Genomic DNA, 55,184 nt, shown 5'->3' with positions numbered 1-55,184 from the left:
TGAGACTCCTTGTCGGCGAAGCGCAGGACCTTGTCTTCGATGGACGGACAGTAGCGCGGCCCCTTCCCAGAGATGTGCCCGCCATACATTGCCGACAGCCGGATGTTATCGTGGATGATCCGGTGCGTCCGGGCGTTTGTGGCCGTGACCCCGCAGGGGACCTGCGGCAGGAAGGTGCGATCATGCAGATAGGAAAACATCGCCGGAATATCGTCCCCGGGCTGGCTGCCGACGCGCGACCAGTCGATGCTGCGCCCATCGAGGCGCGGGGGCGTTCCCGTTTTCAGTCGTCCGGTGGGCAGCCCGAGGCGATGCAGCGACCCGGCGAGACTTGCTGAGGCGTCGTCGCCCCAGCGGCCTGCGGGGCGGCTTTGATCGCCGATGTGAATGACGCCATTCAGAAATGTCCCGGTGGTCACCACGACCGAAGCGGCCAAAATCTCGCCGTGAGCCTTCAGAGTCAGACCGGCGACCATGCCGCCCGAGATCGTCAGGTCGACAACCTCGTCGATCATGACCGCAAGGCCCGGCTGCGTCGCAACAGTCTGCATCGCTTCGCGACGATAGGCTGCGCGGTCCATCTGCGCCCGCGGGCCCTGAACCGCGGGCCCCTTGCGTCGGTTCAGAAGCCTGAACTGGATGCCTGCTCGGTCGGCGATCCGGCCCATGACCCCGTCGAGGGCGTCGATCTCGCGCACGAGATGGCCCTTGCCGAGTCCGCCCACGGCGGGATTGCACGACAGCGTGCCGATGTCCTCTCGCCGCATGGTCACCAGCGCCGTCGTTGACCCCATGCGCGCCGATGCACAGGCAGCTTCGACCCCCGCATGTCCGCCACCGATCACGACAACATCAAAATGTTTCACGTGAAACACTCCTCACTTACCAACGCAGAAGGACGCGAAGATTTCATCCAGATAGTCCTCCGCGCCAATTCTGCCAAGGAGTTTGTCCAGCGAGGCCGCCGCCTGCCGGATCGCCTCGGCCAGAAACTCGGCCGGAAGGTCCGCAACGGCGGCGATGGCATCGCGCGCATCCGACAGCGATCTTGCCTGCCGATCATGGCTGACGATCCCGGCGCCCGCCACGCGACCATTCAACTCCTGCCGTATCGCCGCCAGCAGGTCGGCGATCCCGTCTCCGGTGGTTGCCGACACCGCAAGTCCGCCGCTTCCGTCGCCAAGATCCGCCTTGCTCCGCGCAACGACGTCGCCGGGCCGCCACAGCAGGGCATCGGCCACACCGAGTGGCGAAAGATGAACACGCAGGTCCGCCGCCTCGGCGCGCGCACGAGCCCGTGCAATTCCGATGGATTCCACCTGATCCTCGCTGTCGCGCAGGCCCGCCGTATCAAGCAGGGTGACTGCCAGGCCGCCAAGGTCCAGACGCAGTTCGATGACGTCCCTCGTCGTTCCGGCCACCTCGGACACGATCGCCACGTCGCGGCGGGCGATCCGGTTGACGAGGCTCGACTTTCCGGCATTGGGCTCACCGATGACGGCAACCTCGAAACCGGTGCGCAGGCGTTCCGCCGCCGGAAAACCGCTGATCTCCCGTTCCAGCAAGTCGGACAGATCCGCCAGGATCTGAAAGACCTCGACAGGGACATCTTCCGGCACGTCTTCATCCGCGAAATCGACGCTTGCCTCGACCAGCGCGCCGGCCCTGACCAGCATGCCGCGCCAGCGCTCGGCATTCCGCGCCAGCTCTCCACCGGCGGCCCTCAGCGCCATCCGCCGTTGCGCGTCCGTTTCTGCGGCAAGAAGATCGCCCAGCCCCTCGACGGCGGCCAGATCAAGCCGACCGTTCAGATAGGCGCGTCGCGTGAACTCGCCGGCCTCGGCCTGGCGCGCGCCAAGCATGGCCAGAGCCCGCATGACATGCCGCACGACGACCGGCGCACCGTGCAGATGCAGCTCGGCCACCTCCTCGCCGGTGAAGCTTGCGCCGGCCTCGAACCAGATCACCAGGGCCTGGTCAAGCTCTTCCTCATGACGCGCCAGCTTGCGGAAATAGCCGTGCCGGGCAGAATCCAGCGGCCCGGCAAGCTGTTCGGCCGCCCGCCGCGCGCCCGGGCCGCTGAGCCTGACAACTGAAACGCCACCCCGCCCGGGCGGGGTGGCCTCTGCAAAGATCAGATCCATGCCTGCCCCGTCAGGCGTTCATCGAGTCGAAGAATTCCGAATTGCTCTTGGTCTGCTTCAGCTTCGAGATCAGGAACTCGATGGCATCTGTCGTGCCCATCGGGTTCAGGATGCGCCGCAGCAGATAGGTCTTCTGAAGATCACGCGACTCGACCAGCAGTTCCTCTTTCCGCGTGCCGGACTTCAGAATGTCCATCGCGGGGAATACGCGCTTGTCGGCGACCTTGCGATCCAGGACGATCTCGCTGTTGCCGGTGCCCTTGAACTCCTCGAAGATCACCTCATCCATCCGCGATCCGGTATCAATCAGCGCCGTGGCGATGATCGTCAGCGACCCCCCCTCCTCGATGTTTCGCGCCGCGCCGAAGAACCGCTTTGGTCGCTGCAGGGCGTTCGCGTCCACACCACCGGTCAGAACCTTGCCCGAGCTTGGCACCACGGTATTGAATGCCCTACCAAGTCTGGTAATCGAATCCAGCAGGATCACAACATCTCGCTTGTGCTCGACAAGCCGCTTGGCCTTCTCGATCACCATCTCGCTGACGGCGACATGGCGGCTGGCCGGTTCGTCGAAGGTCGACGAGATCACCTCGCCGCGCACGCTGCGCTGCATGTCGGTGACCTCTTCCGGGCGCTCGTCGATCAGCAGCACGATCAGATAGCATTCCGGGTGATTGCGCTCGATCGAATGGGCGATGTTCTGCAACAGGACCGTCTTGCCGGTGCGCGGCGGCGCCACGATCAGCGATCGTTGTCCCTTGCCGATTGGCGCCACCAGGTCGATGATCCGGGCGCTGCGATCCTTTATGGTCGGGTCCTCGATCTCCATCTTCAGTCGCTCATCGGGATAAAGCGGCGTCAGGTTGTCGAAAGCCACCTTGTGGCGCGCCTTTTCGGGATCCTCGAAATTGATGCGCTCGACCCGGGTCAGGGCAAAGTAACGCTCGTTCTCGCCGGGGGCCCGGATCACGCCTTCGACACTGTCCCCGGTGCGCAGACTGTGCTGCCGGATCATGTCGGGGCTGACATAGATGTCGTCAGGACCGGGCAAGTAGTTGGCCTCGGTCGAGCGCAGGAAGCCGAAGCCGTCTTGCACGACCTCCAGGACGCCCTCGCCGCCAATGTCCCAGCCTTCCTCGGCATGCTCCTTCAGGATCGAGAACATCATCTCGCCCTTCCGCATCGTCGAGGCGTTCTCGATCTCCCACTCTTCGGCCATCGACAGCAGATCGGCCGGGCTCTTGGCCTTCAGCTGCGACAGGTTCAGGCGTTCTTCGGTCATCGGGCGTCACCACTGGCCGCGGCGCGATGCGCGGCATGTCAGAATCTTCAACGGGAAATCCCGCGCCGGACGGCCGGGGTCACGGGCCAGATAGGCCGCAATGCGGCCGGAGTCAATCTTTGGCCGGAGAGACGCCCGTTCAGAACTTGACGATCACCGACAGAACGATCCCGATCATCAGCAGCGTCGGCACCTCATTCATCAGCCGATAGCGCCGCCCGCCACGGGATGCACCGCCAGCCAGCCGGCGCCGCTCTGCCGCGCACCAGCCGTGAAACCAGGTCATTGCCAGCACGCAGGCCGCCTTTGTCCAGGGCCAGGCAAGGCCCCAGTCCACGATTCCCGGCGTCAGCACCAGCGTCAGCCCGCTGAGCCATGTGGCAACCATCGCCGGGCGCATGATCACGCGCAGCAGCTTGTCTTGCATGACCGTCAGACTGGCTCGCGGCTCGCCCTCGGCCATGCCGCGTTCCGCGTGATAGACGAAAAGCCGCGGCAGGTAGAACAGGCCCGCCATCCACGCGATGACGGCCATCACGTGAAACGACTTCACGAAGGGATAGGCGCTGGCAAGCAGGTCGGTCATTTCGGCCTCGTTTCGGCACCACTTAATTATAAAGAAGAGAAAAGGGAATGTTGTTGCAGTAGGGGCTGTGGATGGCGGGATGACGCAGTTGCTCTCGCGCTGATCCACAGTCGGGCGCTCTGTGGACAACCTTCGCAAAACCCGGCTGTATGACAGGAAAAGTATTTTATATCAGACAGATGAACTGTGGATAACCTTGTGGAATTAGTCCGTGCGGAAAGGTTGTCCACAGAGCGGCGGCGCAAGCGCGATCCTTCATCCACCTGTGGACGACCCGGGTCCGTTCATGCTTCGTTTTCTGGCGACTACTGCCCCTTCCGCCCGGGTCCCGAGATGGGCACAGCGTCCGGGCCGGTTTGCCCCCGCACTTGTCCACAGCCGCTTTCTGGTGGGGCAAAAAAGCGTCGCTCGGGCGGAACTACGGCTTTTTTCCTCGCCGCGCCCGGCCTAGTCTGGCACATCGCATCAGAATTCGCGCCAGGCCGATGACCGAAGACACGTCCCCGCCCCCGATCGTTCACGCGCCCCTTGCCGGCGTGATCGGAATGCCGATCGCGCATTCCCGCTCGCCGCGCCTCCATGCGCATTGGCTGCGCCGCTACGGACTTCCGGGCCATTACGTCCCGCTGCCCGTGATGCCCGAGCATCTGGCCGAGGTTCTGCGCATCCTGCCGCGCGCCGGTTTTGTCGGCGCCAATGTCACCATCCCGCACAAGGAGGCCGTCATTGCGCTGGCCGACAGCGTGTCTGACCGCGCCGCGCTGATTGGCGCCGCCAACACCCTGATCTTCCGCCCCGATGGCCGGATTCACGCCGACAACACCGACGGCTACGGCTTCATCGCAAACCTGCGGCAATCGGCGCCCGACTGGCAGCCCGCGGCCGGGCCTGCGGCGGTGATCGGTGCCGGGGGCGCGGCGCGGGCGGTCGTCGCCTCGCTGCTTGACAGCGGCGTGCCGGAACTGCGCATCACCAACCGGACCCGCTTGCGATCCGACCAGATCAAGGCCGAATTCGGCGCGAGGCTGGTGGTCTATGACTGGGCGCAGGCCGGCAACATGCTGGATAGTGCCGCGACCGTGGTCAACGCCACCTCGCTGGGGATGCAGGGCAAGCAGCCCCTGCGTGTGCCGATGGACGCGCTGTCGCCCGACGCGCTGGTGACCGACCTTGTCTACACGCCGCTGATGACCCCGTTCCTGGCCGAGGCGCAGGCCCGTGGCTGCCGGATTGTCGACGGGCTGGGCATGTTGCTGCATCAGGCGGCGCCGGGATTCGAACGCTGGTTCGGTCAGCGCCCCGAGGTCGATGACGAGACGCGGCGGATCGTTCTGGAATGACCTATCGCCTCGGCCTGACGGGCAGCATCGGCATGGGCAAGTCGACCGCCGCCTCCATGTTCCGCGAGATGGGCGTGCCGGTCTGGGATGCCGACGAGGCGGTGCACCGGCTTTATGCGGCAGGCGGGGCGGCGGTCGGCCCGGTCGCCGCAGTCTTCCCGACCGCGCTGGCGCAGGGCGCGATCGACCGCGCGATGCTGAAACAGGCGCTTGCCGCGGCACCGGTGATGCTGGACCGGCTCGAGGCGATCGTGCATCCGCTGGTCGCTGCCGACCGGGCCGGGTTCCTTGACCGGCACCGCGCCAGCGATCTTGTCGTGCTGGACATCCCGCTGCTGTTCGAGACCGGCGCCCGCGAAGTGGTGGACGGCGTGGCCGTCGTCTCGACCGATGCCGGGACACAGCGCCGCCGTGTGCTGGCGCGGCCCGGCATGACCGACGAGACCCTGGGGCTGATCCTGGCGCGGCAGATGCCGGACGCCGAAAAACGCGCCCGCGCCGACTGGCTGATCCCTTCGGACACGCCGGAGGGCGCCCGCGCCGCGATCACCGCCATCATCGACGAGATAACCCATGCGTGAAATCGTTCTGGATACGGAAACCACCGGCTTCGATGCCGACGGCGCGGATCGCATCGTCGAGATCGGGGCGCTGGAACTCTTCAACCACATGCCGACAGGTCGAAGCTTTCACGTCTATATCAATCCCGAACGCCCGATGCCGCAGGAGGCCTTCGAGGTGCATGGGCTGGGCGATGACTTCCTGCGCGACAAGCCGAAATTCGCGCAGATCGCGCAGGATTTCATCGACTTCATCGCCGATGATGCGCGGCTGGTGATCCACAATGCCAGCTTCGACATGAAGTTCCTGAACGCCGAACTGCGGCGCGCAGGCTTTCCCGTGCTGCCCCATGCGCGCGCGCTGGATACGCTGGCCCTGGCGCGCGAGAAGTTTCCGGGCTCGCCGGCGTCGCTGGATTCGCTCTGCCGGCGCTTCGGGGTCGACAATTCCGGCCGCGATCTGCACGGCGCGCTGCTGGATTCCGAACTGCTGGCCGAGGTCTATCTTGAACTGGTCGGCGGCCGGCAGCCCGATCTGGTGCTGGACAGCCCCGGCGCGGCGCAGGCCGGGCCAGACGGTTCGAACGCGGCTGCATCGCGGCGTGGCGCGCGGCCCAACCCGTTGCCGCCGCGCCTGACCGAGGCCGAGGCGCAGGCCCATGCCGCCTTCGTGGCGCGTCTGGGCGACGGCGCGATCTGGTCGAGGTTCGACCCATGACGGCCCGCGTCGCATGATGGCGCTGCTGGGCGAGATCTGGCGCTTCTGGGCCGCCATCTTCGAGCGGATCGACCGGATCCACATGGGTCTGATCGCGGCGGGCGTGGCCTTTTACGCGATGTTCGCGGTCTTTCCCGGTCTCGCCGCCATCATCGCGCTGTGGAGCCTGTGGTTCGATCCGACCGTGATCCTCACCTATGTCGATGTGGCCCATGAATTCCTGCCCACCGGGGCCGCCGACATCATCGACGCGCAGGTCAGGTCGCTGACCTCCAGCGGGCGCACCTCGGTCGGATGGGCCTCGTTCCTGTCCTTCATGATCGCCACCATCGCCGCGAGGGCGGGGGTCGATGCGCTGGTGCGCGGGCTGAACGCCGCCTATGGCGTGCGCGCCCATTCGACGATCTTCGGCTTCATCCTGGCCTACGGCCTGACGCTCGCCATTGTCGGCATCTCGCTGGCGGGGCTCGCGACCATCGTGATCGTGCCGGTGGTGCTGAACTTCATGGTGTTCGGGCAGGTGCGGACCTGGCTGGTCGCCGGGCTGCCCTGGGCGGCGATGTTCACCCTGGTGATCCTGGGCATCGGCATCCTCTACCGCTATGGCCCGAACGTGAAATCTCCGCGCACTCCCGTCTTCACCTGGGGGTCTTTCTTCGCCGCGATCCTCTGGGCGGCGGCCTCGCTTGCATTTTCGGCCTATCTGGGCAGCTTCAACAGCTACAACCGCATCTATGGCTCGATCGGGACGGTCGTGGCGCTGCTGATGTGGTTCTATCTGGCCGGCTTCTCGGTGATGCTGGGCGCGCTCATCAATGTCGAGCTGGCGCGGCGCCGCCGCATCCGCGCCGCGCATGAGGCACGGCGCGGCATCACGCCGAAATAGCCGCCGGCCTCAGGCCTCCATGCCTTCGGTCGAGGCAAAGAACATCGCCTGGCTCACGGCCGAGCGGACCTGTTCCTCGTTATAGGGCTTCGAGATCAGGAAGGCCGGCTCGGGGCGGTCGCCGGTCAGCAGGCGTTCGGGGAAGGCGGTGATGAAGATCACCGGAATGTCGCCCATCTCGCCCAGCATCTCGTTCACCGCGTCGATCCCGGACGAGCCGTCGGCCAGCTGGATGTCCGCAAGGATCAGGTCGGGCCGCACCCGGCCGGCAAGCTCGGTGGCCTGCGAATGGGTGCGCGCCACGCCGGTGACCTCGTGGCCCATCGCCTGGACGATGCCCTTCAGGTCCATCGCGATGATCATCTCGTCCTCGATCACCATGACCTTGCCGCGCAGCGCCTGCCCCATCTCGTTCAGCGCGATCTGCACCAGTTCCTCGGCCTCGGCGAGGTCGATCTGCATGACCGCGGCGATCTGGTCGTGCCGCAACTCCTCGATGGTGCGCAGCAGCAGCGCCTCGCGCGAATTCGGGGTCAGGCCGCGGAGATGATCCTGTGCGCGACGCTCGCGCGCCGTCTGTTCGCCCTCGGCGACCGGCTGGCCCGAGCTTTGCCAGATCGCGTGGAAGGTGCGGAACAGGCCGATGCGCGTGTCCTCGGCGTCATCGAGGACGGAGCGGTCGGACAGGATCGCCTCCAGCGTGGCGGCCGCATAATTGTCGCCGGCACTTTGGCTTCCGGTCAGTGCGCGGGCGTAGCGGCGAAGATAGGGCAGCTCGCGCCCGATGGTTTGCGCCAGATCGGCAGAAGGCATGTCGTCTCGTCCTCGAATTTTCGCGTCGGCAGGGGAACTTTCCTCGGGACGTAAAGGTTGCATCGCGTGCGCACAAGATTTCCGGGATTGATAAAAGAATGACTTCGAAGCGAGATGACAGCCGACGCGCGGCCGTCGAGAAACAGATCGACGAGAACCTTCGGCGGGTCTACGAGCAGGATTCCGACGAACAGGTTCCCGACCGCTTTCTCGACCTGCTGAAGAAGCTGCGCGAGCAGGAATGACCTCGAACTCTCGCGTGAAGGCGCTACGGTAAGCCCATGAACAAATCAGCGATGAACGATCCGCGAGACGAGCTTGTGGATCATCTGCCGGCGCTGCGCGCCTTCGCGCTGTCGCTGACCCGCGAGGGCGCGTCCGCGGATGATCTGGTGCAGGACACCATCGTGAAGGCGTGGACCAACATGGACAAGTTCCAGGCCGGCACCAACCTGCGCGCCTGGCTGTTCACGATCCTGCGGAACACCTTCTATTCGGCGCGGCGCAAGACCAAGCGCGAGGTCAGCGACACCGATGGCATCCACGCCGCCCGGCAGGCGACCCGCCCTGACCATGACGGCCGTCTGGCGATGCGCGATTTCCGCGCCGCCTTCCGTCACCTGCCCGACGAGCAGCGCGAGGCGCTGATCCTCGTCGGCGCGTCGGGCTTTTCCTACGAGGAGACTGCGAACATGACCGGGGTGGCCGTGGGAACCGTGAAGTCCCGCGCCAACCGCGGACGCCGCAAGCTGGTCGAACTGCTGCAACTGGACAGCGCCGAGGATCTGGACATGACCGATCAGGCGACCCGCGCGGTGATGGCGTCCGGCTACAGCACATCGCGCTAGGGCCTGTCGGGTGCTGCGCCGGTTCCGTGACAGGCTGGATTTTACCCGCCGGCTGGGCTTTCGCCTTGGCGCCCTGCTGTCGGTGGCGATCCTGCCGATCGGCCTGATCTCGCTGGTCCAGAACCTGCACCTGTCCCGCGAGGCGCAGCGCAGCGCCGAGATCGCCCTGCTGGGGCGCACGGCATCGGCCGCCGCCGGGGAACGGGCGCTGCTGCAAAGCGCGCTCGGCTCGGCCGATGCGCTGGGCCCTGCGGTTCTGGACGTGCTGGACCAGCCCGACAGCTGTTCCGACCTGATGCGCAACTTCATCGACCGCAGCGCGATCTATGTCTATGCGGGCTTCGTGCCGACCGGCGGGCGCAGCAACTGCACCTCGGCGCTGGATCGCGGGCAGCTGGCAGACATGCGCCAGTCGCCGGCCTTCCAGAAGTTCATGGCCGATCCGGCAACGCTGGTCACCTCGGTCCAGCGCGGGGTCGTCAGCGGCCGGTCGGTGGTGCTGGTCATGCAGCCGCTGTATCGCGACCGCGACCTGCTGGGCTATGTCGGCATCTCGCTGACCCATGACCTGCTGCGATCGACCCATTCGGTCAATTTCGGCACCGAGGGCGCGCGGATCGTGACCTTCAACAATCGTGGCGAGATCCTGACATCGGACAGCGCGACCGAGGGGCAGGCCAGCGACATCCTGCCCGCCGACATCCCGCTGCTGGGGCTTCTGTCGCGCAACGAGACGACGTTCCGCGCCCGCGCAAACACCGGCGAGATGCGGGTCTTCACGGTCGTTCCGGTTGTGCCCGGCCTCGTCTACGCGCTTGGCAGCTGGAGCTCCAGCATCGCGGGCGTCGGGCTGTTCCAGCTGTCGCAGCTGGGCGCGGTGCTGTTTCCCATCGCGCTGTGGCTGGTGTCGCTGGCGGTGGCCTATTTCGCGGTGTTCCGGCTGGTACTACGCCACATCACCGTGCTGCGCGGCCAGATGCGCCGCTTTGCCATCGGCAACCGCGACGAGCCGCCGCCCGTGCTGACCGACGCCCCGACCGAGATCCTCGATGTAAGCCAGACATTCCACAACATGGCGCGCATCCTGATCCGCGACGAGGAGACGATGGAAGAGGCGGTCAACGAAAAGACCGTGCTGCTGAAAGAGGTTCACCATCGCGTGAAGAACAACCTTCAGCTGATCGCCTCGATCATCAACATGCAAAGCCGGATGATCGGCGATACCGACGCCAAGCGGGTGCTGCGCTCGGTGCAGGACCGGGTCGCAGCGCTGGCCACCATCTATCGCAATCTCTACCAGGCCGAACATCTGGATGCCGTCGAGGCCGACCGCCTGATCGGCGACATCATCAACCAGATGGTGAACGCTTCAGTCGGGCCGGGCCGGAACCTCGGCGTCGAAACGCGGCTTCAGCCGATGACGCTGCTGCCCGATCAGGCGGTGCCGCTGTCGCTTCTGGCGACCGAAGCCTTTACCAACGCGTTGAAATATGCCGGAACGCCCCCGGGCGGCGACGGCCCGTGGGTGCGCGTCACGCTGACCGCCCCCGAGCCGGGCCGGGGCCTTCTGGAGATCGCGAATTCGCTGGGCGCGAACGAGATGCAGGGCGAAACCGAAGGCACCGGGCTGGGCAGCCAGCTGATCGAGGCCTTCTCGACCCAGCTCGAGGGCGAGGCCAGCGCCGGCATCGAGGGCGACTGCTTCGTGCTGCGGCTTGGCTTTGCCATCGACGAGGCGGGCCTGCTGCCCGGTGCCGATGTGCGCAACGTCGTGCTGACCTCGGCGGCCCGCGAGGGCGCGCGGCATTGACATGCCGCTTGCACCCCGCCCCGTCCCGCCTATCTTGATCGCATGATGCCCGGCCCGACACATGACCTGCAGACCGGCGCCGGGCTGATGGCCTGCCCCCGCTGCGATGCGCTGCATGTCGAGGAAGAGCTGCAACCTGGCGAGACGGCGCGCTGCATCCGCTGCGGCACGGTTCTGGCCAGGCCGCGTGGCGGCGCCTTCAGCCAGCTGATCGCGCTGGCCTTCACCTCGATGGTGCTGTTGCTGGGTGCCGTCTTCTTCCCGTTCCTTGAAATCTCGCGGATGGGGTTCGGCAATGCCACCTCGCTGTTCGGGGTCGCGCTGGCCTTTGCGGACGGGATTCTGCTGCCGCTGGTGGTGGCGGTGCTGGCGATGATCGTCGGCCTGCCGGTCCTGCGGGCCTTCCTGCTGGTCTACACGCTCGCCCCGCTGGCCAAGGGCCTGCCGCCCCATCGCCACGCCGCGACCGCCTTCCGCTGGTCCGAGGCACTGCGCCCCTGGTCGATGGCCGAGATCTTCGTGATCGGCACTTCGGTCGCTCTGGTCAAGGTCGCGGGCCTCGCAACCGTGCATCTGGGCCCGGCCTTCTGGGCCTTCTGCGCGCTGATCGTGGTGAACGTCGCCTCGCGCGGCTTCATGTGCCAGACGACGATCTGGGACGCGATCGAGGATGCCGGCCTGCATACAGACGGCCGCGAGATGGTCGAGGCACCCCATCCATGAGCCAGGTCGAACCGCAGGGTCCCGTGCTGACCGCGCATCGCGCCGGGCTGATCGGATGCCGCAGCTGCGGCCGGGTCTGGCCGGACTCCGAGGCCGCCTGCGCCCGCTGCGGGGCGGCGCTGGTGCCGCCCGACCGGCGCGGGCTTCAGGCCGTCTGGGCCTGGTGGATCGCGGGGCTGGTCATGTATATCCCCGCCAACCTCTTTCCGATGATGCGCACCCAGACCTTCGCGGGGTTGCAGGGCAACAGCGAGGCGACCATCCTCGAAGGCGTGCTGGAGCTGATCGACCATGGAAGCTATGACATCGCGATCATCGTCTTCGTCGCCTCGATCATCGTGCCGATCGCGAAGTTCGGCAGCATCGCCTGGCTGGCCATGGTGGCGGGGCGGCCGGCCAGCGTCGATCAGGCCCATGCCCGGCTGAAGGTCTTCGAGGTGGTCGAGTTCGTCGGCCGCTGGTCGATGATCGACGTGTTCGTGGTCGCCATCCTCTCGGCGCTGGTGCAGCTGGGCTTCGTGGCTTCGATCCATCCGGGTCCGGCGGCGGCGTCATTCGCACTGTCGGTTGCCTTCACGATGCTTTCCGCGCAAAGCTTCGATCCAAGATTGATCTGGCGCGGCTTGCCGCTGCAAAGCCAGGCAGGGAATTGACGGGCAGGGATCACGAACCGGAATGACCGACACGCCGCCGCCGAAGCCGGCAAGCCCCGTCCGCAAGACTGCCGTGCGCGCCGCCCAGGCCGGCGTGAATGTCATCTGGCTGGTGCCGATCCTGGCGCTGTTGGTGACGCTGGCGATCGCGTGGAACGCCTATTCCGATCGCGGCGCGATGATCGAGGTGGAATTTGCCGACGCCACCGGCATCACCCCCGGAGAGACCACCCTGCGCTTTCGCGAGATCACGGTCGGCCAGGTCGAGGGCGTGCAGTTCACGCCCGACCTGTCCAGCGTCGTCGTGCAGATCCGCGTCGATCAGGACGTGGCCCCCTATCTGGACAAGCAGGCGGCTTTCTGGATCGTGCGCCCGCAGGTCAGCGCGCAGGGGGTCAGCCGACTGGACACGGTGCTGACCGGTTCGTTCATCGAGGGCTACTGGGACGCCGAGGTGACCGAACGCGCCACCCGTTTCGTCGGGCTCGAGCGTCCACCGCTGATCCGCGAGGACGCGAAGGGCAGCTGGATCAGGCTGTCGATGGACGATGGCGGCGGGCTGACCGAGGGCGCGCCGATCCTCTATCGCGGCATCCAGGTCGGCCGGATCGAGAACCTGCGGCTGGGCGAGGGCAATGAGGGGGTGATCGCGGACGGCTTCATCGAGGCGCCGCATGACGACCGCCTGACCACATCGACCGTGTTCTGGGACACCTCGGGCTTTTCGCTGTCGCTGGGCACGCAGGGGATTTCCTTCAACGTGAATTCGCTCGCCTCGCTGCTGCAGGGCGGCGTGTCGTTCGACACGCTGGTCAGCGGCGGCCAGCCGGCCGGCCCCGATACCGTATATGCCGTGCAGCCCGACGAGGACACCGCCCGCAACAACCTGTTTGTCGGTGCCCAGGCCGGTCAGCTGCGGCTTAGCGTGCTGGTCGACAATTCGGTGCGCGGTCTCGAAAAGGGCGCCGACGTGCAGTTCCAGGGCCTGAATGTCGGGCGCGTCACCGAACTGGCGGTGCGCGTCGATGACGAGAACGGCGACGGCGAGCCGAAAGTGCTGCAGCATGTCACCATCGCCATTGCCCCGGCGCGGCTGGGCCTTGCCGAGGACGCCACCCCCGAGGACGCGCTGGCCTTCCTCGAGGCCGCGGTCGAGGCCGGGCTGCGCGCCCGCGTGGCCAGCGCGGGGTTCTTCGGCACCTCGCTGATCATCGAGATGGTCGAGATCCCGGACGCCGCGCCGGCGCAGATCGACACCGCCGCCGAGCCCTTCCCGATCATCCCCTCGGTCGAGGGCGAGATCACCGATTTCGACCAGACCGCGCAGGGCTTCATCAGCCGGATCGGCAATCTTCCCATCGAGGAGGTGCTGAAATCGGCCACCGAGATGATGAACAGCGTGACCGCGCTGGCGACCTCGCAGGACACGCGCGCGATCCCCGAGGGCCTGCGCGGCACCATCGAGGAGGCGCAGGCCGCGCTGGGCGACATCCGCACGATGGTGGAGGAGTTCCGCGACACCGGCGCGGCCGGCAATGCCGGCACCGCGCTGGCCTCGGCCAGCGAGCTGGCGGACCGCCTGAACGAGGCCGCGGCGCGCCTGCCGGCGATCCTCGATGCGCTGGAAAAGGCGGCGGTCTCCGCGCAGGACGTGGATTTCGCCTCGATCGGCGCACAGCTTGATGCGACCCTGCAGGATGTCCGGGACGTGATCGGCACACCCGAGGCCGAGGCCCTGCCCGGCAAGATCGGCACGCTGGTCGAGACGCTGGATGCCGCGGCCGGCCAGGTGGACCGGCTCGCGACCGACCTGACGGAATCCGGCGCCGCGGCCAATCTGGGCAAGATGGTCGAAGAGGCGACGGCGGCGTTTGCCTCGGTGCAGGCGGCGGCCGTCGACGTGCCGGAGCTGGTCGACCAGATCGACGCCGCGGCCGCGAAGGTCGAAGAGTTCGGCTTTGCCGAGATCAGCGCGCAGGCCGAGGGCATCCTGGCCGACCTGCGGGCCATGCTGGGCAGCGAGGATGCCGAACAGCTGCCGCGCAACCTGTCCGCCACCCTCGAGGCCGCGTCGGGCCTGCTGAACGACCTGCGCGACGGCAATGCCGCCGGCAGCCTGAACAAGGCGCTGGAGTCGGCCAGCCTTGCCGCCGACGAGGTCGCGCGGTCGGTCCGGGAACTGCCGCAGCTGGTGCAGCGGCTGCAGGCGACCGCCGCACGGGCCGACGCGGTCCTTGCCGCTTATGGCGAGCGTTCCGCCTTCAACAGCGAGGCTGTCAACATGCTGCGCGAACTGCGCCGAGCCACCGAGTCCTTCGGCTCTCTGGCGCGCATGATCGAACGCAATCCACGCGCCTTCATCCTGGGACGCTGATCACGATGACCAAGCCATTTCTCACCTGCTGCATTCTGGCCGTGCTGGCGATCGCCGGCTGCTCGAACCCGGAAAAGACCGGGCGCTTCCTGATCGACCCACCCATCACCGGCGCGCAGGTCACCGACCGGCTTGGCACGGCCGAGCTGAAGGACGTGTCGCTGCCCTCCTATGCCTCGGACCAGGAGGTGATGTGGCAGACCCCGGACGGCGCGGTGCGCTCGACCCCCGACAATCTCTGGGCCGATTCGCCGCAGCGCGCCTTCACGCAGTCGCTGGCCCGCGCCATCTCGGACCTGTCGGGGGCGACGGTCATCGCCGAACCCTGGCCGCTGGCCGAGCCGCCGCGCCGGACTCTGGAGGTGCGGGTCGAGAAGGCGCTGGCGCAGGCCGACGGCACCTACCGGCTCAGCGGGCGATATTTCGTGTCCGACGAGTCCAGCGGCGGCACCAACCATGCCCGCAGCTTCGACATCGCGGTGCCGCTGGCGGGCGATCAGCCCCCGGCCATCGCCGCCGCGCTGTCGCAGGCCATCGCGCAGCTGGCCCGGCAGATCGCGACGCTGTCGGGGCCGGGCCGCACCATCGCGACGCGCCGCCCCTCGATCGAGGACGCCTTTGCGCTTGATCCGATCTTCTAGGCTGCCGGGCCGAACAAAGTTTGGCGGACGGCTTTCCAGCCGCCCGCCAAGCCACCCGCAAGCGGGACTGAGCAGGGAGAAACTCGTTACAATGATGTGCTCAGCGGGTGGTCCCGTCCGCGCCGCTGGGGCGGGATCGGGGTCTCGTCATCCTCGGACCGGTCGTCATCATGCCCCATCACGCGGGCGATGACCGGCAGGACAAAGCGGTCGAAGCAGGCGCGATCCGGGGCGAAGGCACCGGGCCGGCCGACGCCGCCGCAATCCTCGCAATCCTCGATCGTGCCCCAGCAGTTCGGGCAGGCCCCCAGCGCGCAGGCCAGCATCTCGGCGTGATCGACCAGCATCTGGTTCTCACGCTCGAGGCGGCGAAATGCGGCCCAGGTCGGGCGGTCGGGACCGGGTAGAGGAGAGCCCGGCCCCGGCCGCCCCAGCGATGCCGCCTTCAGGGCTTCCAGTGCATGGCAGGCCGGATCATTCTCTGCACCCCCCGGCACTGCGCCCAGAAGCTGAAGCGCGGCAATCACATCGTTGAATTTCGACATTGGATGAACGGACATCGGCTTCCCCTTTCCTGTCCGCGGGTGTGGTTTGCGGCGGTCGCCTCGTTCACCCGTGGTCGTTGGATCAGTTCTGCACCCAAGCCGTGAAAGCGGCGTGAATCGAATCGGACCGAAGACGTGAAATCACACGCTTTCGGGCCGAAATCGCAATTTTATGTCCTCAGAAGGGCGGGAAACCTGCCGAATCGGGAATGATGGGCGGTTCGCCGGGCTGGGTCGGCACCTGCGCGGCGGCATGGGCGCGCACTGCCGCGCGATCATCCAGCGCCGCCCCCTGCGCCATCTGGGCCGCGACCCAGCGCGCCAGTTGCGGCGCGGCCATGGAGGTCCCGGACATCAGCCCGAAGCTGCCGCTGCCGCGTCCGCTGGCCGTCATTCCGGGCTGGGTGATGGCGCGGTCCACCGGCGTCATGCAGTCGCCCCCCTGTCCGTCCTTCAGCATCGAGCAATAGGGCAACGGCTTGCGCGACAGCTGGTCCACAGCGCCCGCGCGCAGGCTGTGCCGTCCGCCCGCATAGCCGTTGAAGGTGCCCCTGCGGAGCACCTTGCCGCCGGGATTGGGCTGCGGATCGTTCAGCACCAGCCGCCCGGCCTCGTCATAGACCTGATAGACCCCGTCATGCAGCCAGCTTTGCCGCGCCTCGCGGTGAAAGCCGCGGATCACCTCGTCGCGCTGCACCGTCAGGTCGTAATCGCCCGCGGGCGACCCGGCGGCGACGCCGATGCGCCATTCGCCCGACGGCGCGTAGGGCTCGCCCAGGCGTTCCGGGCAGGTCGGCATGATGATGACCGTCACGCCCTCGCGCCATCGGCCGTTGCCGAGGTTGCGCGGGGTGTAATAGGCGCGGGCGAGTTCGTTGCCATCGGCATCGGCAAGCAGGCTGACCTGCCAGATGGCGGTGAAGGCGGTCGTGACCGTCGCATGTCCGGGGGCGGCCAGGCTGACCTGCATCTTGGCGGCGGGCAGGCCCTGCCGCGCCGGACCCCAGATTTCAAGCCCGGTCACGGTGCGGTCGTCCGGCGGCAGCCGCCAGCCCAGATCCTCGCCGGGCGTCATCCGCGCATGCAGCCGGGCCAGCCGGTGATTGCCGGTCGGCAGGACGAAATGCACCTTGCCCAGGCCGGCGATGCCACCCGCGCTGACCGCGTCCATGAACTGTTCGAACAGGCTGGATCCGTCGCGCGCGCCCGCCGTCAGCCCGAAGCTGATATTGACCACCACCGGCAGCCGCACCGAACCGGCCGGCAGCCCCTTGCGCGTCTCGATCAGCCGGCACAGCCGCCGCGCGCGGCTGATGATGAACAGGATCGAGGCCAGCAGCACGATCGGGGACAGCGTGCCCATCGAATCCTCGGTGATCCGGGGCGGCAGGTTCACCGCGATCACCGGATGGTTGCGCGCCTGCGGATCGTCGGGCCGGAACCCCGCCGCCAGCATCGCGACCGCGGCGCCATGCCCATGCGCGTAGGCGGCCGAGGGCGTGGTGTCGCGGTTCATGTCCAGAACGCCGCTCAGCCGGTAGATCGCATCCTCGCCGGGAATTGTGCCAGCCTGCGCCTGCGCCAGCCATGTGCCTATCTCGACACCGCGCAATTCGATCCCCGAGGGCAGGTCAGCGCCCGCGCCGCCGGGGCGGAAGGCCGCGTCCTGCACCCAGATCGAGGCGACGCGGCTGTGGCCGCCCGACAGGCGCAGCAATTCATGGGCGAAGGGGATCGCGTCGTCGATCACCGCGACGATGCAGCCCGTGTCGGGATCGGGCAGCGCGTCGTCGTGCAGATAGGCCAGCGCCGGATCGGTCAGGTCGTCATCGTCGAGTTCCTGCGGATCGGGATTCAGCGCGTCGTCGGGCAGGACGCCCGCGGGATCGTTCAGGAACTCTTCGAAGGCGCTCATGATGGCGCGGGCGATCACGACTTGAAGCTCCGCGAAATCAACTCCTCCAGGGCCGCCTGCATCTGCGCGGGCAAGTCGTTCCCCGCCGTCTCGCCCAGTTCCGGGGGCGGCTCGATCTCGCCACGCCGTGCCCGTAGCGCCTGCCAGTAATGCAGATAGGGCGAAAGGCCGGGGCGATAGGTCGCGTAGGCCGCCTTCGGAGGCGTCCAGCGTGCCGGTCGGGGGTCCTGGTTCGGGTCCGTCCATTCGTATTTCAGCTCCACCGCTGCCCCCATTCCTCGGCCGCCCGCGCGATCAGCGATCCCCACAGGGGCGCGGGGCGGACATCATCGGTGGCCGCGGCGAAGCTGGTCGAGCTGTCGGTGCCCGCGACCATCCCGTTCAGGATGGCATAGTGGAAATCGCGCGGCGTGGTGCCATCGGTGAAGGCCGCGCCGTCAAAGCTGCCCGACCCGACCTGGGCCGGGGCCGAAAGGCTGGCCCGCGCGATCAGATAGCGGCCCAACTGGATGCCCAGCACCGCCCCCGCGGCGCTGTCGGCGGGGAAATGCACGCCCGCCACGGTGCGGTTGATGGCGATGCGGCAGGCCAGGCGGTACAGCTGGCTGTCGGCCGCGACGCCTGTCGAGGGATCGTTCATCAGCGTCAGCAGGGTGGCCAGCGTGAAGGCCTGGGTCGAATGTCCGCTGGGCAGGGTCGCGTGGCTGGGACAGGCGATCATCGGCTGGATGCGATCGCTGAACTGGCCCGGACGCGGGCAGCCAAGGCCCAGCTTGATGCGCATGACCACGAAGGTCGCCATGTCCAGCGCCAGCGACATCGCCTCGAGGATCGCGGGGGCGCGGCTGGCCTCGATCGGCAGGATGCTGGCGAAGAAGGGCACCAGATGCTGCGTCTGGACCTGGATCTCGGCGGCGCGGTCGGCGCGCAGTTCGGCATAGGCGGCCACCAGCGGGGTGGCGGCGCTGAAGTCCCCAAGCCCCGGACGGGTGATCGCGGCCAGCGGCACATAGCTGGCGCTCAGCGGTCCGCCTGCGGCGGTGCGGCGCAATACCGTCATGGTGCGGGCGGTGGCCTCGGCCGGGGTGAACTCCTCGGCGGTGAAGGTCAGATCCTCCAGCAATTCGCCCGCCATGACCGCCGCCCGGTGATCGCCGTCAAGCCGCTTCAGGCGGTGCGCCGCGTCCAGCGACGAGGCGACCCCGGCATCCGGCACGATCGTTTCGGCGCCGACGATCGCGTCGCGGGTGCGCATCAGCGCCGCCGCCATCATCGCCGAGCCCGAGCCCATCCCGCCTCCCTGTGCATTCTGAGCGTTTTGCGCATTCTGTGCGTTCTGGGCATTTTGCGCATTCTGAGCGTTAAGCAGTGACATCGTACTCAAACCCTTTGGTGAACCGCCGCTTTCGGTCTCGCGTGTTTTTCTGTGTTATTCCTGATGATTGAAGGTTAACACATTTTCCTGAGATCAGCGACGGGTATGTTCCGTGGGTCAACTGACATTGCGACTTGCCGGGCCCGTGCAACTGCTTGGCCCCGCGCAGGAAAATCTGACTCCGCGCGGGATGAAGGCGCGCGGTGCGCTGGCCGTGATGGGCACCTCGGTCAACATGCAGATCGGCCGGCCCCGACTTCAGGACCTGCTGTTCAGCGAGCGTGACCAGGAACAGGGCGCCGCCAGCATCCGCCAGCTGCTGCGCGAGATCCGCATCGCGCTTGGCCCGCATCGCGATGCGGTGGTGACCGGGCCGGGCTGGGTCGGCCTTGACGGGCAGATCGTGGCGCTGGACATGGCGGGGCGCGCGGGGGCCGATGGCAGGCGGCCCGAATTCGCGGCCGATCTGGACATCGCCGACCCGGAATTCGAGGACTGGCTGCGCGACGCCCGCAGCCATTACGAGGATCAGGCCGACGACCAGCTGGCCGCCGGCATTGCTGACGATGGAACCCCCGCGCTGATCCTGCAGGCGCCGATGTCGGGCGATCTGCAGGCGGCGGTAACCGCGGCGATGATCCTGCAAGAGGCCGCCTCGCGCGTCGGTGACGTTCTGCCCCTTCATGTCGTGCATGGCGATCCGGGCATCGGCAAGATCTCGCTGGGGATCGAACTGGGGGCGCTGGCCAACCGGTCGGGCAACGATATCGTCATCCTGTTCGCGGCCCGGCTGCGCAGCGATGGCCGGCTGCTGTGGTCGCGCCGTTTCGTGCTGCCGGCCGAGGACAGCGCGGCGCATCTGCGGCGGGTGGCCGGCGGCGTGACCGTGGCGATCCTGCACGGCGTCGAGGCGCTGCGCGAGGTGGTCACCGATCCGCGCCTGCGCCGGATGCCCTTGCAGGATGTCTTCAGCTACTCGGCGGTGCGGTTGCGGCGTGCGGACGAACAGCTGGCGCAGATCGACCCGAATGGCGACCGGGCCGTGATCCTGGCCCTGCGGTCCTATATCCGCCACACGATGCTGCTCGAGCGGCTGGCGAAGAACCCGCAGGAAGAAGAGGAGATGGCCTCGGACATGGCCGCGCGGGCGCGCGAGCTGTCGCCGGGAAACCCGACCGCGCTGGGTGTGAACGCGATGGTGGCGGCCTGGAAGGGGCAGTCGGAGACCGCCTTCGACATGGCCCGCCACGCCATCGCCATCGACGACGAGAACCCCATCGCGCGGCTTGCCTATTCCAGCGCGCTGACCGGCATGGGCCATCACCGCGAGGCCGAGGCCGAGGCCAGCGCCGCCCACATGAGCGCGCTGTCCGAACTGGGCCCGGCGGCCTGGGTGCTGCGCCGCGCCATCGCGGCGACGCGGATCGGCGATCTGCGCAGCGCCGAGCGTTACTTTGCCACCACCCACGGCTATGCGCCCGAGAACCGGCCGGCGCTGCGCTTTCTCAGCGCCATCCGCTATGAGCTGGGCGACGAGCAGGGCGCCCAGGCGGCGCTGCAGAAGCTCAAGAAGCTGGAACCCGATTTCACCCTGGAGCTGATGGCCAGCGACGCCTATCCGGTCGACTCGCTGCGCAGGGCGGGACTGCTGAAGATTACCCGCTCGGGGCTGATCTAGCGGCGCAGCGCCGACAGCAATTCGCCATGCAGGCGCGGTCCGGCCACGATCAGCCCGTCGACCATGCCGCGCGGGCTGTTGAACCGCATCGGATGACCCAGCCGGTCGGTGACTCGCGCGCCTGCCCGTTCCGCGATCAGGCTGCCGGCCGCGATATCCCATTCCCAGGCCGCGCGCAGCGACAGCGCCGCGTCAAAGCGGCCTTCGGCTGCAAGGCACAGCCGCCAGGCCAGCGAGGGGCGGAATTCGCGCCGGAACCGCGGCACCCGCCCCTGCGCCCAGTGTGCGGGCTCCGACGCGGCCCGATAGGTCAGCACGGTTGCACCGTCGATCCCCGCCGCGCTCGGCGCAATCGGCAGGCCGTTCAGCAGCGCGGGCCCCTCGGCGGTCGCTGTATAGGTGCGATCGCTGACCGGCAGATGCACGACCGCCGCCACGATCCGCTCGCCCTCGGCCACGGCCAGCGAATGGGAAAACCCCTCCTGCCCGGCGATGAAGGCGCGGGTCCCGTCGATCGGGTCGATGATGAAGCAGCGCCGCGCATCCAGCCGCGAGGGATCGGCCTCGCTTTCCTCGCTGAGCCAGCCGTAATCGGGCCGCGCGGTGGTCAGCAGGGCCTGCAGCGCGTCGTTGACCGCCAGATCGGCCTCGGTCACCGGCCCGGCGCCGTCGGCCTTGTCCCAGGCCTTCGGGTCCTGCCGCCAGAAGCCCATCGCGATGCGGCCCGCCGCGCGTGCCGCCTGCCGCAGCAGGGCCAGGTCCTCGTCAGGCGCCGGCAACCGTCATCCCCTCGACCAGGAGGCTCGGCACCTCGGCGCCGCGCCAGGGCAGCGCATCGTCGGCCGCGCGCAGCGTCATCAGCATGTCGCGCAGGTTGCCCGCGATGGTGCATTCGTTGACCGGCCAGGCGATCTGGCCGTTCTGCACCCAGAACCCCGCCGCCCCGCGCGAATAATCCCCCGTGGTGCCGTTGACCGAGGCCCCCAGCATCGAGGTGACGACCAGCCCGGTGCCCATCTCGGCCAGCAGCTGCGCGACGCTTGCCGTGCCGGGCGTCAGGATCACGTTGCTGTTGGTAGGCGAGGGCGGCGAGGCCAGCCCCCGCGCGGCCGAGGCGGTGCTGTCCATGCCCAGCTTGCGGCCGGTCGCAAGGTCCAGCGTCCAGCCGCGCAGCACGCCGCCCTCGACGATGCGGCGCGGCGCGGTCGCCAGCCCCTCGGCATCGAAGGGCCGCGACGAGGGATAGCGCGGGCGCAGCGGGTCTTCGGTCAGGTCCATCCCGGCGGGCAGGACCGGCAGGTCCAGCGCGTCGCGCAGCCAGCTTGCGCCCCGCGCCACCGCGCTGCCATTCGCGGCCGACAGCAGATGGCCGATCAGCGAGGCCGACACACGGCGGTCATAGAGGATCGGAAAGGCGCCGGTCGGCGGCCGCCGCGCCCCGGCCCGCGCCAGCGTGCGTTCGGCGGCCATACGGCCGATCTCTTCTGGCTCGGGCAGGTCTGCGGCCCAGACACGCGATTCCGCGGCATAGTCCCGCTCCATCCCCAGCCCCTCGCCGGTGATCGCGACGGCGGAAATGGCGTGGGTGCTGCGGGCATATCCGCCGCTGAACCCGTTCGAAGCCGCCAGCCACAGGTGCCTCCGGCTGAAGCTGGCATTGGCGCTTTCGACCTGGCTTATGCCGCGCGCCGCCAGCGCCGCCGTCTCGGCCCGCAGGGCCAGCTCTTGCAGGTGCTCGGGCCCCGGATCGCGGTGATCGTCGGCGATCTGCAACCCGGCCGCGTCCCGGACGGTTGCAAGCTGCCCCGGCTCGGCCAGCCCCAGCATGTCGTCGACCGGCGCCTCGCGGGCCATCGCGACGGCGCGGCCCGCCATTTCGGCGATGCTGGCCCGGCCATGATCCGAGGCCGACACGCAGGCCTGCCGACCGCCGATCAGCACCCGCAGCCCGATTTCGACGCCCTCGGCGCGGTCGGCATGTTCCAGCTTGCCGCCGCGCACGTCGATGCTGATCGATTCGCCGCGCATGGCCAGCGCATCGGCCTGTCCGGCCCCGGCCTTCAGCGCCGCGCCGACCAAAGCCTCGGCCAGATCGCGCAGCTGCGATGCATTTCCCTCGGCCCCGGCTGTGCCCGTCATGCCATCCTCATGCTGTTTCGCCCCTTTTTGCGCGCCAGCGGGCCGGGCGCAAACGAAAAGGGCCGGACACAGGCCCGGCCCTCCGGCACTGTCGCCGCCCTGTCAGCGGACCTGCTGGCCATTCGCGAAGATTGCGCCATCCTCGCGGAATTCCAGCCGGGTCTGCAGCGCGTCGGGGTCGCCCTCGGCGGGGCGGGCGAACATCGCGATCATCATGCGCGCGGCCATCTGCTGTTCGGCCGGCACGATGCCGATGGCGACCAGCGTGTCGAGAAGCGCATTGATCCCGGTGAAGCTGCCCTCGACGGTGCCGACGGGCTGGCCGCCCTCGCCGGTGAATTCCAGCTTGCCCGTGACATCGGCCCGCGCACCCGCGGCGTCCAGCGCCAGCGTGGTGATCGACAGGCTCTGCGGCTGGAACGGCACCGGGGTCTCGGGCGCGGTCGCGTCTGCCGGATCGCCCTCTGCCGGCGCGGTCGGATCCGTGTCGGTCGCCGGGTCAGGGGCCTCGGCCATGCGCTCGGCGAAGGCCGGGTCGAGGAAGTCCTCGGTCACGATCGCCTGCCCGTCGAGCTTCAGCGTGAGGTTCGCCGGGTCGCGCGGCAACTTGCCCTCGGGGTCGAACAGCTGCCAGATGCCGTCGGCCAGCGTCAGCCCCGTGATGGCGTAGTCCAGCCCGAAGGGCTGCGGCTGGTCCGAGGCCGACATCGGCAGGACCAGCTTCCCCGAGGCGGATTCGACGGCATAGCTGAGCGGCATAGGCAGGTCGGAATTGCTCATCTCGACGCGGGTGCCTGCCGAACTGCCCGCATAGGTCATGCCCGATCGCGCCAGCCCGACCGAGATCTCGCTGCGCGCGGCCACGACGCGCGCCGAACCGGATTGCATCGCACCCTCGCTGTCGGGCGCCTCGAATTCGGCGCTGCCCTCCAGCGGGCCCATCGCGATGCGTCCGCTGATCGCCAGCCCGTCACGAAACGCCTCATGCGGGCGCTCTGCCATGTTCAGCGGCGCCCCGCCCCGGGGCGCGACCATGCTGCCGGTCATGATGACGCCATCCACGCTGGCGCCGGCACTGAACGATCCGGGAACCACGTCCGCCCCACCCGCATCCCCGCCAGCCCCGGCGGCGGGCGCCTGCTCGCCCGCCCCGGACGGAGACGCGATCTCGGCGAATTGCATCGCCAGATCCAGCGTGTCGGCGGTGATTTCGTACAGCGACTCGCTGCCCGGGCCGGTGCGGCTTTGATAGGTGGCGTCCACCGCGCGCATGCCCAGCCGGACCGGCGCGTCGCCCGCCGCGTCGGCGGCGTCGGGCCGGATCTCGACATCGACCTGCGGGATCGTGATTTCGTGCAGCATGTCCGCAGGCTCGCCCGAGGACAGCATCTCGTTGCCGGGCACGCTCATCAGAACCTGCAGGTCAAGGTCGTCCGCCTCCTCGGCCGCGTCCGCGACCATCCGCGCGCTCACTTGCCCGTCGATCACGCTGCGCACGCGGGCGTCGCCGGCCTTCTGCAGGGTGATGCCGGGGATCTGCACGGTGACCGTGGTCTGCCCCGAGGTCGAGGTCATGGCGATGTCGCGCAGCGCCAGCCGGTCGCCGGCCTCGTCGCGCTGTCCGATCGTCACCTCATAGCCGAGATCGCCGTAATAACGGGCGATATCGTCCCAGACCTGGGCCGGGGTGACCTCGGACAGGGCCGGCGCGGCGCCCAGGACAAGCGCAAGGGCCGAGGTTGCAAGCGGACGGAACATGCCGGATACCTTTCGTCGGACAACAAGCCTGCGCGATGTCTGACACAGCGGCAGGGCAAGGAAAAGGGACGATCCGGTGATCAGGCACGAGCGTCGCGGCGGGCTGGACCTGCTGACCATCGACCGGCAGGACAAGGCCAATTCGCTGACCGAGGCGATGCTGCGCGAGCTGACCGCGGCACTGGACGAGATCGCCGCACGCGACAGCGGCGCGGTGATCCTGACCGGTGCCGGCACGGTGTTCTCGGCCGGGGCCGACCTGGCCGAGGCCCGCGCGGGGCTTGCCACCTCGCCCGAATGGGAACGGCTGTCGGCGCGTGTGGCGACCATGCCCTGCCTGACGGTCGCGGCGCTGAACGGCACGCTCGCCGGGGGCGCCTTCGGCATGGTGCTGGCCTGCGACCTGCGCATCGCGGTTCCCGAGGCGCGGTTCTTCTATCCGGTCATGACGCTGGGTTTTCTGCCGCAGCCCAGCGATCCGCGCCGCATGACCCGGTTGATCGGCGCGGCGCGCGCCAAGATGATCCTGATGGCCGGCCGCAAGGTCGAGGCCGCCGAGGCGCTGGATTGGGGGCTGGTCGACCGCGTCGTCCCGGCGGCGACGCTGATCGCCGAGGCCCAGGCGCTGGCGGCGGATTGCGTGGCCGCCGACCCCGCCCATGTCACCGCCATCAAGGCGATGGTCAGTCAGCCATAGGCCGCCTCGCGGCCGAAATGGCGGCACAGCAGGTAGTAGACAACCGCGCGATACTTGCTGCGGTTCGAGCGGCCATAGGCGTCGATGACGGCGTTGATGCCCTCGATCAGCGCCGGGCTGTCGGGCAGGCCAAGCTTCTTCATCAGGTAGCCCGACCTGATCCGCTCGATCTCGGCCTCGTCGCTGGCCGCGACGGTCTCGGCATCGGGATTGTAGATCGCCGGACCGCAGCCGATCGTCACCTTTGTCAGCAGATCCATATCCGCCGCCTGCCCCAGCTTGTCCTGGATATCCGCCGCGTATTTCGCAATCAGGTCGTCGCGCTTGCCCATGTCCCGTGTCCCTCCCGAGGCTTCGTCATGGGCCAAGGATGCTGGCGGGGGCACGTTTAATCAAGTGCGCAGAACTGCCCTCGCGCGGCTAGCCCGAAAAGCCGCCGAGCCGGGGAAGCAGGGTCGAAAGCTGCGGCAGCAGGGTCAGCAGCAGCAGGACCGCGATCGCCGCCACGAAGAAGGGCGGCAATTCGCGCACCAGATCCGACGGGCGCTGGCGGGTGGCGGATGCGACCACGAAGATCAGCCCGCCGACCGGGGGCGTCATCAGCCCGAAGGTCAGGTTGACGATGACGATGATGGCGAAATGATCCGCCGCGATGCCGAGGCCGTGGGCGATGGGCGCGAGGATCGGCACGAGGATCATTACCCCCGGCAGCGGGTCCATGAACATGCCGAAGACCAGCAGCAGCAGGTTGACCATCAGCAGGAAGGCCAGCGGCGACAGGTCCATCGCGACAACCGCTCCGGCCATCGCCTGCGGCACGCCCTCGATGATCAGCACCCAGGCAAAGGCCCGCGCCGCGGCCAGGATCATCAGCACCGCGACCGAGGTGATGCCCGCGCGCCAGAACGCCCCCAGAAGGTCGCGGGCGGAAAAGCCCCGATAGACCGCCGCGCTGACGATGATGGCGTAGAAGACCGCAATCACCGAGGCCTCGGTGGGCGTGAAGATTCCGCCCCGGATGCCGCCAACGATCAGCACGATCAGCAGCAGCGCGGGCAGCGCCGTTGCGGTGTTGCGCAGCATGGTGCGCAAGGGCGGGCGCGGCTCGGCGCTGCGATAGCCGCGCCGGCGGCTGATCCACCAGTTGACCGCCGCCATCGCCGCCGAGATCAGCAGCCCCGGCAGGATGCCCGCCATGAACAGCGATCCGACCGACACGTTGCGGTCCTGCAGCGCATAGATGATCATGGTGATCGAGGGCGGGATGATCGGCCCGACGACCGAGGTGGCGATGGTCAGCGCCCCGGCATAGGCGCGCGAATAGCCGCCCTTTTCCATCATCCGCACCATCATCGCGCCCGGCCCCGCCGCATCCGCCAGCGCCGAGCCGGAAATGCCCGCGAACAGCGTCGAGCTGATGACATTGGCATAGCCCAGCCCGCCGCGCAGATGGCCCACGAACTGCGAGGCAAAGCGCAGCAGCATGACCGAGATCGCGCCGGCCGACATGATCTCGGCGGCAAGGATGAAGAAGGGCACCGCCAGCAGGGGAAAGCTGTCGAGGCCGGTGAACATCTCCTTGACGACCACCACAAGGGGATAGCGCCCGCCCAGCCCGACCGCCGCAAAGGCCGACAGTGCCAGCGCGAAGGCCACCGGCACCCCGGCGACCAGCAGGATCACGAAGGCGGCCAGCAGGATCTCAACCATGCGGGGCGCTTGACGAGGGGGGCCGGGCGCCGGGGGCGTCGGGCGGGATGGCCAGCCCGGCGCGCAGATAGCGCGGCGCGACCAAGGCAAGATGCAGGATCATCAGCGCAAAGCCCGCCGGCATCGCCGCATAGACCCATTTCATCGGCAGCCGCAGCGCCGCCGAGCGCTGGACCGACATGCGCGTCATGTAGTCGATGCCGACCCAGATCATGAAGGCGAAAAAGACGAACAGGGTCAGCAGGATTGCCCCGCGCAGGATGCGCGGTCCGCTGCCGGGCAGCGCCTCTTGCGCATTGGTGACGGCAACATGCGCGCCCTCGCGCAGGGCCAGCCCGCTGCCGAGGAAGGTGATCCAGATCATCGCATAGCGGGCCACCTCGTCGGCCCAGGGCAGCGAGCCGCTGCCCAGATAGCGCCCGGCGACGTTCCAGCCGACGACGACCGCCATCAGGGCCAGGCCGAGGATGACGACCGCGCCGTTCAGCGTGACGAAGGCACGCTCGATCTGCCGCATCGTGCGGTCACTCGACCGCCTGGATGCGATCCATCAGATCCTTGCCGAACTGCGCCTCATAGGCCTTGTAGGGTTCGGCCAGCGCGTCGCGGAAGGCGGCCTTCTGCTCCTCGGACAGGGCGTTCACCTCCATCCCCTGCTGCTTCAGCGTCTCGACGCCCGAGGCCTCGACCTGATCGACATAGCCGCGCATCGCCGCCACGGCGTCGCGGGCAGCAGAGTCGAAGGCCGCCTTCTGCGCGTCGTCCAGCCCGTCCCACAGCTGCGGCGAGACGAGGATCAGCGCGGGCGAATAGACATGCCCGTCCAGCGTCAGGTATTTCTGCACCTCGCTGAGCTTGGCCGAGACGATCACCGACAGCGGGTTTTCCTGCCCGTCGATCGCGCCCTGCTGAAGCGCGCCGATCACCTCGGGCCAGGCCATCGGCGTGGGCGCGGCGCCCAGCGCCTGGAAGGCCTGGATATGCACCGGATTTTCCATGGTGCGGATCTTCAGCCCCGCGGTGTCGGCGGGCGCGGCGATCGGCCCGCGGTTGTTGGTGATGTGGCGGAAGCCCTGCTCTCCCCAAGCCAGCGCATGAAGGCCTGCGTCGTCAAAGCGGGACAGCATTTCCTGCCCGATTTCGCCGTCCAGCACCTTGCGGGCATGGTCGAGGCTGCGGAACAGGAACGGCACGTCGAACACGCCGACCTCGGGAACGAAGTTCGACAACGTCCCGGTGGAGACGATGGTCATTTCCACGGTGCCCAGCTGCACCCCCTCGACCACCTCGCGCTCGCCCCCCAGCCCCGAGGACGGGAAGTGGCGAAAGCTGAACTGATCGCCGAGGGCTGTGGTCACGGCCTCCTCAAAGGCCTTGGCGGCAACGCCGTAATGGCTGTCCTCGGCCAGCGCATAGCCGATCTTGATCTCTTGCGCGGCGGCCGGCGCGGCGAATGCGGTGCCGATCAGCGCGGCGGCGGTCAGGCGTTTCATGGTGTCTCCCCCGAATGGTTCGGGCCGGAGTTTGCGCGACCTGCAACCCAAGCGCAATGCCGCGAGGCCAGGCTGCCGCGCGGAGGTCAGTCCAGCCCGGCGGTGCGGTAATACACCTCGATGTCGCGACCGGCGCGAAAGCCGATGCCCGAGGCGATGATGCAGCTGCTGTCGTCACTGCGCGGGGCCACCAGCGTCCAGGTGCCCATCTGCTCGGATCCCCACAGGACCGCGTCGTCATCGCGGGTCGCCTCGACGCGGGTTTCGCCGAAATCGTTCTGCAGGGTCGCGTGGATTTCGGTATTGGCGGCGCAATAGGGCTGGTCCTCGACGGTCATGTCAGAATTGGGCAGGCTCTGCGCCTGTTCCAGAAGCACACCGACGGGGCGGTCCTGCATCGCGGGCCAGGCCTGCACGGGCTGGTCGGGACGGGTTGCCGCCACCGCCGGACCCGACAGCAGCAGCGCGATGCTGCCGGCAAGGCCAAGGCGGGCGATCGAAGATGCATTGCGGGTCATGGCACGGGCCTTTCCTGGGGTCGTTGCGCGTCGTTTCAAGGGGAAAACCCGCGAAAACGCCGCGCGGTTCCGCCGATGCGCGGTTCCGGCCGTGCCCGCACCCCTCACGCCCACCGCCGGCACAGCACCACCCGCGCCGCGAGTCCGCCTTCGGCGCGGCCGAATTCAAGCCGTCCGCCGTGCTGCGCGGCGATGGTCGAGACGATGGCAAGTCCCAGGCCGACGCCGCCGGCCGCGCCGGCATTCTCGCCCCGCTGGAAGGCGCCGGTCAGCCGGGCCAGATCCTCCTCGGTCAGCACCGAGCCGCGATCGGTGACCGTCAGCACCGCATCATCGGCGTCGCCATCCACCGTGACCTCGGCCTCGCGACCGTATTTCAGCGCGTTGTCGATCAGGTTCGACAGCGCCCGGCGCAGCGCGGTCGGCTGGCCGCGCATCAGCATGGCAGGGCCTTCGGGCGCAGGGCGGGCGACGGCACGGGCAAACAGGTTGCCTGCGCCCGCCGACCGCGGCGCGGCCTCGGCCAGCCGCACCGGCAGGCCGACATCCTGATAATCGGCCACCACCGCCTCGGCCAGCGATGTCAGCGACAGCTGCCGAAAGGGTTCGGCCCCGATCTCGGCGCGGGTATAGGTCAGCACGCCATCGATCATGCCGGTCATCTCGTCGATGTCGCGTTCCAGCCTGCCGCGCAGCGCCGCATCCTCGATCAGCGCGCTGCGCAGCCGTAGCCGTGTGGCCGGCGTGCCCAGATCGTGGCTGACCCCCGACAGCACCAGCGCGCGGTTTTCCAGCGCGGCGCGATCCTGCGCGACATAGGCGTTCACCGCCTCGGCGGTCAGGCGCAGCTCGTCGACGCCGCCGACGGGCAATTCGGCGTTCCGCGCGCGCGGATCGCGCAGCGCCTCGGCAAAGCTGGCGAAGGCGCCCGACACCTCGGACACCCAGACCAGCAACAGGCCCAGCGCGCTGGCAAGGATCGCCCCGGCCAGCAGGCGCAGATCGGTGGGCGCCGCGCCGCAACCCCACAGCGGGGCGCCGTCGATGCGCACCCAGGGGCCGCCGTCCAGCTGCGCGTAAAGCCGGGGATCGCTGCAGAACCGCGCCATCGTGCGGGTCACCGAGGCAAGCCCCGCCGCCTGCGAGCCGCCGCCCAGGGTCTGGATGTCGGCCACCGGATACTGGATGTCGGGCGATTGCAGGCGCAGGCTCAGCCGCGAGCCCTGCGCCAGGTCGGGCCGGCTGCCGGTCAGGGTGATCCGCGTCTCGCGCCAGCCGGGCGGCAGGGCGGGCGCCCCTTCAAGCCGGGTCCGGCTCAGGCCCTCGGGCAGCGGTCCCCCATTCTCGAGGCTGTCATGCAGGGCCAGCCCGGCGACATAGGCGCGGTCGAGATGCGCCGTCCAGGCCTGCTGCGACGACATCCAGATCCAGGCCGAGGCCAGCCCCGCCGCCATCGCCAGGACGATCCACAGGCTGGCCAGCCAGCGCAGGCTGAGCCGCCTAGCCATCGCTGCGCATGACCTCGGCCGCGAAGACATAGCCGGTGCCGCGCTCGGTGCGGATCAGCGCGGGGTCGGTCTTCTGGCGCAGCCGGTTCACCAGCATGTCGATGGCCCGGCCCTCGGCGGCCTCGCCGTCATCCAGCGCCGCGGCGATCTCGTCCCGGCTCAGCGGAATCAGCGGATTGGCCAGGAACACCCGCAGCAGGGCCGTCTCGCGCGAGGACAGCGACACCTGCCAGCCGCCGGGCGCGGTCATCTCGTCATGGCGGGCGTCATAGCGCCAGCCGGCGAAGTCGCAGATCGCGTCGCGGCGCCGGTGCGACAGGCTGACGGCGCGATGGGCGCGGCGCAGCACGGCGCGGATGCGCGCCAGCAGCAGGTCGGGGTTGAAGGGCTTGGCGATGTAGTCGTCGGCGCCGACCTCATAGCCCGCCATCCGCTGGTGATCCGCCGACAGCGCCGAGACCATGATGATCGGCACCTCCTGCGTGGCCCGGATCTCGGCGCAGATCGCCACGCCGTCATCCTCGCCCAGCGACACGTCCAGCAGGATCAGGTCGACCCGCGCCGCTCTCAGAGCCGACATCGCGCCGGCGCGATCGGCCGCGCAGGTGACGTGGAAGCCCTGGCGTTGCAGATAGGCCGCCAGCATCGCGGCCATCTCGGCATCATCCTCGACGATCAGCAGCCGCTTCAGGCTCATGTCGCAATCCTCCCCGGCCCGGCCGTCGCCCGGTGATAGCAGCCGTGCCGGCGGCTTCGTAACAGTTTGTAACGCGGCCGCCCGAATTTTGCCTGCTGCATGGCCGATCTGCATTGTCGTCATGGCTGCGACTTTGGCATGATGACGGTCGACGCGGGGCGTGACCCTGCGCAACACCGATCTGGGAGGATCCATGTCTATGAAAACCGTTCTGGCGGCCTCGACCGCCATGATGCTGGCCGTTCCGGCGATGGCCGAGCCGACCGCCGAAGTGCTGCACTGGTGGACATCGGGCGGCGAGGCCAAATCCGTCGCCGTGCTGCAGGACCAGTTCAAGGCCGAGGGCGGCACCTGGACCGACATGCCGGTGGCCGGCGGCGGCGGCGACGCGGCGATGACCGCGCTGCGCGCCCGCGTGCTGGCCGGCAACGCGCCGACCGCCGTGCAGCTGAAGGGCCCGGCCATCCAGGAGTGGTACGAGGAAACCGGACTGGCCGACATCAGCGCCGTGGCCGAGGAGAACGGCTGGGCCGACGTGCTGCCCGAACAGTTGGCCGCGCACATGAAATGCGAGGACCAGTGGTGCGCCGCGCCGGTCAACGTGCATCGCGTCAACTGGATCTGGGGCAACAAGAAGATCCTGGACGACAACGGCATCACCATGCCGGCGACCTGGGAGGAATTCAACGCCGCCGCCGAAAAGCTGAAGGCCGCCGGCATCACGCCGCTGGCCCATGGCGGGCAGAACTGGCAGGACGCCACCGTGTTCGAGACCGTCGTGCTGGGTCTGGGCGGGCCGGAATTCTATCAGAAGGCGCTGGTCGATCTGGACCCCGAGGCGCTGAAATCCGACACCATGAAGCAGGTCTTCGACGAATTGCGCACCCTGCGCGGCTATGTCGATGACAACTTCTCGGGCCGCGACTGGAACCTGGCGACCGCGATGGTGATGAATGGCGAGGCCGCCTTCCAGATCATGGGCGACTGGGCCAAGGGCGAATTCCTGGCCGCCGGCAAGCAGCCGGGCGTCGATTTCGTCTGCTGGCCCACGCCCGGCAACGGCTTTCTCTACAATGTCGACAGCTTCGCCTTCTTCGAGGTCGAGGGCGACGACAAGCAGCAGGGACAGCAGCTTCTGGCCAAGCTGATCGTCGGACCCGAGTTCCAGAAGACCTTCAACCTCAACAAGGGCTCGATCCCGGCGCGCACCGATGTCGCGCTGGACGAGTTCGACGACTGCGCCAAGCAATCCAGTGCCGACATGAACGCGGATGCGGGCGACGGTTCGCTGCTGCCGTCCTATGCGCATGGCATGGCGCTGCGCGGCGCGCAGGCCGGGGCGATCACCGACGTGGTGACGGCTTTCTTCAACAGCGACATGTCGTCGGATGACGCCGTGCAGCAACTCGCGGACGCGGTCGCCAACTCGATGTGACCATGACCGACCCGCGCCCCGCAGATCGGGGCGCGGGACTTCCTTGGGGGATTTCCACACATGGAATGGCTAGAACGCAACGTGCCCAAGCTTGTCTTGGCGCCGTCCTTCGTCGCGATCCTGGTGTTCGTCTACGGCTTCATCGCCTGGACCGCCTGGATCAGCCTGACGAAATCCAAGCTGATGCCGCGCTACGAGATCGACGGGCTGGGCCAGTACACGCGCCTGTTCGCCGCGCCGCGCTGGGACGTGGCGATGAACAACCTCTACATCTTCGGCGCGCTGTTCATCATCATCTCGATGCTGATCGGGCTGATGCTGGCCATCTTCCTCGACCAGAAGATCCGGGCCGAGGGCGTGCTGCGCACGATCTATCTCTATCCGATGGCGCTGTCGCTGATCGTGACCGGGACGGCCTGGAAATGGATCCTGAACCCCGGCCTCGGCATCCAGGACATGATGCGCGACTGGGGATTTGCGAATTTCACCTTCGACTGGCTGATCCGCCCCGAGATGGCGATCTATACGGTCGTGATCGCGGCGGTCTGGCAGGCCTCGGGCTTCGTGATGGCGCTGTTCCTCGCCGGCCTGCGGTCGGTCGATACCGAGATCATCCGCGCGGCGCAGGTCGATGGCATTCCGACGCGGCGCATCTACACCGCGATCATCATTCCGACGATGGCGCCGATCTTCCTGTCGGCCTTCATCGTGCTGGCGCATCTGGCGATCAAGGCCTTCGACCTGGTGATCGCGCTGACCAATGGCGGCCCCGGCTATGCCACCGACCTGCCCGCGACCTACATGTATGCCATGGCCTTCTCGCGCGGGGATCTGGGTCAGGCGGCGGCCAGTGCGATGATCATGATGATGGTGATCTTTGCCATCGTCGTTCCCTATCTCTACAGCGAATTGAGGCCGCGCCGTGACCAGTAACACAACCCTGCTGCGCTGGGGCCTTTACGGCATCCTGATCCTGTTCGCGCTGTTCTACCTGCTGCCGCTGTTCGTGATGCTGACCACATCGCTGAAAAGCCTCGAGGAGATCCGCACCGGCAGCCTGCTGGCCCTGCCCCGCGCCATCACCTTCCAGCCCTGGCTGGAGGCCTGGTCCACCGCCTGCGCCGGCACCCAGTGCGAGGGGCTGCGGCCGTTCTTCTGGAACTCGGTGCTGATGGCGGTGCCGGCGGTGATGATCTCGACCGTCGTCGGGGCGCTGAACGGCTACGTCTTCGCGCAATGGCGCTTTCCGGGCGCGAACCTGTTCTTCGCGGCGATCCTGTTCGGCTGCTTCATCCCCTTCCAGGTGGTGCTGATGCCGATGGCGCGGATGCTGGGGCTGATGGGGCTTGCCGGCACCATCCCGGGGCTGATCTTCGTGCATGTGATCTACGGGATCGGCTTCACCACGCTGTTCTTCCGCAACTACTACGTCACCATTCCGCAAGAGCTGGTGCGGGCGGCCAAGGTCGACGGCGCAGGGTTCTTCCGCATCTTCTGGTCGATCTTCCTGCCGATCTCGCTGCCGATCATCACCGTCTCGGTGATCTGGCAGTTCACCCAGATCTGGAACGACTTCCTGTTCGGGGTCAGCTTCAGCGGGCCGGGCAGCCAGCCTGTCACCGTCGCACTGAACAACATCGTCAACTCCACCACCGGCGTCAAAGCCTACAATGTGGACATGGCCGCCGCGATCATCGCCGCCCTGCCCACCTTGCTGGTCTATGTCGTCGCCGGAAAATACTTCATCCGCGGCCTGACCGCCGGCAGCGTCAAGGGATAAGCCATGCCGATCCTCGAAATCGACCATCTGCAGAAATCCTACGGGGAAACCCATATCCTGCACGACATCAACATCAGCATCGACGAGGGCGACTTCCTGGTGCTGGTCGGACCCTCGGGCTGCGGCAAGTCCACCCTGCTGAACTGCATCGCGGGGCTTGAACCGATCACCGGGGGCACCATCCGCATCGGCGGCCGCGACGTGACCGGCGTCAGCCCGAAGGATCGCGACATCGCCATGGTGTTCCAGTCCTACGCCCTCTACCCGACGATGAGTGTCGCGCGGAACATCACCTTCGGGATGCAGGTGCGGGGCGTGGACAAGGCGACCCAGGACCGCAAGCTGGCCGAGGTGTCGCGCCAGTTGCAGATCGAACAGCTGCTGCAGCGCAAGCCCGGCCAGCTGTCGGGCGGCCAGCGCCAGCGGGTCGCGATGGGCCGGGCGCTGGTGCGCGATCCCAAGCTGTTCCTGTTCGACGAGCCCTTGTCGAACCTTGACGCCAAGCTGCGCGTCAGCATGCGCACCGAGATCAAGAAGCTGCATCAGGACCTGAACGCATCCATCGTCTATGTCACCCATGACCAGATCGAGGCGATGACGCTGGCTACCAAGATCGTCGTGATGAAGGGCGGGGTGATCCAGCAGATCGGCAGTCCGGCGGAAATCTACAACCGCCCGGCCAACATGTTCGTGGCCGATTTCATGGGCAGCCCGGCGATGAACCTGATCCCCGCCCGGGTGCGCGCCGAGGACGGCCAGACCCGCATCGAGATCGACCGCGACGGCGACGCGCCGCTGGTCATCACCGATCCGGTGTCGCGCAACCTTCCGGCCGAGATCGTGCTGGGCGTGCGCCCCGAGGACATCCACGAGGCCACCGGCAACGCCCATCTGCCGGGCACGGCGCAGGACGCGGGCGGCGACGTGATGATCGAGATCGTCGAGCCGGCCGGGGCCGATACCTTCGCGGTGACGCATCTGGGCGGCAAGCCCGTCACCGCCCGGCTGCGCGCCGAGACCGAGGTGCGGCCGCGGCAGAAGTTCCCTCTGGCCTTCGACCTGTCGAAGGTTTCATACTTCTCGCCGCAGGACGGGCAGCGACTGAACTAGGCGGAAGGGACCGGCAATGGCGATCTTGTTGGGGGATGTGGGCGGCACCAATGCCCGGCTGGCGCTGGCGCGCAACGGCGCCATCGACGGCGAGACGCTGACCCGCTTTCGCGGCGACGACTTCGCCAGCTTCGACGACGTGGTGCGCCGGTTCCTGCAGGAACAGGACCAGCCGCGCATCTCGTCGGTCTGCATCGCGGTCGCCGGTCCGGTCAGCGGCGGCCGGGCCAGCATGACCAACCGCGACTGGGTGATGACCGAGGATGGCCTGGCCCGGCTGACCGATGCCGACCAGGTGCGGCTGATCAACGACCTGACGGCGCTTGGCTATTCGACGCCGGCGCTGTCGGGCGACGGTCTGTCGGTGCTGCGCGCCGCGCCCGAGACGCGCGCCCGCAACGGGCAGGCGCTGGTGGTGGGCCTTGGCACCGGCTTCAACGTCTGCGCCGTCCGCGCGCTGCCGGGCGGCGCCATCACCGCGATGGAGGCCGAGGAAGGTCACACCCACCTGCCCGCCAACATCCATCTGCGCCTTGCCGACATGCTGGGCGCCAGGGCGGCGCTGGCCTTCACCTCGACCGAAGAGACCTTTGCCGGTCGCGGGCTGTCGCGGTTCCACGCCGCGCGGACCGGCGCCGCCGCCATCCGCAGCGAAGAGATCGCCCGCGCCGCCGAGGCCGGCGATGCCGAGGCGGTCGCCACCTATGACGTCTTCGCCGAACTGGTCGGCCTGCTGTGCCGGGAGCTCGCGCTGCGCTTCATGCCGCTGGAGGGGCTGTTCCTCGCCGGCAGCGTGGGCCGCAGCATCGCCGACCGCATCGCCCTGTTCGAGGCCGGTTTCCTGGCCGAGCCCTACATGCGCCATATCCCCGACAACACGCCGATCTACCTGATCCGCGACGACATGGCGGCGCTGCATGGCTGCCTTGCGGCTTTGTCGTAAGGGTCACACCCGGCCAAAAGATTAACGTCCGCGCGATCCGCCCGGATGAATCGCTTTGTCTGCGGACGGTTTCCGGCCCATAATGCCCGCAAAGCAAGAATGGCAGGGCAGGAACAATGCGGGCTTTTCTGCGGGCAGGACTGGTCATGTCCACCGCCTTGGGATTTTCGGGCGTTGCGCTGGGGCAATCCTCGTCGCCGTTTTCGGGCCTGTTCGGCGGCGGCAGCGAGGCCGAAGGGCCGGTGTCGCTCAGCTTTCGCGTCGCCGGCGATGACGGCGCGATCGAGCGCAACATCCGCAACAGCTCGCTGATCGCCGGGGCGCTCGCCGAGGGGCGGACGACCGGGCAGGATGTGCTTGCCGCCGCCCGCGCCGACTATGCCCGCATCCTCGGTTCGCTTTACGACGCCGGGCATTACTCGGCGCTGATCTACATCACGCTGGACGGCGTCGAGGCGGCCGAGATCGCGCCGCTGGATGCGCCGGCGACCGTCACCGAGGTCGTCGTCAGTGTCGATCCCGGCCCACCCTTCCGCTTTTCCCGCGCGGCCATCGCGCCGGTCGCCCCTGAGAGCGAGATCCCCTCGGAATACGCCCGGGGCGAGGTTGCCGGCACCGGCACGATCAAGGCCGCCGCCGTGGCCGGGGTCGAGGGATGGCGCAACCGTGGCCATGCCAAGGCCGATGTCGGCGGCCAGCAGATCACCGCCGATCATCAAAGCGACAGCGTGGACAGCCAGATCGCGCTGGCGCCGGGCCCCGCGGTGACCTTCGGGCGGCTGAACATCACCGGAAACGATCGCATGACCATGCGCCGGCTGCGCAAGATCGCGGGCTTTCCGGAAGGCCGTCCCTTCGATCCCGAGGATCTGGAACTGGTCCGCCAGCGCCTGCGCCGCACCGGGGTGTTTTCGGCGATCACCCTGGCCGAGGCCGAGACCCTGGGGCCGGGCGACACGCTGGATGTCGATCTGACCCTGGTCGAGCAGAAACCCCGGCGCATCGGTGCGGGGTTCGAGCTGTCGAACACCGACGGCGCGCAGGTCTCGGCCTACTGGATGCATCGCAACCTGCTGGGTGGCGGCGAACGGCTGCGCATCGACGCCGAGATGTCGGATATCGGCTCGGATACCAGCGGGCGCGACGAGGAACTGACCCTCAGGATCGACCGCCCCGCGACCATCACCCCCGACACCACCGCCTATGTCGAGACAAAGCTGGCCCGCATGCGCGAGGAGGATTACGATTCGGATTCCGCCAGCGTCGCGCTTGGCTTCACGCAGATCTTCAGCGAACAGCTGACGGCCGACCTGGCGATCCAGTATCACGTCTCGCGCGTCAACGACGCCAATGGCCGCTCGGATTTCGAGGTGCTGGCCCTGCCGATGGATGTCACCTGGGACAAGCGCGACGTGCCGACCGACGCCAAGCGCGGCTTCTATCTGTCCGCCGAGGCGACGCCGTTCAAGGGCTTCGAGGACACCGGCAGCGGCGTGCGCCTGCTGGGCGAGGGGCGCGGCTACTACTCGTTCGGCGAGGATGACCGTCTGACCCTGGCCGGGCGGCTGCGCGCCGGCACGATCGAGGGCGCCGGCATCGCCGAGACGCCGCGCGAATACCTGTTCTATTCGGGCGGCGGCGGGACCGTGCGCGGGCAGGCCTACCAGTCGCTTGGCGTCTCGGAGATTCCCGGCCCCGACGGCCCCATCAAGACCGGCGGGATGAGCGTGGCGAACGCCACCGCCGAGATGCGCTTTCAGGTCCGCGAAAACATCGGGCTGGTGCTGTTCGCGGATTACGGCCGGGTGTGGGGCGACAGTTCCTTCTCGGGCGATGCCGGATGGCATGCCGGCGCCGGCGCCGGGGTGCGCTATCGCACGCCCATCGGGCCGCTGCGCTTCGACATCGCCGCGCCGGTGGGCGACGGCGACACCGATGACGGGGTGCAATTGTATCTTGGACTGGGGCAGGCGTTCTGATGCGCAGGATCTTTCTCCTTCTCGCGGCGCTTCTGCTTCCGCTGATGGTTCTGGCGCAGGACGCGGCCGAGCTGTCCGAACAGGTCGAGGACGATCGGGGCTTCCTGACCGGGCTTCTGGAACGCAACCTGTCGGGCGCCGGGCGGCAGGTCACCATCGACGGCTTTGCCGGGGCGCTGTCCTCGCGCGCGACCTTCACCCGGATGACCATCGCCGACACCGAAGGCGTCTGGCTGACGCTCGAGAACGGCGCGATCCAGTGGAACCGCTCGGCGCTGCTTCGCGGCCGCATCGACATCGCGGAACTGTCGGCCGATCGCGTGCTGCTGCCGCGCCTGCCCGGCGCGGCCGAGGACGCGCCGACCGCCGAGGCCCGCGAATTCGCGCTGCCCGAACTGCCGGTCGGCATCCAGGTCGAAAAGCTTGAGGTGCGCCGGGTCGAGATCGGCGCCCCGGTCTTCGGCCTCGAGGCCGCGATCTCGGCCCAGGGCGCCATGTCGCTGTCGGGCGGCGAGGGCGAGGCACAGCTGACCATCGACCGGCTGGACGGGCCGCGCGGCGAATTCGTGCTGGATGCCGGCTATTCCAACGACACCCGTGTGCTGCGTGCCAATCTCAGGCTGGACGAGGCGGCCGACGGGCTGCTGGTCAACCTGCTGAACATCCATGACCGCCCCTCGATCAGCGCCGAGATCAGCGGCGAGGGCGAGATCACCGATTTCGTGGCCGATATCAGCTTGGCCAGCGACGGCCAGCCGCGCGTGACCGGCGAGGTCAGCGCGAATGGCCGGCCGGGCAGCGACGGATCGCAGGGCACCGGCTTCCGGGTCGATCTGGGCGGCGACGTTGCCGCGCTGCTGCCGCCCGCGGACCGCGCCTTCTTCGGCACGCAGACGCGGCTGGTCGCGAATGGCTGGCGCGGCGAGGACGGGAGGCTCGAGATCCCCGAACTGCGGCTTGAAACAGAGGCGCTGACGCTGTCGGGCGAACTGGAAACCAACGCCAGCAACGCGCCGCAGCGGGCCAATCTGGTGATCGCGCTCGGCCGCGACGCGGGCGCGGCGCAACTGCCCGTCAAGCTGCCCTTCGGCGGCGACGAGACCAGCGTGGAATCGGGGCGGCTGACCCTGCAATATGACTCGGCCGAAGGGCAGGGCTGGACGCTGGACGGCCGCGTCGGCCAGCTGGACCTGGGCCAGGCGCGCATCGAGGCGCTGACGCTGGAGGGCGCGGGCGATGTGCTGCTGGCGGGCAGCGCGCTGTCGGAAGTGACCGGCGACATCGACTTCGGCGCCACGCAGCTTGCCTTCGACGACCCGGCGCTGGCCGAGGCCGTCGGCGATGCGGTGACGGGCCAGATGCGGTTCCAGTTCACCCCCGGGCAGGCGGCCGAGATCTCGCAGCTGACGCTTGACGGCGAAGATTACGGGCTGTCGGGATATTTCCTGCTGTCGGGCCTGTCGGGCGGCTTCCTGCTGTCGGCCGATGTCGATGCGCGCTACGAGGATCTGGGCCGGCTGTCCAGTCTTGCGGGGCGCAGCGTCGCGGGCCGCGCCGATGCCTCTGTGACCGGATATTACCGGCTGCTGAACCGCAGCTTCGACATCGACGCGCAGATCCGCGGCACCGACATCGCCGTGGACCAGCCCCAGCTTGACCGGCTGCTGGCCGGTGATTCCCGGATCAGCCTGCTGGCCCGCCGCGACGAGACGGGCATCGAGCTGAGTCAGTTCACCGTCGACGCGCAGGGCCTGAGCGCCGAGGCGCAGGGCTATCTGAACAGCCTGTCCAGCGATGTGGCGGCGCGGATCGCCATGCCCTCTCTGGAAGCCGCCGACCCGCGATATTCCGGCGACCTCGAGGCCGAGGCGCGGCTGACCGGCGCCGCGGGCCAGCGCCGCCTGTCGGTCAGCGGCGAGGCCAACGACCTGCGCCTTGGCATCGAGGCGCTGGACGGCGCCCTGCAGGGGCGTACCAGCCTTGCTGTGATCGCGGGCGAGGCCGAGGGCGGATACCAGATCGAACGGCTGGAACTGGCCAACCCGCAGCTGCGCGCCGATGCCGAGGGCAGCTTTGCGAGGGGCGCGCTGGACGCGGTCGCCAATCTGGAGGTGCCCGACCTGGGCGCTCTGCGTCCGGGCTGGACGGGCGAGTTGACCGCCCAGGCGCGGCTGGGCGAGACCGACGGCACCCGCCGGGTCGATCTGGACGGCACCGGCCGCAACCTGTCGCTGGGCCAGCCCGGCGTCGATGGCGCGCTGACCGGGGCGACCACGCTGAAGCTGCTGGCCGAGGAAAAGGACGGCGTGATCACGCTGCGCGACGTGCGGCTGACCAACGATCAGCTGAACGCCACGGCCGAGGGGGTCTATGGCAAGGGCGTCACCGATGTGACGGCGCAGGTCGATGCCCGGTCGCTGGCCTTCCTGGGGCCGGGATGGCGCGGCGCGCTGGATCTTGACGGCAGCTTCCGCGAGGCGGGCGACGGCGTGCGGCGGCTGGAGGTGTCCGGCACCGGGCAGGATCTGGCGTTCGGGCAGGCGCAGGTCGATGGCGCTCTGGCGGGCGAGACGCGGCTGGCGGTCACCGGCACCGAACGCGACGGCGTCTTTACCATCGAGGATGCGCGCATCGACAACCCGCGCCTGAGCGCGACCGCCACCGGCAAGGTCGGCGCGGGGCAGACCGATGTCAGCGCGCGGCTGAGCGCCGGGGACCTGCGCTTTCTGGGCAACGGCATCAGCGGCGCCGTGACCACCGACGCCCGCCTCGTCGAGACCGACGGCACCCGGCGGATCACCGCAACGGGCAGCGCCACCGGCCTGTCCCTCAGCCAGCCCAGGTTGGACCCGCTGCTGCGCGGGCGGACCGATTTCGACCTGGCCGCCACGCAATCGCCCGCCGGCCTGTCGATCCAGCGCATCGACCTGCGCAATCCGCAAGTGCAGGTCGATGCCAGCGGCGATACTGCCTCGGGGCTGAACGTGCAGGCCCGGCTTGCCGATCTGGCGCTGATTCAGCCGCAACTGCCCGGGCCGGTCAGCATCGACGGGACGGTGCGGGAATCCGGGCGGAATTTCGTCGTCGATCTGGCGGCGCGGGCGCCGGGCAACACCGATCTGCGGATCTCGGGCTCGGCGGCGCGCGACTTCTCGACCACCGACCTGTCGATCGCCGGCGCCAGCGATGCCGCGATCGCCAACGGCTTCGTGCGCACCCGCAATATCGAGGGGCCGCTGCGCATCGACCTGCGACTGGCGGGGCCGCCCTCCCTGCAATCGCTGTCCGGGCGGGTGACGCTCAGCAACGGGCAGGTCGCGGACCCCGGCCTCGGCATCCGGCTTGAGCAGACGAATGTGACGGCCGACCTGCAGGGCGGGCGGATCGCGCTGGACGCGCGGACAAATGTCGCGGCGGGTGGCCAGATCGTCGTCACCGGCCCGCTGGACCTCGGCGCTGGCACCGCCGATCTCGACGTGCGGCTGGACAATGTCGTGGCGCGCGATCCCAACCTGTACGAGACGACGATCAACGGCGAGGTCCGCTTTACCGGCAGCCTTGCAAATGGTCCGCTGATCTCGGGCCGGGTCGATCTGGCCGAGACCGAGATCCGCATCCCCTCGACCGGGCTGGGCGGGGCGAAGGCGATCCCCGATATCAACCATGTCGGCGATACCCGCCCGGTGCGCGCCACCCGCGCCAAGGCCGGGCTGGAGGAGTACCCCAGCGCGGCGTCGCGGGACGCGGGGATGGGCGGTCCGGCCGCCACGCCCCCGGCCAACCCGCCGCGGCTGGACCTGGTGATCAACGCGCCGAATCGCGTCTTTGTCCGCGGTCGCGGTGTCGATGCCGAACTGGGCGGCGAACTGAGGATCCAGGGCACGACCCGGAACGTCATCCCGATCGGGCATCTGTCGCTGATCCGTGGCCGGGTCGATCTGCTGGGCAAGCGGTTCGACCTGTCCGAGGGGCTCGTCGAGTTGCAGGGCAGCCTGATCCCCGTGATCCGGCTGGTCGCCTCGACCTCGCAGGATGGAATCACCACCCGGATCATCATCGACGGGGAGGCGCGCGATCCCGAGATCACCTTCGAATCCTCGCCCGAGCTTCCCGAGGAGGAGGTTCTGTCGCAGCTGCTGTTCGGACGCGGCCTCGACAACATCAGCCCGCTGCAGGCGGCGCAGCTGGCGAATGCGCTGGCGGTCCTGGCCGGGCGCGGCGGCGAGGGCATCGTCGGCCGGCTGCGCAACCAGGTGGGGCTGGACGATCTGGACCTGCAGACCGACGACGAGGGCAATGTCCAGGTGCGGGCCGGAAAATACCTGACCGAGAATCTCTATTCGGATGTCTCGGTCGGCGACAACGGCACCACCACGATCAACCTCAACCTCGATATCTCGGACAGCCTGCGGGCGCGGGGTTCGGTCGGCAGCGACGGGGAAAGCACCCTCGGCGTCTATTTCGAGCGCGACTACTGAACGCGCCCGCGTCGGTGCCCCGCGTCGGCGTTCGTCACCCGGCGCCCATCGCGCTGGCGTAATCATCGCGTTCCGGTCCGGTATCGGCCGCGATGTCCGGCGTGCTGAGGCGAAGCATCTGGCGCCCCCCGCCCAGCCCGGTCACCGACCAGCGCAGCAACCGCCCGTCCGGGCCGGCCATCGCGCCGCTGTCCCGCCGCGCCTCGTCATGGCCGGTCAGGCGCGCCCGCAGGGCCGCAAAGCCCGGTCCCGGTGCCGCCCGGTCCTGCCAGGCCGCCAGCGCCGCCCCAAGGGTCTCGGCCCCGTCGCCCCACAGCGCCAGATAGGCGCGGTTGCGGACCAGCACCTTGCCGTCGGGGCCAAAGACGGCCAGCGCGTCGTCAAGCCCGTCCAGCACATGCGCGCCCAGCTGCAGCTCTGCCCGGAACTTGCGGGTCAGCGAAATCTCCGAGGTGATGTCCTCGAACAGGAAGGCCACCGCGCCGTCGGGATGCGGCCGGCCGGTGACGCGATAGGTCTGCCCGCCGGGCAGGGACCATGTCTCGACGTGATGGCCGGTGGCGGCGGCGCTTTCCAGATTGCTCATCTGCTGGCGCCAGCTGCGGTAATCCTTCGGCTCGGGCACCATCCGCAGTTCGCGCAGCTTGTCCAGCAGATCGAACAGCGTCGGCCGCGCGGTCAGGAAGCCGGTGGGAAGCCCGGTCAGGTCGATCAGCGCAGGGTTGAACAACTGCAGGTTCCGCTGCCGATCAAAGATCGCCAGCCCGATCGGCAGGTCCGCAAAGGTCTTGGTCAGCGTCTGCACGAATTCCCGCAGGCTGCGTTCGGCGCGCACTGCGGCATCGGCGGGCAGGGCGAACATCATCGTCTCGTCACCCATCCGGTGGCTGTGGCAGTCATACCACGAGATCACACCATTGCTGTCCAGCGGCGCGCGGCGGGTGGTGGTTCCGGCGCCGGGCACGGGCTTCGGCGTGTCCAGAAGCCGTGGCAGCGGCCAGCCGCCGCTGCCATCGTCCAGCGTCTCGGCGCGACGCAGATAGGCGGCGTTGGCCCATGTGACCCGGTCCTCGGCATCCTGCCGCCAGACCAGCATCGGTGTCTGGTCCAGCGCGCGGCGCAGCAGGTCCAGCTCTTCCTCCATCGCCTGCTGGGCCATCGAATCGACGACGATCCCGGCCTGTTCGGCCTCGGGGTCGGTCAGGGTGATGCGGATCAGGTCGTCGCCCAGATCCTCGGCCAGAAGCCGCAGCGCGGCGCTGCCGATGCCGTGCCGGCCGACAAGCTCGACCCGGCCCTGCCGTGCCAGCTGGTCCAGGCGTTCGCCCGCCAGTTCGAATCGCGGCCCGATCCAGCGTTGCAGCCGGCCCCACTCATCGTCCGGCGCGGCCACGCGGTCCAGAAGCGTGCGGCCCGGCGCCGTCACGTCGACGAGGCGCTGACGGCGGAACAGGAAGATCATCGGCTGCAACCCGGGCTGCAGGCGATCGTGGCCCAGCGCGCCGCGCCGCCCGCCGCGCAGCCTGTCCCACAGCCGCATGAGCGCCAGTGCAAGACAGACCGAGGCGGTCCCGGCAACCAGTGCGGTCAGGGCGTTCTCGAAACCAACCAGAAGCACGATCTACGGTCCTTGCAAGTTTTGTATGACCATATGGCAGGAAAACTTAAGGCAAGGTTAAATTTTCACGCCGGCAATGCCGGATTCAGGCCAAGTGCGGCGCGCGCGTCCATGGCGATGCGCGCCAGTGGCCAGCGCACCATCACCACGGCGCCCGGCCCGCCATTCTGAAAGGCAAGCCGCGCGCCCGAGCGTTCCAGAAGCGTCTTGGCGATGAACAGACCCAGCCCCATCCCCTCATAGGTGCCGCGTTCGGCCGGGTGCTTGCGGCTGGTCAGGTAGGGATCGCCGATCCGCGCCAGCAGGGCGGGGGGATAGCCCGGCCCGTCGTCGCGGATGGTCACGATCAGCTGATCGCCGACGGCATGGCCTTCGATGACGACGCGGCTTTGGGCGAAATCGACGGCGTTCTGGATCAGGTTGCGCAGCGCGTGGATGATCGCCGGGTCGCGGCGGATGTCGGGCCCTTCGGCAAGGATCTCGACCACCGGCCCGCGATCGGCATGGGGCTGAGCGGCATCCTCCAGAACGGCGCGCAGGGGGGCGGCATGCAGATGCAGGTCGTCCTTTCCGGCCCGCCCCATGCCGCGGAGGATCGCAGCGCAGCGATCGGCCGATTCGCGCAGGCTGATCGCGTCCTGCCGCAGGTCCGGGCGGTCGTCCAGCTCGTCCGCCAGCTCTCCGGCGATCAGCTTGATGGTGGCAAGGGGGGTGCCCATCTCATGCGCGGCGGCGGCCACGACGCCGCCCAGATGCTGCAGCCGCTGTTCGCGCGACAGCGCCATCTGGGTGGCGAACAGCGCGTTCGAGGTGGCCGCCAGTTCGGCCGTGACGCGGTGCGCATAGCCGGCAAAGAAGGCCACCCCGATCACCAGCGCCACCCAGTGCCCCAGCGCCAGCAGCGGCTCCAGCCGCATCTGCGTGCCGGTCGCGTCGCGAAGCGGCACCGCCAGCAGCGCCGCAAGCGAGATCATGGTGATGGTGCCCAGTCCCAGGGCGATGGTCTGGCGTGCGTTCAGCGTGGTGGCCGCGACCGTCACTGGCGCGAGGATCAGCAGCGCGAAGGGGTTCGACAGGCCGCCGGTCAGCAGCGTCAGCGCCGAGATCTGCACCAGGTCAAAGGCCAGCTGGCCGATTGCGCGGCGTGGCGATGTGCGATGCGGGGGGTTGAGGAACAGCCACAGGTTCATCGCCAGCGCGGCGGCGATCAGCGCGAGCACGGGGCCCTTGGGAAAGCCGATGCCCATGGTCCAGGCGACGATCACCGCAGCCATCTGGCCGGCGATCGACACCCAGCGCAACTGCACCAGCGTCCGCATGCGGATCGGCTCGGGCGGCGCGGTGAGGCCGGGATGCGGGGCCAGGCCCTCGGAATCGCTGGGGTGTTGGGCGGGCTGCGACATCGCATGCCTTGATACCCGCCGCCTGATCGGCGATCAATGCGCGCGTTTGCACTGCCGGAGGAACTGACATGGCTGACCGAAAGCTTCTGTTCGCCGGAACGGCCCTTGCCCTGATCGGGCTGGTGGCGGGGGGGCTGTACCTGTCGCAGTCCCCGGCGTCCGACGGCTTTGCGCAGTGCCGCTCGGGCGCGGTGGCGGGCGGGCTGGAGGCGTTCGGCACCGATTTCACCCTGACGCGGCAGGATGGCCGGCGCGTCACCGCGGACGAGGTGTTTGCGCGTCCGTCGCTGCTGTATTTCGGCTATACCTTCTGCCCGGATGTCTGCCCGCTGGACAATGCCCGCAACGCCGAGGCGCAGGCCCTGCTGGCCGAACGCGGCGAGGATGTGCAGATGGTCTTCATCACCGTGGACCCGAAGCGCGACACGCCCGAGACGCTTGCCGAATTCACCGCGATGATGTCGGCCGACATGGTCGGGCTGACCGGCAGCGAGGCCGAGATCGCGGCGGTGAACAAGGGCTGGCGCAACTACTACAAGGCCAATGATGCCGAGGGTGACGACTACTATCTGGTCGACCACATGACCAACACCTATCTGGTCCTGCCGGGCAGCGTGACCGCAGAATACTATCCGCGGAACACCAGCCCGGATGCCATGGCCGACAGCGTCGCCTGCTATCTCGACGCGGCGGGGTGAGGATGCGGTTGCGCCAGCCCTTGTTCACCGCCGCGCAATGTCCCCCGACAGGGCGGGTGTCGGCTTTCAAAGGAGGAATGCGATGACCGGGCAGACGGATCTCCAGATCGGCGCGGACGCCTCGCTGCTGCTGGTGGATGATGACGAGACCTTCCTGATGCGCCTTGCCCGCGCGATGGAGAAGCGCGGCTTCCAGACCCGCACCGCGCTGAGCGTGGCCGAGGCGATGCGCCTGATCGCCGACCAGCCGCCCGCCTACGCCGTCATCGACCTGCGGCTCGAGGATGGCAACGGGCTGGACGTGGTCGAGGCGCTGCGCGATTCGCGCGAGGACGCGCGGATCATCGTGCTGACCGGCTATGGCGCGATCGCGACAGCCGTTGCGGCGGTGAAGATGGGCGCGACCGACTATCTGGCCAAGCCCGCGGACGCCAATGACGTCACCTCGGCGCTGCTGGCGACCGGCGACTTGCTGCCGCCGCCGCCGGAAAACCCGATGTCGGCGGATCGGGTCAGATGGGAACATATTCAACGGGTTTACGAGCAGTGCGACCGTAATGTCAGCGAAACCGCGCGGCGCCTGCATATGCATCGCAGGACGCTTCAGCGAATTCTTGCCAAACGCGGTCCGCGCTAGGCTTTCGCATAAACGGCTTGAAACTTTTGGCGGCTAATATAGATTTGTTACATCCATGTTGGCGGACAAAAAGCAATGAACATCGACTTTGATAAGATGACCCTAAAGGAAATGCGGGATTTGCGGGCGAAACTGGACCGGGCGATCAATTCCTATGAGGATCGCAAGCGGCGCGAGGCGCTCAATGCGATCGAGGAAGCCGCGCGCGTCCATGGCTTCAATCTTGCCGATCTGACCGGCGGCAAGCCGCGGCGCGTCGGGACCGTGCCGCCGAAATACGCCAATCCCGACGATCCGACGATGACTTGGACCGGGCGCGGACGCAAGCCGCGTTGGGTGCAGGAAAATCTGGAAGAGGGCAAGCAGCTTGAAGATCTGCTGATCTGAATACCCGTCGGGCGGGCCGTGGTTCCGGCCCTTCCGAATTTATTAATATGCCTTAATTTCGGCCGTCGATCAGCGCGATCAATTCGGCAAATCGGTCAAGAAACGCGGCGCGAACTTCCCGCGGTGCGCGCAGCGCGATTTCCAGCCCCGAGATCAGGTCCGCGTCCTGCAGCGGAAAAAGCCGGGTTGCCTCGCTCATGCTGAACCCCGCGATCTGCACCGCCTCGAGCCGCGCCGACACGCGATCTGCCAGCTTGATGCGTTTCTTGATCGGCGCGGGCAGGGCGGCGGGAAGGCCGAAACGGCGATGCACCGCTGCGGAAATGCGTTCGTCCATCGCGCCATATTCGTGGCCAAGTGCCGATTTGACCGGCGAGATCATGTCCCCGATCACATATTCCGGCGCGTCATGCAGCAGCGCGGCCAGCCGCCAGGACGGGGCAATCCCCTCGTTCTGGCGGGTGAAGATCGTCTCGACCAGCAGGGAATGTTCGGCCACGGAATAGGGCCAGTCGCCGCGCGTCTGGCCGTTCCAGCGCGCAACGAAGGCAAGCCCGTGGGCGATGTCCTCGATCTCTATGTCGAAGGGCGTCGGGTCAAGCAGGTCGAGGCGACGGCCCGACAGCATCCGCTGCCAGGCGCGGGGCGGGCGGCGCGGCGGCATCGCGGGCCGTCCGGGCCGTCAGGACAGCTTCTGATCCGCAGGCGCCTGCGCCTGTGCGCGACGCGCCAGTTCCTGACGGTAAAGCGCCACGAAATCGACCGGATCCATGTTGAAGGGCGGGAAGCCGCCGTCGCGGGTCAGGTCAGAGATGATCCGCCGCACGAAGGGAAACAGCATCCGCGGGCATTCGATCATCAGGAAGGGGTGCAGCTGCTCGTCCGGCACGCCCTCGATGTGGAAGACCCCGCCGTAATCCAGCTCGGCCAGGAACATCGTCTGGCCGTCGGCCTTGTTGGTCGAGGTGACGCGGAACTTCGAGATGATCTCGTATTGATGCTCGCTGCCGCGCTTGCGGGCATCGAGGCTGACCTGCACCGTCATCTCGGGCTGCACGTCGCCCTGCGGCGCGCCCTTGGTCGCGACCGCGTTCTCGAAGGACAGGTCGCGGATATACTGCGCCAGGATCTGCATCCGCACGGCGGGTTGCGCGGCGGCCTCGCCGTTGGGGGTGGTCTCGTCTGCCATGTCTCTACCTCGCGGGTTCGGCTTTGGCGCCGCTTCTATCAGCAGCACGACCCGGCCTCAATGGCGCGTCCAGCCCGAGCCACCGGCGCGCGGCGCCGAAGACTGATCCGCCACATCGGGGTCGGCCATGTCGGGCGGGCGCCGGGTCGCGCCGTGCGGGGCTGGATCGTCCTCGACGACGTAGTCGCCGTCGATCACGCCCTCGCCATAGGGTGGCCGGTGCGGATCGCGGCGCATCCCCGACGCGCTCATCTGCACGCGGGTGATGCGGATGCGCCGCGCCAGATGACGCATGACCGCGTCGCGCACCGCCGGGATCAGCAGCAACAGCCCCATCGTGTCGGTAAAGAACCCCGGCGTCAGCAGCAGCATCCCCGCCACCAGGATCATCACCCCATGCGCCAGCGGCCGCGTCGGGTCGCGCAGCTCGTTGAAGCTGGACTGGACCTCGGCCCAAGCATGGGCGCCCTGGCTGCGCATCAGCGCGGTGCCCACCAGCGCCGTCAGGATCACGATGGCAAGTGTCGGCCAAAGCCCGATCCATCCGCCGACCTGAATGAACAGGGCGATCTCGATGATGGGCACCGCCACGAATACCCAGAAAAGCCACATGCGATCTTCCTTCCTGCCGGTCCGCAAACTGGACTTGCCCCGGCCCCATCCCTACATAGGAAACAACGAAGTCGATACCAACAGACCTGTCACAATCGAGGCCGAGACGATGTCCAACCCGCTGATCCAGTTGCTTGTGCTGGCCGCGATCGCGATCTTCCTGATCCTGCGCCTGCGCAACGTCCTAGGCACGCGCGACGGGTTCGAGCCGCCCAAGGTCGAAAGCGCCGATCCGCAACGCCGCCGCTTCGAGGTGATCGAAGGGACGGCCGAGGAGGTCGATCACGACATCGTCGATCTGGTCGATGCCGCAAGCCCCGCCGCCGCCGCGCTGGCGCAGATGAAGCGGGCCGAACCCTCCTTCGGCGTGCAGGATTTCCTGGGCGGCGCCAAGCAGGCCTACGAGATGATCCTGATGGCGTTCGAACGGGGCGATCTGTCCGAGGTGCGCCCCTTCCTCGCCGAACCCGTGGCCGAGGCGTTCCGCAGCGTGATCGACGCCCGCGCGGCGCAGGGCCAGACCGTCGAGGCGCAGTTTCTGGGCATCCGCGAGACGACCCTGACCGGGGCCGAATTCGACCCGCAGACCGGCATGGCCGAGATTTCGGTGCGCTTCGTCGCCGAGATGATCGCCGCGACCCGCGACGCCTCGGGCAATGTCGTCGAGGGCGATCCCAAGGCGGCCCGCAAGCAGCGCGACGTGTGGACCTTCGCGCGGCCGATGGGTCAGGACGATCCGAACTGGCAGCTGGTCGCGACCGGCTGATGGGCCGGCGCCGGAGGGGCCTCACCCCCGAGGAACAGGACCTGTGGTCGCATGTGGCCCGCAGCGCCACACCCCTTGTGGCGCCCGCAGCCCCGCATCGCCCGCCGCAGGCGGATCCCGCCCCGGGCCCGCGCCCTGCCGCCGACGCGGCCCCGCCGGCGGCCTGGCCGCGCTTCCGGGTGGGCGAGACCGCTCCCGCACCCGGTCCGCTGGTCAGCCGCGCGCCCGGCCCGGCCGAGCGTCTCGCGACCGCGCCTCGGCGCATGGACAGCAAGCTGCATCGCCGCATGACGCAGGGCAAGCTGCGGCCTCAGGCGCGGCTTGACCTGCACGGCATGACGCTGGCCGAGGCCCATCCCGAACTGATCCGCTTCGTGCTGTCCTGCCATGCACGCGGCGACCGGCTGGTGCTGGTGATCACCGGCAAGGGTCGCGGCGACCACGGACCGCTGCCGACGCGCCCGGGCGCGCTGCGCCACCAGGTGCCCCACTGGCTTCACGCCGCGCCGCTGGCAGCGGCCGTCCAGCAGGTTGCGCCCGCCCATTTCCGCCACGGCGGCGACGGCGCCTATTATATCTATCTGCGGCGGCCCGCAGGACAGTGACGTCCGGCGGGCCGCGCGACGCTCAGCGCGAATAATTCGCCTTCGGCCCGGCGAAATACCAGATGATCAGGCCAAGCACCGGCAGGATGGCGATCAGCGCGATCCACAGGATCTTGGTCCCGGTCGATTCGCGCGTGTTGATGACCGAGGCGATCGCCCAGACATCCAGCGCGAAGATGATGATGCCGAAGATGTATTCCATGACCGCTTCCCTTTGCTGAACCGGGGGCCAACCCCCCACGGCGCCCTCGGGTTCCCCGCCCGGCTACAGGACGTATCGCGACAGATCGGCCGAGCGCGCCAGATCCCCCAGATACCGCTCGACATAGGCGCCATCGACACTGACCGACTGGCCCTGCTGGTCGGGCGCGGTGAAGGACAGCTCCTCGAAGACCCGCTCGATGACCGTGTAAAGCCGCCGCGCGCCGATATTCTCGACCGAGGCATTCACCTCGGCCGCAATCCGCGCCAGCGCGGCGATCCCGTCATCGGTGAAGCTCACATCAACGCCCTCGGTCGCCATCAGCGCGGTGTATTGCCGGGTCAGCGCGTTGTCTGTCTCGGTCAGGATGCGAATGAAATCCGCCTCGGTCAGCGCCCGCAACTCGACCCGGATCGGCAGCCGGCCCTGAAGCTCGGGCAGAAGATCGCTCGGCTTGGCGACGTGAAAGGCGCCCGAGGCGATGAACAGGATGTGGTCTGTCCTGACCGCGCCGTATTTGGTGCTGACGGTCGTGCCCTCGATCAACGGCAGCAGGTCGCGCTGCACCCCTTCGCGGCTGACATCGCCCCCGCGCGCCTCGGCGCGGGCGCAGACCTTGTCGATCTCGTCGATGAAGACGATGCCGTTCTGCTGCACCGAGTCCAGCGCGGCCGCCTTCACGGCATCATCATCCAGAAGCTTGTCGGCCTCCTCGGCGATCAGCAGCTCATAGCTTTCCGCCACGCTCACCTTGCGGCGCACCCGGCGCCCGCCAAAGGCCTTCATCAGCCCCGACAGGTCCATCATGCCGCCCAGGCTGGCGCCTGGCTGGCCGGAAATCTCCATCCCGCCCAGAGGGTTCGAGTGATCCTGCATCTCCAGCTCGATCACCGTGGCGTCCAGCTCGCCCCGCTTCAGCTTGTCGCGGAACATCTGCCGCGTGGCCTCGCGCGCGCCCTCGCCGGCCAGCGCCTCGACGACTCGCTCCTCGGCGGCCCTGTGGGCGCGGGCCTTCACCTCCTCGCGCATGCGCTGCCGGGTGTCTATCACCGCCGCGTCGACCAGGTCGCGGATGATCTGCTCGACATCGCGGCCGACATAGCCGACCTCGGTGAACTTGGTCGCCTCGACCTTGATGAAGGGCGCATTGGCCAGCCGCGCCAGCCTCCGGCTGATCTCGGTCTTGCCGACACCGGTCGGCCCGATCATCAGGATGTTCTTGGGATAGACCTCGTCGCGCAGGTCGTCATCCAGCCGCTTGCGCCGCCACCGGTTGCGCAGCGCCACGGCCACCGACCGCTTGGCGTCCTTCTGCCCGATGATGAAGCGGTCGAGTTCCGAAACGATCTCGCGCGGTGTCAGGTCGGTCATGCCTCTGCCTCCTGGCCATCTTCTGTGTTGAAATATCCCGGGGGTGAGGCCCGACACGGGCCGAGGGGGCGGCGCCCCCTCACCCCTCCAGCGTCTCGACCGTCAGGTTGCCGTTGGTATAGACGCAGATCTCGGCGGCGATGGCCATGGCCTTGCGGGCGACCGCCTCGGCCTCCAGCCCGGTTTCCAGCAGCCCCCGCGCCGCGGCCAGCGCGAAATTGCCGCCCGATCCGATCGCCGCCACGTCATGCTCGGGCTCCAGCACGTCGCCGGCGCCGGTCACCACATAGATCTGCGCGCCATCGGTGACGATCAGCATCGCCTCCAGATTGCGCAGATACTTGTCGGTGCGCCAGTCCTTGGCCAGTTCGACGCAGGCGCGCTGCAGCTGCCCCGGCGCGGCCTCCAGCTTCTTTTCCAGCCGCTCCAGCAGCGTGAAGGCATCCGCGGTCGAGCCGGCGAAGCCCACCACCACGTCGCGCCCGCCCGGCGACAGGCGGCGCACCTTGCGGGCGCTGCCCTTCATCACCGTCGGGCCGACGCTGACCTGGCCATCGCCCGCGACCACGACCTTGCCGCCACGCCGCACCGCCAGGATGGTCGTGCCATGCCAGCCGGGAAATCTGTCATCCGCCATCTCGGGCCTCCGTTCTCCGGGCTGAGATATGAAGGCCGCGGCCCCGGTGCAAGCCGTTGAACACGGCTTCCTGCCGCCCTAGCCTCCGCGCATGAGCCAGCCCCGCATCCTGCGCATCTACCTGCACCCGCCGACCCTCGCGCTGGCGCGGGCCGGCAAGCTGGGCTTCATTGCCCGGCTGCGGACCATCCTCGAGGACCGCGGCTGGCAGGTCGGGATCGAGAGGTCTGGCCCCGCAGCCCGCGCCGCGGCGCCCGACCGGCCCGGCTACGCGCTTTTTCACATGGAAAAGCCGACACATGACCGGGCGCTGACCTTCCGGCTGGCCTATCATTACCCCTTCTGGCGGCTCGAGCCCATGGCCGAGCGCTGGCGGTGGCCGGTGGCGCTGGCGCCCTTCGCTCCCGACGGGGTCGATGCCGCCGAGGCCCGCGATTTCGCGGCGCGACTTGCCGCCCGGGTCCTGCCAGGACCGCCGCCCCGGCGCGGCGATCATGTGCTGGTGCCGTTGCAGGGCCGGATCCGGCAGCAGAGATCCTTCCAATGCGCCGCGCCGCTGGCGATGCTGGCCGCGGTCGCGCGCGGCGGCCGGCCCTGCATCGCCACCCTGCACCCCAGAGAGACCTATGATCCCGCCGATCTTGCCGCCCTCGGCGACCTTGCGGCACGCCACCCCAACCTGCGGATCGGCGGCGACACGCAGGCCCTGCTGCGCGATTGCGCCTTCGTGGTCACGCAGAACAGCGCGGTGGCCTTCGACGGCTACCTGCTGGACAAGCCCGCAGTGCTGTTCGCGCAGGCCGATTTCCACCACATCGCGCTGAACGCCGCGCAGCTTGGTCCGACGGAGGCGCTGGTGCGCGCCGCAACCCATCGCCCCCCCTTCGAGGCCTACCTGTTCTGGTTCCTGCGCCGGACCAGCCTCGACATGATGGCGCCCGATGCCGATGCAAGGCTGGTGGCGGCGATGCGAAAAGGCGGCTGGCCCGTCTGAACCGCCGCCTCGCGCGCCTGTCGTCCGGCTCCGGTCTCAGACCGATTCGTCGATCCAGCTTTTCAGCGCGGCCTTGGGCGCGGCGCCCATGCGGTTCGACACGACCTCGCCATCCTTGAACATGAACAGCGCCGGGATGCCGCGCACGCCCAGCGCCGCCGCCTGCTCGGGGTTCTCGTCCACATTGACCTTCACGATCTTCAGCCGGCCTTCGTATTCGGTCGCCAACTCTTCCAGCGCGGGGCCGATCTGCTTGCAGGGACCGCACCATTCGGCCCAGAAATCCACCACCACGGGGGTGTCTGCCTGACGCACTTCGGCGTCGAACTCGCTGTCATTGACATGCACGGTTGCCATGCTGATCGCTCCTTGGATGGCGGGGCCGGTCATGCCGGCGGGACGGGGTTCCCTCCACAGCTATGAACGCGCGGGGCCGGGGTCAAGGGCGCTTGGGACGACGCCGGCGGCCGCAGCCATCGCCGCATCCAGCAGCGCATCGGGGATCGGCATGAGGCCGGGGGCCGCAGTCCACAGGATCGCGGCCTCGACCGGGCGCCCCGGCCAGATCAGCCGCAGCGCCGCGCGATAGGCCGCCATCTGCCGCAGGATGCCCTGCGGGATGGCTTGCGGCGCGTCGGGGATCACGCTGTTCGACTTGAAGTCGATGGCCAGCACCCGGTCGTCGGCGACGATCAGCCGGTCGATGGTGCCGTGCAGCACGCCAAGGCCCGGCAGGGGTGCGGTCAGCGCCACCTCGCGCAGGATGCTGGCCGCGGGATCGGGCTGCATGACATGGGCCAGGTCGGGGGCGGTGATCACCGCCCGGGCCTCGTCCAGCAGGGCGGCCAGGTCCGCAGCGTCGGGCAGGCCACCCTCGGCACCGGCCAGCGCGGCGCGCGCCAGGTCGGGCCAGCCGGCCTCGGGCGAGC

Annotated in this window: 55 protein-coding genes (2 of these 55 cut by a window edge); 26 read left to right on the top strand and 29 right to left on the bottom strand. The window is 68.4% G+C overall.

The window, feature by feature from the left end; all coding sequences use genetic code 11:
- From mnmG to Q5Y72_RS07920, 4 genes are all read right to left on the bottom strand, one after another.
- Positions 1–866 carry the 5' end (the start) of a tRNA uridine-5-carboxymethylaminomethyl(34) synthesis enzyme MnmG gene (gene mnmG / locus Q5Y72_RS07935; RefSeq protein WP_305962867.1) on the bottom strand. The gene continues 994 nt to the left of window position 1, outside the view, so 866 of the gene's 1,860 nt are visible here — the first part of the coding sequence; the start codon lies at positions 864–866; its stop codon lies beyond the left edge, outside the window.
- 12 nt (positions 867–878) lie between these two features.
- Positions 879–2,144: a tRNA uridine-5-carboxymethylaminomethyl(34) synthesis GTPase MnmE gene (mnmE, locus tag Q5Y72_RS07930; protein WP_305962866.1), complete on the bottom strand. Its 1,266-nt coding sequence runs from the start codon at positions 2,142–2,144 to the stop codon at positions 879–881.
- A 10-nt stretch (positions 2,145–2,154) separates the two neighbouring features.
- On the bottom strand, positions 2,155–3,426 hold the full coding sequence (gene rho / locus Q5Y72_RS07925) for a transcription termination factor Rho (RefSeq protein WP_305962865.1): 1,272 nt from the start codon (positions 3,424–3,426) through the stop codon (positions 2,155–2,157).
- 139 nt (positions 3,427–3,565) lie between these two features.
- Positions 3,566–4,012, bottom strand: coding sequence for a CopD family protein (locus tag Q5Y72_RS07920; protein WP_305962864.1), 447 nt, complete (start codon positions 4,010–4,012; stop codon positions 3,566–3,568).
- Positions 4,013–4,497: 485 nt separating this feature from the next.
- Between Q5Y72_RS07920 and Q5Y72_RS07915 the strand changes: the two genes are divergently transcribed.
- Genes Q5Y72_RS07915 through Q5Y72_RS07900 form a run of 4 tightly spaced genes read left to right on the top strand, consistent with a single transcriptional unit; the run spans position 4,498 to position 7,516 of the window.
- Entirely contained in the window at positions 4,498–5,352 is an 855-nt protein-coding gene (locus Q5Y72_RS07915; protein WP_305962863.1) for a shikimate dehydrogenase, read from the top strand.
- Positions 5,349–5,933 (top strand): dephospho-CoA kinase, encoded by a 585-nt coding sequence (coaE, locus tag Q5Y72_RS07910; protein ID WP_305962862.1) that lies wholly within the window; start codon positions 5,349–5,351, stop codon positions 5,931–5,933. Before Q5Y72_RS07915 ends, coaE begins: the two co-directional genes overlap by 4 nt.
- A complete protein-coding gene (gene dnaQ / locus Q5Y72_RS07905) occupies positions 5,926–6,630 on the top strand; it encodes a DNA polymerase III subunit epsilon (RefSeq protein ID WP_305962861.1) in 705 nt (234 codons plus the stop codon). The genes coaE and dnaQ overlap by 8 nt, the downstream gene beginning before the upstream one ends.
- Positions 6,631–6,643: 13 nt before the next feature.
- Positions 6,644–7,516 carry a YihY/virulence factor BrkB family protein gene (locus Q5Y72_RS07900; protein WP_305962860.1) on the top strand — a complete coding sequence of 291 codons (873 nt, stop codon included), beginning with the start codon at positions 6,644–6,646 and terminating at the stop codon, positions 7,514–7,516.
- Positions 7,517–7,525: 9 nt separating this feature from the next.
- On the opposite strand, the gene Q5Y72_RS07895 is transcribed toward Q5Y72_RS07900, so the two are convergent.
- The gene (locus Q5Y72_RS07895) at positions 7,526–8,329 is read right to left on the bottom strand and encodes a response regulator (RefSeq protein WP_305962859.1); all 804 of its coding nucleotides are present in this window, start codon (positions 8,327–8,329) and stop codon (positions 7,526–7,528) included.
- 98 nt (positions 8,330–8,427) lie between these two features.
- On the opposite strand from Q5Y72_RS07895, the gene Q5Y72_RS07890 reads away from it, so the two are divergent.
- From Q5Y72_RS07890 to Q5Y72_RS07860, 7 genes are read left to right on the top strand one after another with little or no spacing between them, the layout of a single operon-like run.
- Positions 8,428–8,574: a NepR family anti-sigma factor gene (locus Q5Y72_RS07890; protein ID WP_305962858.1), complete on the top strand. Its 147-nt coding sequence runs from the start codon at positions 8,428–8,430 to the stop codon at positions 8,572–8,574.
- A gap of 51 nt (positions 8,575–8,625) precedes the next feature.
- Positions 8,626–9,177: an RNA polymerase sigma factor gene (locus tag Q5Y72_RS07885; protein ID WP_305962857.1), complete on the top strand. Its 552-nt coding sequence runs from the start codon at positions 8,626–8,628 to the stop codon at positions 9,175–9,177.
- Positions 9,178–9,187: 10 nt separating this feature from the next.
- A complete protein-coding gene (locus tag Q5Y72_RS07880; protein ID WP_305962856.1) occupies positions 9,188–10,987 on the top strand; it encodes a sensor histidine kinase in 1,800 nt (599 codons plus the stop codon).
- A 45-nt stretch (positions 10,988–11,032) separates the two neighbouring features.
- A complete protein-coding gene (locus Q5Y72_RS07875) occupies positions 11,033–11,710 on the top strand; it encodes a paraquat-inducible protein A (RefSeq protein ID WP_305962855.1) in 678 nt (225 codons plus the stop codon).
- On the top strand, positions 11,707–12,363 hold the full coding sequence (locus Q5Y72_RS07870; RefSeq protein WP_305962854.1) for a paraquat-inducible protein A: 657 nt from the start codon (positions 11,707–11,709) through the stop codon (positions 12,361–12,363). Before Q5Y72_RS07875 ends, Q5Y72_RS07870 begins: the two co-directional genes overlap by 4 nt.
- 22 nt (positions 12,364–12,385) lie before the next feature.
- The gene (locus Q5Y72_RS07865) at positions 12,386–14,737 is read left to right on the top strand and encodes a PqiB family protein (RefSeq protein ID WP_305962853.1); all 2,352 of its coding nucleotides are present in this window, start codon (positions 12,386–12,388) and stop codon (positions 14,735–14,737) included.
- A 5-nt stretch (positions 14,738–14,742) separates the two neighbouring features.
- The gene (locus Q5Y72_RS07860) at positions 14,743–15,378 is read left to right on the top strand and encodes a PqiC family protein (protein WP_305962852.1); all 636 of its coding nucleotides are present in this window, start codon (positions 14,743–14,745) and stop codon (positions 15,376–15,378) included.
- Between the two features lie 86 nt (positions 15,379–15,464).
- Here the strand turns inward: Q5Y72_RS07860 and Q5Y72_RS07855 are convergent, their stop codons facing one another.
- The 4 genes from Q5Y72_RS07855 to Q5Y72_RS07840 form a co-directional block, all read right to left on the bottom strand.
- Complete coding sequence (locus Q5Y72_RS07855) at positions 15,465–15,938, bottom strand: hypothetical protein (protein WP_305962851.1); 474 nt, start codon at positions 15,936–15,938, stop codon at positions 15,465–15,467.
- Positions 15,939–16,101: 163 nt separating this feature from the next.
- Entirely contained in the window at positions 16,102–17,838 is a 1,737-nt protein-coding gene (locus Q5Y72_RS07850) for a S8/S53 family peptidase (RefSeq protein ID WP_305962850.1), read from the bottom strand.
- Between the two features lie 14 nt (positions 17,839–17,852).
- A complete protein-coding gene (locus Q5Y72_RS07845; RefSeq protein WP_305962849.1) occupies positions 17,853–18,113 on the bottom strand; it encodes a hypothetical protein in 261 nt (86 codons plus the stop codon).
- The gene (locus tag Q5Y72_RS07840) at positions 18,092–19,129 is read right to left on the bottom strand and encodes a phosphatase PAP2 family protein (RefSeq protein WP_305962848.1); all 1,038 of its coding nucleotides are present in this window, start codon (positions 19,127–19,129) and stop codon (positions 18,092–18,094) included. Before Q5Y72_RS07840 ends, Q5Y72_RS07845 begins: the two co-directional genes overlap by 22 nt.
- A 229-nt stretch (positions 19,130–19,358) precedes the next feature.
- Here Q5Y72_RS07840 and Q5Y72_RS07835 point away from each other — a divergent pair, with 229 nt between their 5' ends.
- Positions 19,359–20,891 (top strand): SARP family transcriptional regulator, encoded by a 1,533-nt coding sequence (locus Q5Y72_RS07835; protein WP_305962847.1) that lies wholly within the window; start codon positions 19,359–19,361, stop codon positions 20,889–20,891.
- Here Q5Y72_RS07835 and Q5Y72_RS07830 read toward each other — a convergent pair.
- From Q5Y72_RS07830 to Q5Y72_RS07820, 3 genes are all read right to left on the bottom strand, one after another.
- On the bottom strand, positions 20,888–21,670 hold the full coding sequence (locus Q5Y72_RS07830; RefSeq protein ID WP_305962846.1) for an inositol monophosphatase family protein: 783 nt from the start codon (positions 21,668–21,670) through the stop codon (positions 20,888–20,890). The genes Q5Y72_RS07835 and Q5Y72_RS07830 overlap by 4 nt on opposite strands.
- Positions 21,657–23,030, bottom strand: coding sequence for a TldD/PmbA family protein (locus Q5Y72_RS07825; RefSeq protein WP_305962845.1), 1,374 nt, complete (start codon positions 23,028–23,030; stop codon positions 21,657–21,659). Before Q5Y72_RS07825 ends, Q5Y72_RS07830 begins: the two co-directional genes overlap by 14 nt.
- Positions 23,031–23,132: 102 nt before the next feature.
- Positions 23,133–24,788, bottom strand: a complete 1,656-nt coding sequence (locus Q5Y72_RS07820) for a DUF2125 domain-containing protein (protein WP_305962844.1) — start codon at positions 24,786–24,788, stop codon at positions 23,133–23,135.
- 76 nt (positions 24,789–24,864) lie between these two features.
- On the opposite strand from Q5Y72_RS07820, the gene Q5Y72_RS07815 reads away from it, so the two are divergent.
- A complete protein-coding gene (locus Q5Y72_RS07815) occupies positions 24,865–25,485 on the top strand; it encodes an enoyl-CoA hydratase/isomerase family protein (protein ID WP_305962843.1) in 621 nt (206 codons plus the stop codon).
- Here Q5Y72_RS07815 and Q5Y72_RS07810 read toward each other — a convergent pair.
- From Q5Y72_RS07810 to Q5Y72_RS07780, 7 genes are all read right to left on the bottom strand, one after another.
- Complete coding sequence (locus Q5Y72_RS07810; protein ID WP_305962842.1) at positions 25,476–25,817, bottom strand: DUF2853 family protein; 342 nt, start codon at positions 25,815–25,817, stop codon at positions 25,476–25,478. The genes Q5Y72_RS07815 and Q5Y72_RS07810 overlap by 10 nt on opposite strands.
- 88 nt (positions 25,818–25,905) lie before the next feature.
- Positions 25,906–27,195 carry a TRAP transporter large permease gene (locus Q5Y72_RS07805; RefSeq protein ID WP_305962841.1) on the bottom strand — a complete coding sequence of 430 codons (1,290 nt, stop codon included), beginning with the start codon at positions 27,193–27,195 and terminating at the stop codon, positions 25,906–25,908.
- A complete protein-coding gene (locus tag Q5Y72_RS07800; protein ID WP_305962840.1) occupies positions 27,188–27,712 on the bottom strand; it encodes a TRAP transporter small permease in 525 nt (174 codons plus the stop codon). The genes Q5Y72_RS07805 and Q5Y72_RS07800 overlap by 8 nt, the downstream gene beginning before the upstream one ends.
- Before the next feature lie 7 nt (positions 27,713–27,719).
- Positions 27,720–28,688, bottom strand: coding sequence for a TRAP transporter substrate-binding protein (locus Q5Y72_RS07795; protein WP_305962839.1), 969 nt, complete (start codon positions 28,686–28,688; stop codon positions 27,720–27,722).
- 86 nt (positions 28,689–28,774) lie between these two features.
- A complete protein-coding gene (locus Q5Y72_RS07790) occupies positions 28,775–29,206 on the bottom strand; it encodes a hypothetical protein (RefSeq protein ID WP_305962838.1) in 432 nt (143 codons plus the stop codon).
- 104 nt (positions 29,207–29,310) lie between these two features.
- Entirely contained in the window at positions 29,311–30,714 is a 1,404-nt protein-coding gene (locus tag Q5Y72_RS07785; RefSeq protein ID WP_305962837.1) for a sensor histidine kinase, read from the bottom strand.
- Positions 30,707–31,411: a response regulator transcription factor gene (locus Q5Y72_RS07780; RefSeq protein ID WP_305962836.1), complete on the bottom strand. Its 705-nt coding sequence runs from the start codon at positions 31,409–31,411 to the stop codon at positions 30,707–30,709. The genes Q5Y72_RS07785 and Q5Y72_RS07780 overlap by 8 nt, the downstream gene beginning before the upstream one ends.
- Before the next feature lie 193 nt (positions 31,412–31,604).
- Here Q5Y72_RS07780 and Q5Y72_RS07775 point away from each other — a divergent pair, with 193 nt between their 5' ends.
- From Q5Y72_RS07775 to Q5Y72_RS07745, 7 genes are all read left to right on the top strand, one after another.
- Positions 31,605–32,846 (top strand): ABC transporter substrate-binding protein, encoded by a 1,242-nt coding sequence (locus Q5Y72_RS07775; RefSeq protein ID WP_371930793.1) that lies wholly within the window; start codon positions 31,605–31,607, stop codon positions 32,844–32,846.
- Between the two features lie 60 nt (positions 32,847–32,906).
- A complete protein-coding gene (locus tag Q5Y72_RS07770; protein WP_305962834.1) occupies positions 32,907–33,779 on the top strand; it encodes a carbohydrate ABC transporter permease in 873 nt (290 codons plus the stop codon).
- Positions 33,769–34,626 carry a carbohydrate ABC transporter permease gene (locus tag Q5Y72_RS07765; RefSeq protein ID WP_305962833.1) on the top strand — a complete coding sequence of 286 codons (858 nt, stop codon included), beginning with the start codon at positions 33,769–33,771 and terminating at the stop codon, positions 34,624–34,626. Before Q5Y72_RS07770 ends, Q5Y72_RS07765 begins: the two co-directional genes overlap by 11 nt.
- A 3-nt stretch (positions 34,627–34,629) precedes the next feature.
- Positions 34,630–35,736 (top strand): ABC transporter ATP-binding protein, encoded by a 1,107-nt coding sequence (locus Q5Y72_RS07760; protein ID WP_305962832.1) that lies wholly within the window; start codon positions 34,630–34,632, stop codon positions 35,734–35,736.
- Positions 35,737–35,752: 16 nt separating this feature from the next.
- Positions 35,753–36,679: a glucokinase gene (locus tag Q5Y72_RS07755; protein ID WP_305962831.1), complete on the top strand. Its 927-nt coding sequence runs from the start codon at positions 35,753–35,755 to the stop codon at positions 36,677–36,679.
- A 146-nt stretch (positions 36,680–36,825) separates the two neighbouring features.
- Entirely contained in the window at positions 36,826–38,658 is a 1,833-nt protein-coding gene (locus tag Q5Y72_RS07750) for an autotransporter assembly complex protein TamA (RefSeq protein WP_305962830.1), read from the top strand.
- The gene (locus Q5Y72_RS07745; protein WP_305962829.1) at positions 38,658–43,136 is read left to right on the top strand and encodes a translocation/assembly module TamB domain-containing protein; all 4,479 of its coding nucleotides are present in this window, start codon (positions 38,658–38,660) and stop codon (positions 43,134–43,136) included. The genes Q5Y72_RS07750 and Q5Y72_RS07745 overlap by 1 nt, the downstream gene beginning before the upstream one ends.
- 34 nt (positions 43,137–43,170) lie before the next feature.
- Here the strand turns inward: Q5Y72_RS07745 and Q5Y72_RS07740 are convergent, their stop codons facing one another.
- A complete protein-coding gene (locus Q5Y72_RS07740) occupies positions 43,171–44,754 on the bottom strand; it encodes a PAS-domain containing protein (RefSeq protein WP_305962828.1) in 1,584 nt (527 codons plus the stop codon).
- A gap of 65 nt (positions 44,755–44,819) precedes the next feature.
- Positions 44,820–46,157 carry an ActS/PrrB/RegB family redox-sensitive histidine kinase gene (locus Q5Y72_RS07735; RefSeq protein WP_305962827.1) on the bottom strand — a complete coding sequence of 446 codons (1,338 nt, stop codon included), beginning with the start codon at positions 46,155–46,157 and terminating at the stop codon, positions 44,820–44,822.
- 68 nt (positions 46,158–46,225) lie between these two features.
- Between Q5Y72_RS07735 and Q5Y72_RS07730 the strand changes: the two genes are divergently transcribed.
- From Q5Y72_RS07730 to Q5Y72_RS07720, 3 genes are all read left to right on the top strand, one after another.
- Positions 46,226–46,855, top strand: a complete 630-nt coding sequence (locus Q5Y72_RS07730; RefSeq protein WP_305962826.1) for an SCO family protein — start codon at positions 46,226–46,228, stop codon at positions 46,853–46,855.
- An 82-nt stretch (positions 46,856–46,937) separates the two neighbouring features.
- Complete coding sequence (locus Q5Y72_RS07725) at positions 46,938–47,492, top strand: ActR/PrrA/RegA family redox response regulator transcription factor (RefSeq protein ID WP_305962825.1); 555 nt, start codon at positions 46,938–46,940, stop codon at positions 47,490–47,492.
- A 75-nt stretch (positions 47,493–47,567) separates the two neighbouring features.
- Complete coding sequence (locus Q5Y72_RS07720; protein ID WP_305962824.1) at positions 47,568–47,879, top strand: H-NS histone family protein; 312 nt, start codon at positions 47,568–47,570, stop codon at positions 47,877–47,879.
- A 52-nt stretch (positions 47,880–47,931) separates the two neighbouring features.
- Here Q5Y72_RS07720 and Q5Y72_RS07715 read toward each other — a convergent pair whose 3' ends face one another.
- Genes Q5Y72_RS07715 through Q5Y72_RS07705 form a run of 3 tightly spaced genes read right to left on the bottom strand, consistent with a single transcriptional unit; the run spans position 47,932 to position 49,680 of the window.
- Positions 47,932–48,543: an HD domain-containing protein gene (locus Q5Y72_RS07715; RefSeq protein ID WP_305962823.1), complete on the bottom strand. Its 612-nt coding sequence runs from the start codon at positions 48,541–48,543 to the stop codon at positions 47,932–47,934.
- A gap of 18 nt (positions 48,544–48,561) precedes the next feature.
- Complete coding sequence (secB, locus tag Q5Y72_RS07710) at positions 48,562–49,068, bottom strand: protein-export chaperone SecB (RefSeq protein ID WP_305962822.1); 507 nt, start codon at positions 49,066–49,068, stop codon at positions 48,562–48,564.
- Positions 49,069–49,125: 57 nt separating this feature from the next.
- Positions 49,126–49,680: an FxsA family protein gene (locus Q5Y72_RS07705; protein WP_305962821.1), complete on the bottom strand. Its 555-nt coding sequence runs from the start codon at positions 49,678–49,680 to the stop codon at positions 49,126–49,128.
- 109 nt (positions 49,681–49,789) lie between these two features.
- Between Q5Y72_RS07705 and Q5Y72_RS07700 the strand changes: the two genes are divergently transcribed.
- Together Q5Y72_RS07700 and Q5Y72_RS07695 are read left to right on the top strand one after the other, a co-directional pair.
- Entirely contained in the window at positions 49,790–50,446 is a 657-nt protein-coding gene (locus Q5Y72_RS07700; RefSeq protein ID WP_305962820.1) for a Tim44/TimA family putative adaptor protein, read from the top strand.
- Positions 50,446–51,051 (top strand): Smr/MutS family protein, encoded by a 606-nt coding sequence (locus Q5Y72_RS07695; protein ID WP_305962819.1) that lies wholly within the window; start codon positions 50,446–50,448, stop codon positions 51,049–51,051. The genes Q5Y72_RS07700 and Q5Y72_RS07695 overlap by 1 nt, the downstream gene beginning before the upstream one ends.
- Positions 51,052–51,073: 22 nt before the next feature.
- On the opposite strand, the gene Q5Y72_RS07690 is transcribed toward Q5Y72_RS07695, so the two are convergent.
- The 3 genes from Q5Y72_RS07690 to hslV form a co-directional block, all read right to left on the bottom strand.
- Complete coding sequence (locus Q5Y72_RS07690; protein ID WP_305962818.1) at positions 51,074–51,253, bottom strand: PLD nuclease N-terminal domain-containing protein; 180 nt, start codon at positions 51,251–51,253, stop codon at positions 51,074–51,076.
- 63 nt (positions 51,254–51,316) lie between these two features.
- Positions 51,317–52,624: an ATP-dependent protease ATPase subunit HslU gene (hslU, locus tag Q5Y72_RS07685; RefSeq protein WP_305962817.1), complete on the bottom strand. Its 1,308-nt coding sequence runs from the start codon at positions 52,622–52,624 to the stop codon at positions 51,317–51,319.
- 79 nt (positions 52,625–52,703) lie between these two features.
- A complete protein-coding gene (gene hslV / locus Q5Y72_RS07680) occupies positions 52,704–53,261 on the bottom strand; it encodes an ATP-dependent protease subunit HslV (protein ID WP_305962816.1) in 558 nt (185 codons plus the stop codon).
- A 91-nt stretch (positions 53,262–53,352) separates the two neighbouring features.
- Here hslV and Q5Y72_RS07675 point away from each other — a divergent pair, with 91 nt between their 5' ends.
- Positions 53,353–54,255: a hypothetical protein gene (locus tag Q5Y72_RS07675; protein WP_305962815.1), complete on the top strand. Its 903-nt coding sequence runs from the start codon at positions 53,353–53,355 to the stop codon at positions 54,253–54,255.
- A 36-nt stretch (positions 54,256–54,291) separates the two neighbouring features.
- Here the strand turns inward: Q5Y72_RS07675 and trxA are convergent, their stop codons facing one another.
- Positions 54,292–54,645, bottom strand: coding sequence for a thioredoxin (gene trxA, locus Q5Y72_RS07670; protein WP_305962814.1), 354 nt, complete (start codon positions 54,643–54,645; stop codon positions 54,292–54,294).
- Between the two features lie 27 nt (positions 54,646–54,672).
- Positions 54,673–55,184, bottom strand: partial view of a double-strand break repair helicase AddA gene (gene addA, locus Q5Y72_RS07665; protein WP_305962813.1) — the 3' end only. It continues 2,887 nt past the right edge of the window; the window shows 512 of its 3,399 coding nt (coding positions 2,888–3,399); its start codon lies off the right edge, out of view — the gene reads right to left on this strand; its stop codon occupies positions 54,673–54,675.

It is taken from the genome of Paracoccus spongiarum (assembly GCF_030732095.1).
In the GTDB taxonomy this organism is placed as follows: Bacteria; Pseudomonadota; Alphaproteobacteria; order Rhodobacterales; family Rhodobacteraceae; genus Paracoccus; species Paracoccus spongiarum.
The sequence above is the reverse complement of the archived record's forward strand: the minus strand, read 5'-3'. Positions and strand labels throughout refer to the sequence as shown.

Bases quoted from the DNA above. Each gene is read 5' to 3' on its own strand.
- Q5Y72_RS07865 (WP_305962853.1), top strand. From the start codon at position 12,386: ATGACCGACACGCCGCCGCCGAAGCCGGCAAGCCCCGTCCGCAAGACT.
- hslV (WP_305962816.1), bottom strand. From the start codon at position 53,261: ATGGCGGATGACAGATTTCCCGGCTGGCATGGCACGACCATCCTGGCG.
- Q5Y72_RS07750 (WP_305962830.1), top strand. From the start codon at position 36,826: ATGTCCACCGCCTTGGGATTTTCGGGCGTTGCGCTGGGGCAATCCTCG.
- Q5Y72_RS07820 (WP_305962844.1), bottom strand. From the start codon at position 24,788: ATGTTCCGTCCGCTTGCAACCTCGGCCCTTGCGCTTGTCCTGGGCGCC.
- Q5Y72_RS07690 (WP_305962818.1), bottom strand. From the start codon at position 51,253: ATGGAATACATCTTCGGCATCATCATCTTCGCGCTGGATGTCTGGGCG.
- Q5Y72_RS07870 (WP_305962854.1), top strand. From the start codon at position 11,707: ATGAGCCAGGTCGAACCGCAGGGTCCCGTGCTGACCGCGCATCGCGCC.
- hslU (WP_305962817.1), bottom strand. From the start codon at position 52,624: ATGACCGACCTGACACCGCGCGAGATCGTTTCGGAACTCGACCGCTTC.
- Q5Y72_RS07780 (WP_305962836.1), bottom strand. From the start codon at position 31,411: ATGAGCCTGAAGCGGCTGCTGATCGTCGAGGATGATGCCGAGATGGCC.
- Q5Y72_RS07895 (WP_305962859.1), bottom strand. From the start codon at position 8,329: ATGCCTTCTGCCGATCTGGCGCAAACCATCGGGCGCGAGCTGCCCTAT.
- Q5Y72_RS07695 (WP_305962819.1), top strand. From the start codon at position 50,446: ATGGGCCGGCGCCGGAGGGGCCTCACCCCCGAGGAACAGGACCTGTGG.
- Q5Y72_RS07875 (WP_305962855.1), top strand. From the start codon at position 11,033: ATGCCCGGCCCGACACATGACCTGCAGACCGGCGCCGGGCTGATGGCC.
- Q5Y72_RS07800 (WP_305962840.1), bottom strand. From the start codon at position 27,712: ATGCGGCAGATCGAGCGTGCCTTCGTCACGCTGAACGGCGCGGTCGTC.
- Q5Y72_RS07745 (WP_305962829.1), top strand. From the start codon at position 38,658: ATGCGCAGGATCTTTCTCCTTCTCGCGGCGCTTCTGCTTCCGCTGATG.
- Q5Y72_RS07730 (WP_305962826.1), top strand. From the start codon at position 46,226: ATGGCTGACCGAAAGCTTCTGTTCGCCGGAACGGCCCTTGCCCTGATC.
- Q5Y72_RS07790 (WP_305962838.1), bottom strand. From the start codon at position 29,206: ATGACCCGCAATGCATCTTCGATCGCCCGCCTTGGCCTTGCCGGCAGC.
- Q5Y72_RS07755 (WP_305962831.1), top strand. From the start codon at position 35,753: ATGGCGATCTTGTTGGGGGATGTGGGCGGCACCAATGCCCGGCTGGCG.
- Q5Y72_RS07885 (WP_305962857.1), top strand. From the start codon at position 8,626: ATGAACGATCCGCGAGACGAGCTTGTGGATCATCTGCCGGCGCTGCGC.
- coaE (WP_305962862.1), top strand. From the start codon at position 5,349: ATGACCTATCGCCTCGGCCTGACGGGCAGCATCGGCATGGGCAAGTCG.
- Q5Y72_RS07845 (WP_305962849.1), bottom strand. From the start codon at position 18,113: ATGGGGGCAGCGGTGGAGCTGAAATACGAATGGACGGACCCGAACCAG.
- Q5Y72_RS07825 (WP_305962845.1), bottom strand. From the start codon at position 23,030: ATGACGGGCACAGCCGGGGCCGAGGGAAATGCATCGCAGCTGCGCGAT.
- dnaQ (WP_305962861.1), top strand. From the start codon at position 5,926: ATGCGTGAAATCGTTCTGGATACGGAAACCACCGGCTTCGATGCCGAC.
- Q5Y72_RS07810 (WP_305962842.1), bottom strand. From the start codon at position 25,817: ATGGGCAAGCGCGACGACCTGATTGCGAAATACGCGGCGGATATCCAG.
- Q5Y72_RS07760 (WP_305962832.1), top strand. From the start codon at position 34,630: ATGCCGATCCTCGAAATCGACCATCTGCAGAAATCCTACGGGGAAACC.
- Q5Y72_RS07700 (WP_305962820.1), top strand. From the start codon at position 49,790: ATGTCCAACCCGCTGATCCAGTTGCTTGTGCTGGCCGCGATCGCGATC.
- Q5Y72_RS07735 (WP_305962827.1), bottom strand. From the start codon at position 46,157: ATGTCGCAGCCCGCCCAACACCCCAGCGATTCCGAGGGCCTGGCCCCG.
- Q5Y72_RS07775 (WP_371930793.1), top strand. From the start codon at position 31,605: ATGTCTATGAAAACCGTTCTGGCGGCCTCGACCGCCATGATGCTGGCC.
- Q5Y72_RS07785 (WP_305962837.1), bottom strand. From the start codon at position 30,714: ATGGCTAGGCGGCTCAGCCTGCGCTGGCTGGCCAGCCTGTGGATCGTC.
- Q5Y72_RS07855 (WP_305962851.1), bottom strand. From the start codon at position 15,938: ATGTCCGTTCATCCAATGTCGAAATTCAACGATGTGATTGCCGCGCTT.
- Q5Y72_RS07890 (WP_305962858.1), top strand. From the start codon at position 8,428: ATGACTTCGAAGCGAGATGACAGCCGACGCGCGGCCGTCGAGAAACAG.
- rho (WP_305962865.1), bottom strand. From the start codon at position 3,426: ATGACCGAAGAACGCCTGAACCTGTCGCAGCTGAAGGCCAAGAGCCCG.
- Q5Y72_RS07805 (WP_305962841.1), bottom strand. From the start codon at position 27,195: ATGGTTGAGATCCTGCTGGCCGCCTTCGTGATCCTGCTGGTCGCCGGG.
- Q5Y72_RS07720 (WP_305962824.1), top strand. From the start codon at position 47,568: ATGAACATCGACTTTGATAAGATGACCCTAAAGGAAATGCGGGATTTG.
- trxA (WP_305962814.1), bottom strand. From the start codon at position 54,645: ATGACCGGCCCCGCCATCCAAGGAGCGATCAGCATGGCAACCGTGCAT.
- Q5Y72_RS07840 (WP_305962848.1), bottom strand. From the start codon at position 19,129: ATGGGCTCGGGCTCGGCGATGATGGCGGCGGCGCTGATGCGCACCCGC.
- Q5Y72_RS07675 (WP_305962815.1), top strand. From the start codon at position 53,353: ATGAGCCAGCCCCGCATCCTGCGCATCTACCTGCACCCGCCGACCCTC.
- Q5Y72_RS07715 (WP_305962823.1), bottom strand. From the start codon at position 48,543: ATGCCGCCGCGCCGCCCGCCCCGCGCCTGGCAGCGGATGCTGTCGGGC.
- Q5Y72_RS07920 (WP_305962864.1), bottom strand. From the start codon at position 4,012: ATGACCGACCTGCTTGCCAGCGCCTATCCCTTCGTGAAGTCGTTTCAC.
- Q5Y72_RS07860 (WP_305962852.1), top strand. From the start codon at position 14,743: ATGACCAAGCCATTTCTCACCTGCTGCATTCTGGCCGTGCTGGCGATC.
- secB (WP_305962822.1), bottom strand. From the start codon at position 49,068: ATGGCAGACGAGACCACCCCCAACGGCGAGGCCGCCGCGCAACCCGCC.
- Q5Y72_RS07900 (WP_305962860.1), top strand. From the start codon at position 6,644: ATGATGGCGCTGCTGGGCGAGATCTGGCGCTTCTGGGCCGCCATCTTC.
- Q5Y72_RS07705 (WP_305962821.1), bottom strand. From the start codon at position 49,680: ATGTGGCTTTTCTGGGTATTCGTGGCGGTGCCCATCATCGAGATCGCC.
- Q5Y72_RS07725 (WP_305962825.1), top strand. From the start codon at position 46,938: ATGACCGGGCAGACGGATCTCCAGATCGGCGCGGACGCCTCGCTGCTG.
- Q5Y72_RS07850 (WP_305962850.1), bottom strand. From the start codon at position 17,838: ATGAGCGCCTTCGAAGAGTTCCTGAACGATCCCGCGGGCGTCCTGCCC.
- Q5Y72_RS07795 (WP_305962839.1), bottom strand. From the start codon at position 28,688: ATGAAACGCCTGACCGCCGCCGCGCTGATCGGCACCGCATTCGCCGCG.
- Q5Y72_RS07770 (WP_305962834.1), top strand. From the start codon at position 32,907: ATGGAATGGCTAGAACGCAACGTGCCCAAGCTTGTCTTGGCGCCGTCC.
- mnmE (WP_305962866.1), bottom strand. From the start codon at position 2,144: ATGGATCTGATCTTTGCAGAGGCCACCCCGCCCGGGCGGGGTGGCGTT.
- Q5Y72_RS07915 (WP_305962863.1), top strand. From the start codon at position 4,498: ATGACCGAAGACACGTCCCCGCCCCCGATCGTTCACGCGCCCCTTGCC.